Origin of the sequence: Burkholderia sp. AU32262, assembly GCF_020419985.1 — a bacterium.
GTDB lineage: Bacteria > Pseudomonadota > Gammaproteobacteria > Burkholderiales > Burkholderiaceae > Burkholderia > Burkholderia semiarida.
This window is the reverse complement of record NZ_JAIZRS010000001.1, coordinates 285903-343573: the sequence shown is the minus strand read 5'-3', so window position 1 is coordinate 343573 and position 57671 is coordinate 285903. Positions and strand designations below refer to the sequence as shown.

Annotated in this window: 40 protein-coding genes and 2 pseudogenes (2 of these 42 cut by a window edge); 26 read left to right on the top strand and 16 right to left on the bottom strand. The window is 63.8% G+C overall.

All coding sequences use genetic code 11. The features are described 5' to 3' along the window. A protein-coding gene (locus LGN10_RS01415) for a TonB-dependent siderophore receptor (protein ID WP_226221341.1) crosses the window boundary here: on the bottom strand, window positions 1–712 show its beginning. Its footprint begins 1451 nt before the window's first position; 712 of the gene's 2163 nt are visible here — the first part of the coding sequence; its start codon is at window positions 710–712; its stop codon lies beyond the left edge, outside the window. A 405-nt stretch (window positions 713–1117) separates the two neighbouring features. On the opposite strand from LGN10_RS01415, the gene LGN10_RS01410 reads away from it, so the two are divergent. After that, entirely contained in the window at window positions 1118–1564 is a 447-nt protein-coding gene (locus LGN10_RS01410; protein ID WP_059575492.1) for a hypothetical protein, read from the top strand. 166 nt (window positions 1565–1730) lie between these two features. On the opposite strand, the gene LGN10_RS01405 is transcribed toward LGN10_RS01410, so the two are convergent. Continuing rightward, the gene (locus LGN10_RS01405; RefSeq protein WP_226221339.1) at window positions 1731–2696 is read right to left on the bottom strand and encodes a PDR/VanB family oxidoreductase; all 966 of its coding nucleotides are present in this window, start codon (window positions 2694–2696) and stop codon (window positions 1731–1733) included. Then, window positions 2693–3772: an aromatic ring-hydroxylating oxygenase subunit alpha gene (locus tag LGN10_RS01400; RefSeq protein WP_124658441.1), complete on the bottom strand. Its 1080-nt coding sequence runs from the start codon at window positions 3770–3772 to the stop codon at window positions 2693–2695. The genes LGN10_RS01405 and LGN10_RS01400 overlap by 4 nt, the downstream gene beginning before the upstream one ends. A 201-nt stretch (window positions 3773–3973) precedes the next feature. On the opposite strand from LGN10_RS01400, the gene LGN10_RS01395 reads away from it, so the two are divergent. Then, window positions 3974–4462 (top strand): MarR family winged helix-turn-helix transcriptional regulator, encoded by a 489-nt coding sequence (locus LGN10_RS01395; protein ID WP_099317826.1) that lies wholly within the window; start codon window positions 3974–3976, stop codon window positions 4460–4462. Window positions 4463–4509: 47 nt separating this feature from the next. On the opposite strand, the gene LGN10_RS01390 is transcribed toward LGN10_RS01395, so the two are convergent. Continuing rightward, on the bottom strand, window positions 4510–5256 hold the full coding sequence (locus LGN10_RS01390; protein WP_059643618.1) for a TetR/AcrR family transcriptional regulator: 747 nt from the start codon (window positions 5254–5256) through the stop codon (window positions 4510–4512). Between the two features lie 170 nt (window positions 5257–5426). Here LGN10_RS01390 and LGN10_RS01385 point away from each other — a divergent pair, with 170 nt between their 5' ends. The 6 genes from LGN10_RS01385 to LGN10_RS01360 all read left to right on the top strand — a co-directional run bounded on the left by LGN10_RS01385 (window position 5427) and on the right by LGN10_RS01360 (window position 13775). Then, window positions 5427–6608, top strand: a complete 1182-nt coding sequence (locus LGN10_RS01385) for an isovaleryl-CoA dehydrogenase (RefSeq protein ID WP_059575483.1) — start codon at window positions 5427–5429, stop codon at window positions 6606–6608. Window positions 6609–6639: 31 nt separating this feature from the next. Next, window positions 6640–8247, top strand: a complete 1608-nt coding sequence (locus tag LGN10_RS01380) for a carboxyl transferase domain-containing protein (protein ID WP_226221337.1) — start codon at window positions 6640–6642, stop codon at window positions 8245–8247. Window positions 8248–8265: 18 nt separating this feature from the next. After that, window positions 8266–9051, top strand: a complete 786-nt coding sequence (locus LGN10_RS01375; protein ID WP_124863249.1) for an enoyl-CoA hydratase/isomerase family protein — start codon at window positions 8266–8268, stop codon at window positions 9049–9051. A gap of 36 nt (window positions 9052–9087) precedes the next feature. Then, the gene (locus tag LGN10_RS01370; RefSeq protein WP_226221335.1) at window positions 9088–11088 is read left to right on the top strand and encodes an acetyl/propionyl/methylcrotonyl-CoA carboxylase subunit alpha; all 2001 of its coding nucleotides are present in this window, start codon (window positions 9088–9090) and stop codon (window positions 11086–11088) included. 326 nt (window positions 11089–11414) lie between these two features. After that, the gene (locus LGN10_RS01365) at window positions 11415–11618 is read left to right on the top strand and encodes a hypothetical protein (RefSeq protein WP_011694854.1); all 204 of its coding nucleotides are present in this window, start codon (window positions 11415–11417) and stop codon (window positions 11616–11618) included. A 42-nt stretch (window positions 11619–11660) separates the two neighbouring features. Next, a complete protein-coding gene (locus LGN10_RS01360; protein ID WP_226221334.1) occupies window positions 11661–13775 on the top strand; it encodes a phosphocholine-specific phospholipase C in 2115 nt (704 codons plus the stop codon). A 100-nt stretch (window positions 13776–13875) separates the two neighbouring features. On the opposite strand, the pseudogene LGN10_RS33605 reads toward LGN10_RS01360, so the two are convergent. After that, window positions 13876–14205, bottom strand: a pseudogene (locus tag LGN10_RS33605) (galactosyl transferase GMA12/MNN10 domain protein); the annotation flags it as partial. Window positions 14206–14593: 388 nt separating this feature from the next. Between LGN10_RS33605 and LGN10_RS01350 the strand changes: the two are divergent. The 16 genes from LGN10_RS01350 to LGN10_RS01275 all read left to right on the top strand — a co-directional run bounded on the left by LGN10_RS01350 (window position 14594) and on the right by LGN10_RS01275 (window position 34828). Then, window positions 14594–16945: a type VI secretion system Vgr family protein gene (locus tag LGN10_RS01350; protein ID WP_226221332.1), complete on the top strand. Its 2352-nt coding sequence runs from the start codon at window positions 14594–14596 to the stop codon at window positions 16943–16945. 5 nt (window positions 16946–16950) lie between these two features. Beyond that, complete coding sequence (locus LGN10_RS01345) at window positions 16951–19215, top strand: M23 family metallopeptidase (RefSeq protein ID WP_226221331.1); 2265 nt, start codon at window positions 16951–16953, stop codon at window positions 19213–19215. A gap of 11 nt (window positions 19216–19226) precedes the next feature. After that, on the top strand, window positions 19227–19817 hold the full coding sequence (locus tag LGN10_RS01340; RefSeq protein ID WP_124658449.1) for a hypothetical protein: 591 nt from the start codon (window positions 19227–19229) through the stop codon (window positions 19815–19817). 809 nt (window positions 19818–20626) lie between these two features. Beyond that, window positions 20627–20992, top strand: coding sequence for a hypothetical protein (locus LGN10_RS01335; protein WP_124658450.1), 366 nt, complete (start codon window positions 20627–20629; stop codon window positions 20990–20992). Window positions 20993–21240: 248 nt separating this feature from the next. Next, window positions 21241–21705 (top strand): hypothetical protein, encoded by a 465-nt coding sequence (locus tag LGN10_RS01330; protein ID WP_226221330.1) that lies wholly within the window; start codon window positions 21241–21243, stop codon window positions 21703–21705. A gap of 154 nt (window positions 21706–21859) precedes the next feature. After that, window positions 21860–22513, top strand: coding sequence for a hypothetical protein (locus LGN10_RS01325; RefSeq protein ID WP_226221329.1), 654 nt, complete (start codon window positions 21860–21862; stop codon window positions 22511–22513). Window positions 22514–22624: 111 nt separating this feature from the next. Next, window positions 22625–23236 (top strand): hypothetical protein, encoded by a 612-nt coding sequence (locus tag LGN10_RS01320; protein WP_124658453.1) that lies wholly within the window; start codon window positions 22625–22627, stop codon window positions 23234–23236. A 136-nt stretch (window positions 23237–23372) separates the two neighbouring features. After that, a complete protein-coding gene (locus LGN10_RS01315; RefSeq protein WP_124658454.1) occupies window positions 23373–23846 on the top strand; it encodes a hypothetical protein in 474 nt (157 codons plus the stop codon). Window positions 23847–23866: 20 nt separating this feature from the next. Further along, window positions 23867–24127, top strand: a complete 261-nt coding sequence (locus LGN10_RS01310) for a PAAR domain-containing protein (protein WP_099317817.1) — start codon at window positions 23867–23869, stop codon at window positions 24125–24127. Next, a complete protein-coding gene (locus LGN10_RS01305; protein WP_226221328.1) occupies window positions 24079–25443 on the top strand; it encodes a hypothetical protein in 1365 nt (454 codons plus the stop codon). The genes LGN10_RS01310 and LGN10_RS01305 overlap by 49 nt, the downstream gene beginning before the upstream one ends. Then, complete coding sequence (locus LGN10_RS01300; protein WP_226221327.1) at window positions 25409–28975, top strand: ImcF-related family protein; 3567 nt, start codon at window positions 25409–25411, stop codon at window positions 28973–28975. The genes LGN10_RS01305 and LGN10_RS01300 overlap by 35 nt, the downstream gene beginning before the upstream one ends. Continuing rightward, on the top strand, window positions 28972–30825 hold the full coding sequence (gene tssF / locus LGN10_RS01295) for a type VI secretion system baseplate subunit TssF (protein ID WP_226221325.1): 1854 nt from the start codon (window positions 28972–28974) through the stop codon (window positions 30823–30825). Before LGN10_RS01300 ends, tssF begins: the two co-directional genes overlap by 4 nt. 20 nt (window positions 30826–30845) lie before the next feature. Next, window positions 30846–31352, top strand: a complete 507-nt coding sequence (tssJ, locus tag LGN10_RS01290) for a type VI secretion system lipoprotein TssJ (protein WP_226221322.1) — start codon at window positions 30846–30848, stop codon at window positions 31350–31352. Window positions 31353–31602: 250 nt separating this feature from the next. Continuing rightward, the gene (locus tag LGN10_RS01285; RefSeq protein ID WP_226221320.1) at window positions 31603–32745 is read left to right on the top strand and encodes a DUF2827 domain-containing protein; all 1143 of its coding nucleotides are present in this window, start codon (window positions 31603–31605) and stop codon (window positions 32743–32745) included. Between the two features lie 790 nt (window positions 32746–33535). Continuing rightward, window positions 33536–34339 (top strand): EAL domain-containing protein, encoded by an 804-nt coding sequence (locus LGN10_RS01280; RefSeq protein WP_124658460.1) that lies wholly within the window; start codon window positions 33536–33538, stop codon window positions 34337–34339. 72 nt (window positions 34340–34411) lie between these two features. Next, entirely contained in the window at window positions 34412–34828 is a 417-nt protein-coding gene (locus tag LGN10_RS01275) for a hypothetical protein (RefSeq protein ID WP_059575451.1), read from the top strand. A 24-nt stretch (window positions 34829–34852) separates the two neighbouring features. On the opposite strand, the gene LGN10_RS01270 is transcribed toward LGN10_RS01275, so the two are convergent. From LGN10_RS01270 to LGN10_RS01230, 9 genes are all read right to left on the bottom strand, one after another. After that, entirely contained in the window at window positions 34853–35989 is a 1137-nt protein-coding gene (locus LGN10_RS01270; protein WP_226221318.1) for a DUF2827 family protein, read from the bottom strand. Between the two features lie 28 nt (window positions 35990–36017). Then, window positions 36018–37172, bottom strand: a complete 1155-nt coding sequence (locus LGN10_RS01265; RefSeq protein WP_226221316.1) for a DUF2827 domain-containing protein — start codon at window positions 37170–37172, stop codon at window positions 36018–36020. 14 nt (window positions 37173–37186) lie between these two features. Further along, window positions 37187–38332 carry a DUF2827 domain-containing protein gene (locus LGN10_RS01260; RefSeq protein WP_226221315.1) on the bottom strand — a complete coding sequence of 382 codons (1146 nt, stop codon included), beginning with the start codon at window positions 38330–38332 and terminating at the stop codon, window positions 37187–37189. Between the two features lie 390 nt (window positions 38333–38722). Further along, window positions 38723–39391: an OmpA family protein gene (locus tag LGN10_RS01255; RefSeq protein WP_226221313.1), complete on the bottom strand. Its 669-nt coding sequence runs from the start codon at window positions 39389–39391 to the stop codon at window positions 38723–38725. A gap of 124 nt (window positions 39392–39515) precedes the next feature. After that, window positions 39516–46307, bottom strand: a complete 6792-nt coding sequence (locus LGN10_RS01250; protein WP_226221311.1) for an ESPR-type extended signal peptide-containing protein — start codon at window positions 46305–46307, stop codon at window positions 39516–39518. A gap of 963 nt (window positions 46308–47270) precedes the next feature. After that, window positions 47271–48173, bottom strand: a complete 903-nt coding sequence (locus tag LGN10_RS01245) for a hypothetical protein (protein WP_059575437.1) — start codon at window positions 48171–48173, stop codon at window positions 47271–47273. 95 nt (window positions 48174–48268) lie between these two features. Then, the gene (locus LGN10_RS01240; protein WP_006480563.1) at window positions 48269–48487 is read right to left on the bottom strand and encodes a hypothetical protein; all 219 of its coding nucleotides are present in this window, start codon (window positions 48485–48487) and stop codon (window positions 48269–48271) included. A gap of 232 nt (window positions 48488–48719) precedes the next feature. Beyond that, complete coding sequence (locus LGN10_RS01235; RefSeq protein ID WP_006490914.1) at window positions 48720–49370, bottom strand: NADPH-dependent FMN reductase; 651 nt, start codon at window positions 49368–49370, stop codon at window positions 48720–48722. Window positions 49371–49680: 310 nt separating this feature from the next. After that, window positions 49681–49986, bottom strand: coding sequence for an NIPSNAP family protein (locus tag LGN10_RS01230; RefSeq protein WP_059643755.1), 306 nt, complete (start codon window positions 49984–49986; stop codon window positions 49681–49683). A gap of 279 nt (window positions 49987–50265) precedes the next feature. Here LGN10_RS01230 and LGN10_RS01225 point away from each other — a divergent pair, with 279 nt between their 5' ends. Beyond that, window positions 50266–51054 (top strand): GNAT family N-acetyltransferase, encoded by a 789-nt coding sequence (locus tag LGN10_RS01225; RefSeq protein WP_226221307.1) that lies wholly within the window; start codon window positions 50266–50268, stop codon window positions 51052–51054. A gap of 165 nt (window positions 51055–51219) precedes the next feature. Here LGN10_RS01225 and LGN10_RS01220 read toward each other — a convergent pair whose 3' ends face one another. Then, window positions 51220–52575, bottom strand: a complete 1356-nt coding sequence (locus LGN10_RS01220; RefSeq protein WP_226221304.1) for a DUF3999 domain-containing protein — start codon at window positions 52573–52575, stop codon at window positions 51220–51222. Then, window positions 52572–55953 (bottom strand): annotated as a pseudogene (locus tag LGN10_RS01215) (DUF2339 domain-containing protein). Before LGN10_RS01215 ends, LGN10_RS01220 begins: the two are co-directional and overlap by 4 nt. A gap of 606 nt (window positions 55954–56559) precedes the next feature. On the opposite strand from LGN10_RS01215, the gene LGN10_RS01210 reads away from it, so the two are divergent. Further along, window positions 56560–57671 carry the 5' portion of a quaternary amine ABC transporter ATP-binding protein gene (locus LGN10_RS01210; RefSeq protein ID WP_059575426.1) on the top strand. It continues 58 nt past the right edge of the window, so the window shows 1112 of its 1170 coding nt (coding positions 1–1112); it begins with the start codon at window positions 56560–56562; the stop codon falls past the right edge of the window.

The window sequence follows — 57671 nt, the reverse complement described above, 5'->3', positions numbered from 1 at the left end:
CGTATTCGCCGGTCAGCCGGAATGCGAGCGTGCCGCCCGCGATCTGGCCAGGCTTGCCGAGCGGGCCCGTGAGATCGAACTGCGCGCTGCTGCCGCCGTGGTTCGTGCGCGACGCGGAGATCGAGCCGCCGAACGTGTCTTCCGGCTTGCGCGTGACGAGGTTGATCACGCCGCCCGGGTCCTGCATCCCGTACAGCAGCGAAGCGGGGCCCTTCAGCACTTCGACGCGGTCGATCGTCGCGAGATAGCTGTGCAGCACCGGCGTGCGCACGCCGTCGACCAGCACCGAGCCGTCGTTGTTCGACCCGAAGCCGCGCTTGATGAACGCGTCGCGCGTACCGCCGAGCGTGTTGGTCTGCGTGACGCCGCTGATGTTGCCGAGCACGTCGTCGAGCGAGCGCGCCTGCTGGTCCTGCATCACGCTGCTGCTGACCACCGCGACCGATTGCGGAATCTCCTTCAGCGCCCGGTCGTCGCCGCCCGCGATGCTCGTCGTGCGCGGCTGATAGCCGATCGTCGGGTCGACGGCGGCCGATGCATTGACGCTGATCGCCGGGAGTTCGTGTTCGGCGGCGGTCGCAGGTGCGGGTGCAACGGGTTCGGTGCCGGCCGCATGCGCGCCGCTCGCGACGCACAGGGTGAGCAGGGCAGGCAGGCGCGTGCGCCACGGACGCGCGGCCCGGGCGCGGCAGGACATTCGACGGGATGGCATGAATCGATGCGGGAAGAGGAATGCTAAGGATCGCGGCGCGGGCCGCGACATTGCGTTGCGTACAGGACGCGCATGATATATGTAATGAGAACCATTTGCAATTGTAATGGGGCGGCAGGACGATGCTCGGCCCTCGGTTGCCGGCCTGTCGGCCGTCTGCTACCGTAGCGGCCAAAATCAGACGCAGTGAAATTCAACGAGAGAGAACCGGGGGCCGCACCATGTCATCTTCCTGCCACGTCGCATTCAGCGCGACGCCATGCGCCGCGCGCGACCACGCGGGCGGATGAAGTGATCGCAGCCGCGTACCGCCATTCGAACGATTAAATCAACGGAAGCGAATTCAACCGGCATCGCGCCGGGTTCGATCATTTCAACCACCACGCTGGACGGGAGAGACCACCCATGAAGAAGATTTCCGCACCATTCGCGGCGGCCGCGCTTGCTGCCTGCACGCTGCTGGCGGGCGTTCACCAGGCGGCCGGTGCGGCGTCGAACGCCGAACCCGCGATCGACGCGCATTACGGCGCCGTGATCGAGGCCTATACGCGGGACATGGCCGCCGCGAAGACGAAGTACGACGGCAAGCGCCTCACGTTCGTCGGCGCCGTGATCCGGATGGGCAGCGACCCGGGCGGCACGTACTTCGGCGCGCTGACGGCCGACGGCGAGCAGTTCGACACGCATTTCGACGTGGCCGACCAGGGCGCGCTGAAGCCGAAATTCCCCGGCGGCGAGATCAAGCCGTTCGTCACGTCCGCGGCTTTCCGGTTCAGTTGCGTGAACGAAGGCTATATCGACGCGCCGGTGCTGCCGGGGTTGAAGCTGACGCATTGCCGGCTCGCCGATTGAGCCGAGCGATGGGCGGCGCCGGCGTGCGAGGGTCACGCGGATTCGGGTTGCAGCACCATCGATCGGTCGGGAATTCAGGTGTATTGACCGACGGCGGCAGGATTCGCCATTGATCGTTTCCGTTATCGTGGTCGGCCGCCGCGCGTCTGGCAGCCCGTCTGCCGCTCTACAGATCGAGTACCAGCAGGTCGGTGCGCGACCGCGAGCAGCAGGGCATGAACTGGTCGCCGGCCGCCTTTTCGTCGTCGGTCAGATATGAATCGCGATGATCGGGCTCGCCTTCGAGCACGCGGGTCAGGCAGGTGCCGCACACGCCTTGCTCGCACGAGGTCAGCACGTCGACGCCGTGCGCCGCCAGCGCCGCGATGACCGTGCATTCGGCCGGCACGTCGATCGTCTGGCCGCTGCTCGCGATCCGGATCTGGAATGCGCGATCGGCGCCGGATCGCGTGACCGCGCCGCCGAAGAATTCGTAGTGCAGCCGCGCTTCGTGCCAGTGGCGCTCGCGCGCGGCGTTCAGCACCGCCTCCATGAAGCCGCGCGGGCCGCATACGTACAGATGCGTGCCTTCAGGCGCGGCCGCGAGCACGGCGGCCAGGTCGAAACGTTGCGCCGGGTCGCCGTCGTCGACGTGGAAGCGGGTGCGATCACGGAAACCGGCTGCGTTGATCCGCTCGACGAAGGCCATGCGATCGGCCGAACGCGCGCAGTAGTGCATGTCGAACGGCGTGCCGGTCGAGAACAGCCGTTCCGCCATGCTCAGAATCGGCGTGACACCGATCCCGCCGGCGAGCAGCAGATGGTGCGGTGCGTCGGAGGCGAGCGGGAATTGATTGCGCGGCATGCCGATCCGCACGGTATCGCCTTGCCGGACTTCGTCGTGAATCGCGCGCGAGCCGCCGCGGCCTTCGGCCTCGCGCAGCACAGCGATCCGATAGCGATCGCGTTGCCCGGGGTGATTGCACAGCGAGTACTGGCGGACGAGCCCGCCCGGCAGATGCACGTCGATATGGGCGCCGGCGTCGAAGCGCGGCAAGGGCGAGCCGTCGTCGCTGACGAATTCGAAGCCGCAGATGTCGCGCGCTTCCCGCCACTTGCGGGCCACCCGGACCGTCAACGTCGCGTCGCTCATGACGCCTCCTTGACGTGCGCGACCGGAATCGCGGGCCGCGGCGGGCTCGCGGCGTTTTCGGCGGCGAGCAGCCGGTCGATCACCTTGCGCGACAGCACGCCGCCGGCGTCGATGTTGAGCTTGAGGAGCGTGCGCTCGGGCCACTGCTCGAGATTGCGCTGCTGGCGCTCGAGCATCTCCAGATCCTCCGCGAAGATCTTGCCCTGGCCTTCGCGGATCTCGGCGGTCAGCGCGTCGTCGTCCGGCCGGAAATTGCGCGCCATCCCCCAGAAATACCAGATCGACGTGTCGGTTTCGGGCGTGATGAAGTCGACCACGATCGACGACGCCTTCTTGTCCGCCGGCGCGTCGTAGCCGCCGTGGCCCGCATGCGCGACGCCCACTTCGATCATCACGTGGCTCGGCGGCGTGAAGCGGCAGATCTGCCAGCGGTCGACCGGCACGTCGTCGGCGAGCCCGTTGCCGCGCAGCGCCATCCGCCAGAACGGCGGCGGCATCACGTTCTCCATGAAGCGGCTCGTGACGACTTCGTCGCCGTGGCCGGTCGTCTTCGGCGGCGCTTCGTCGATTTCCTTCTGGCCGATGCTGGTCGCATGCACGTACGTCTCGTGCGTGAGGTCCATCAGGTTGTCGATCATCAGCCGGTAGTCGCAGCGGATGTGATACAGGCCGCCGCCGTGCGCCCAGGCCGGATCCTCGGCCCATGCCAGCGCGGGCAGCTTGGCGGGATCGGCCTCCGACGCGTCGCCCGGCCACACCCACACGAAGCCGTACCGCTCGACCGCCGGAAAGCTGCGAATCGACGGAAAACCGCCGACGCGCTGGCCCGGCATGCCGGCCGTCTTGCCGTTGCAGCCCATTTGGAGCCCGTGATAGCCGCACACGAGCACGCCGTCGCGCACGAACCCCAGCGACAGCGGCGCGCCGCGGTGCGGGCAGAAATCCTCGAGCGCGGCGATCTGGCCGTCCGCCGCGCGGTAGAGCACCATCGATTCGTTGCAGATCTTGCGGCCCAGCGGCTTGCCGTCGATCTCGTCGGGCGTGCAGGCCACGTACCAGGCATTCTTGAGAAACATGTTCCTTGTCTCCTTCGGGGCGGTGCCGCCGGGGAAGCGGCCCGATCTTCATTCCGTGTACTGAATGAGATTCAGTGTACTCACTGATAGGGGGCGGGACAAGGCGAGCGGTATACTGGTTTTCCCGGGAAATGGCGCGAGACAGCGCCATGCCGACGGCGCGCGCAACCGGTGCGCGCCGCCTATGTCATCGACTCATCCATGGAAAAAACGAATCCCGCCGACCTGCCGGCTTTCCCGATCGACCTGTACGACGAACCCGGGCACCTGATCCGGCGCGCGCACCAGATCGCGGTTGCGATGTTCTACGAGAAGCTCGGCCGGGACGTGACGCCCGTGCAGTACGCGGTGCTGCGGATGCTGTACGAGAATCCGGGGCTCGATCAGGTGACGCTCGCGCAGCGGGTCGCGCTCGACACGTCGACGACGGCCGATCTCGCGGTCCGGCTCGAGGCGAAAGGATTGATCGTCCGCGAAGTGCTGCCGCGGCGTCAGCGGCGGCTGCTGCTGACGCCGGCGGGCGTCGAACTGCTCACGCACCTGATTCCGTCGGTGAAGGAACTGCGCGCGGGCCTGTTCGACGGGATGGGCGAGGACGATGCGGAGGAACTGATGCGCCTGCTGCGCAAGTTCGTCCATTTGAACAACGAGCAGAGCCGCGCGCCGCTACGGGTGAGCGAGGATTCGTAGCGGCGCCGGGCGACGGCGCGGAACGGCGGCGCGGGCTGCGCCGGCCGTCACCCGCGTGACGCTTGCTCTTCCAGCCGCCGCACGGCTTCGGCCACTTCGTTTCTGAAGCGCACGAGCGCCGCCTGTTCCGGCGCCGGCGGCTGCACGGCCGCCCACAGCATGTCGATCAACTGCGTGGCCGTCGTTTCGGTATCGAGCTTGCGGTGCCCGAGGATCGCATCCCACAGCACGTGCTCCATCGGCCCGAACACCATCGAGCGCAGCAGGCTCAGCGGCAGATCCGCGCGAACCTGCCCGGCCGCCTGGCCGCGCGCGAGCACGTCCATCAACGGCGCCGTGTAGCGGCGCTGCAGCGCGGTGAGCTCGTCGCTCAGCGCATGCTGCTTCGCGCGGCCTTCCGACAGCACCAGCGCGCACAGCCCCGTGCCGTTCACGAGCATCAAGCGCAGATGGGTGCGCACGATGAACGCGAACTGCTGCTGCACTGACGCGTCCCGCGGCATCCCGTGTTCGAACGCGGCGATGATTTCGTCGTACCAGTCGGCGATCACACGCGCGCACAGCTCGCGCTTGCCGCGGAAATAGCTGAACACCGTCGCCTCCGACACGCCCACGCGCTGCGCGATCTCGGCGGCCGTCGCATGCTCGTAACCTTTTTCGGCGAACACTTCACGGCCGGCGCGCAGGATGTCCTGCACGCGCTGCTGGGATTTGCGCCCGGCGGGGGCGCGCGACGCGTCGGCGCGATCGGCTTTGGCGGTGGCGGTCATGGTGTCGGCGGGAGCGGCTGTCATCTTCGCATCATATCTGAGTATCACTCAAAAAACTATTGACGGCGAACCGGGCGAGGCGCGAAACTGTGCAAAATTTCCGCTGTATTGGTCAATGAATTGGCGTATTCATTCGATCTGAGCGAAACTCAGAAATCGGTGAGTGCGACACACTTTCTGGAGACGGAGGAGACATGATCAACCTGCCCGGCGTGCAATTCATGCTCGGTGAAGACATCGAGATGCTGCGCGACGCCGTCGCGACGTTCGCGGCGAAGGAAATCACGCCGCGCGCGGCGGAGGTCGACCGCACCGACCAGTTTCCGATGGATCTGTGGAAGAAGTTCGGCGATCTCGGCGTGCTCGGGATGACCGTCTCCGAGGAATACGGCGGTGCGAACCTGGGCTACACCGCGCACATGGTCGCGATGGAGGAGATCTCGCGCGCGTCGGCGTCGATCGGCCTGTCGTACGGCGCGCACTCGAACCTGTGCGTGAACCAGATCCACCGCAACGGCACCGACGCGCAAAAGCGGAAGTACCTGCCGAAGCTCGTGTCGGGCGAACACATCGGCGCGCTCGCGATGAGCGAGCCCAACGCCGGCTCCGACGTCGTCAGCATGAAGCTGCGCGCGGACAAGCGCGGCGACCGCTACGTGCTGAACGGCACGAAGATGTGGATCACCAACGGCCCCGATTGCGACACGCTCGTCGTGTATGCGAAGACGGACATCGAAGCCGGCCCGCGCGGCATCACCGCGTTCATCGTCGAGAAGGGGATGAAGGGCTTCTCCGTCGCGCAGAAGCTCGACAAGCTCGGCATGCGCGGTTCGCACACGGGCGAGCTCGTGTTCCAGGACGTCGAGGTGCCGGAAGAGAACATCCTCGGCCAGTTGAACGGCGGCGTGAAGGTGCTGATGAGCGGCCTCGACTACGAACGCGCGGTGCTGTCGGGCGGCCCGACGGGCATCATGGCCGCGTGCCTCGACGCCGTGGTGCCGTACATCCACGACCGCAAGCAGTTCGGCCAGGCGATCGGCGAATTCCAGCTGATCCAGGGCAAGGTCGCCGACATGTACACCACGTTCCAGGCGTGTCGCGCGTATCTGTACGCGGTCGGCCGCCATCTCGACTCTGCGGGCAGCGACCACATTCGCCAGGTGCGCAAGGACTGCGCGGGCGTGATCCTCTACACGGCCGAGAAGGCGACGTGGATGGCCGGCGAGGCGATCCAGATTCTCGGCGGCAACGGCTACATCAACGAATACCCGGTGGGCCGCCTGTGGCGCGATGCGAAGCTGTACGAGATCGGCGCCGGCACGAGCGAAATCCGCCGGATGCTGATCGGCCGCGAGCTGTTCGCGGAAACGATGTAACGCCCCACGTCACGCGAACGGAGCCCCGTCGATGCCGATCATCGAATCGAAACTGAACCCGCGTTCGGAAGACTTCCGCGCGAATGCCGCGGCGCTCGAGGCGCTCGTCGCCGACCTGCGCGCGAAGATCGAACAGCTCGCGCAGGGCGGCGGCCAGGCCGCGCGCGACAAGCACCTGTCGCGCGGCAAGCTGCTGCCGCGCGATCGCATCGCGCAACTGCTCGATCCGGGCGCGCCGTTCCTCGAGTTCTCGCAGCTCGCGGCGAACGGCATGTACAACGACGACGCGCCGGGCGCGGGCGTCATCACCGGGATTGGCCGCATCGCCGGCCGCGAATGCGTGATCGTGTGCAACGACGCGACGGTCAAGGGCGGCACCTACTATCCGATCACCGTGAAGAAGCACGTGCGCGCGCAGGAGATCGCCGCGGAAAACCGGCTGCCGTGCGTGTACCTCGTCGATTCGGGCGGCGCGAACCTGCCGAACCAGGACGACGTGTTTCCCGATCGCGACCACTTCGGCCGCATCTTCTACAACCAGGCGACGATGTCGGCGGCGGGGATCGCGCAGATCGCCGTCGTGATGGGCTCGTGCACGGCCGGCGGCGCCTACGTGCCGGCGATGAGCGACGAGTCGATCATCGTGAAGGACCAGGGCACGATTTTCCTCGGCGGGCCGCCGCTCGTGAAGGCCGCGACCGGCGAAGAGGTGAGCGCCGAGGATCTCGGCGGCGGCGACGTGCATACGCGCCTGTCGGGCGTGGCCGACCATCTCGCGCAGAACGACGCGCATGCGCTGTCGATCGCGCGCAACATCGTCGGTCACCTCGCGCCGAAGATCGCGCCGCCGGTCGCGCTTCGCGAGCCGAAGCCGCCGCGCTACGACGCGAAGAGCCTGTACGGCGTGATCCCGGCCGATACGCGCAAGCCGTTCGACGTGCGCGAGGTGATCGCGCGCATCGTCGACGATTCGGAATTCGACGAATTCAAGGCGCGCTACGGCACGACGCTCGTCACCGGCTTCGCGCACATCTGGGGCCACCCGGTCGGAATCGTCGCGAACAACGGCATCCTGTTCTCCGAATCGGCCGTGAAGGGCGCGCATTTCATCGAGCTGTGCTGCCAGCGCAAGATCCCGCTCGTGTTCCTGCAGAACATCACGGGCTTCATGGTCGGCCGCAAGTACGAGAACGAAGGCATCGCGCGGCATGGCGCGAAGATGGTGACGGCCGTGTCGAACGCGAAGGTGCCGAAGTTCACGGTGATCATCGGCGGCTCGTTCGGCGCCGGCAACTACGGGATGTGCGGCCGCGCGTTCGGCCCGCGTTTCCTGTGGATGTGGCCGAACGCGCGCATCTCGGTGATGGGCGGCGAACAGGCGGCGTCGGTGCTCGCGACCGTGCGCCGCGACGGCATCGAGGCGAAGGGCGGCGCATGGTCGCCGGAAGAAGAGGAAGCATTCAAGCAGCCGATCCGCGACCAGTACGAGCGCCAGGGGCATCCGTACTACGCGAGCGCACGGCTGTGGGACGACGGCGTGATCGATCCCGCGCAGACGCGCGACGTGCTCGGGCTCGGCCTCGCTGCGTCGATGAACGCGCCGATCGACGACACGCGCTTCGGCGTGTTCCGCATGTAACGCCCGGGAGGCAGACCGATGCGATACGAAACGATCAAGGTAAGCGAGGCCGGCCGCGTGGCGACCGTCACGCTCGCGCGTCCCGACGTGCGCAACGCGTTCAACGAGACGACGATCGCCGAGCTGACCACCGCGTTCGAATGGCTCGATGCACACGAAGGCGTGCGCGTGATCGTGCTCGCCGCGGAAGGCGCCGCATTCTGCGCGGGCGCGGACCTGAACTGGATGAAGAAGATGGCCGGTTACTCGGACGACGAGAACCGTGCCGATGCGCGCAAGCTCGCGCGGATGCTCGAAGCGATCTATCGCTGCGGCAAGCCGGTGATCGCGCGCGTGCACGGCGACGCGTATGCGGGCGGCGTGGGCCTCGTCGCGGCGGCCGACATCGCGATCGCCGCCGACGGCGTGAAGTTCTGCCTGTCGGAAGCGCGGCTCGGGCTGATTCCGGCGACGATCGCGCCGTACGTCGTGCGTGCGATGGGCGAGCGCGCGGCGCGCCGCTACTTCACCACGGCCGAAGTGTTCGACAGCGCGCGCGCGGCCTCGCTCGGCTTCATTCACGACGCGGTGCCGGCCGACGCGCTCGACGAGACGGTCGCGAAGTTGGCCGCGACGCTCGTCGCGAACGGCCCCGACGCGGTGAAGGCGTGCAAGCGGCTCGTCGCCGACGTGGCCGGCCGGCCGCTCGACGCGACGCTGATCGAGCAGACCGCCGACTGGATCGCGAAGACCCGCGCCGGCGCGGAAGCGCGCGAAGGGATCGCGTCCTTCCTCGACAAGCGTGCGCCGTCGTGGCGTGAATGATCGCGTGACCCCAACCTTCCGGACGACATCGAAGCCATGTTCGACAAGATTCTGATCGCCAACCGCGGCGAAATCGCGTGCCGCGTCGCCGCGACGTGCAAACGTCTGGGGATCGCGAGCGTCGCCGTCTATTCCGACGCGGATGCGAACGCGAAACACGTGGCCGCGTGCGACGAGGCCGTGCATATCGGCGGCTCGGCCGCGGCAGACAGCTACCTGCGCGTCGAGCGCATCATCGAAGCCGCGCGCGCGACCGGCGCGCAGGCGATTCACCCCGGCTACGGCTTTCTGTCGGAGAACGAAGATTTCGCGCACGCATGCGAAGCGGCCGGCATCGTGTTCATCGGGCCGCCGGTCGACGCGATCGCGGCGATGGGGTCGAAGGCCGCCGCGAAGGCACTGATGCACGCGGCCGCCGTGCCGCTCGTGCCCGGCTATCACGGCGACGACCAGGACGCGGCCAGCCTGCATCGCGAAGCCGACGCGATCGGCTATCCGGTGCTGCTGAAGGCGAGCGCGGGCGGCGGCGGCAAGGGGATGCGCGTGGTCGAGCGCTCCGACGATTTCCCGGCGGCGCTTGCGTCGTGCCAGCGCGAGGCCGCGAGCAGCTTCGGCAACGACCGCGTGCTGATCGAGAAATACCTGACGCGCCCGCGCCACGTCGAGGTGCAGGTGTTCGGCGACACGCTCGGCAATACCGTGTACCTGTTCGACCGCGATTGCTCGGTGCAGCGCCGCCACCAGAAGGTGCTCGAGGAGGCGCCGGCGCCGGGCCTGCATCCGGACGTGCGCCAGGCGATGGGCGAAGCGGCCGTCGCGGCCGCGCGCGCGGTCGGCTATGTCGGCGCCGGTACCGTCGAATTCATCATGACGGGCGAATCGTTCTACTTCATGGAAATGAATACGCGCCTGCAGGTCGAGCATCCGGTGACCGAGATGGTCACGGGGCTCGACCTCGTCGAATGGCAACTGCGCGTCGCGGCGGGCGAGCCGCTGCCGCTGAAGCAGGAAGAACTGCGCGTGAACGGCCATGCGCTCGAGGCGCGCCTGTACGCGGAGAATCCCGCGCGCGGCTTCCTGCCGTCGACGGGCACGCTGAAGCATCTGCGGTTGCCGGCCGGCGTCGAGTTCGCCATCGGCGCGGCGGTGCGCGTCGACAGCGGCGTGCGCGAAGGCGATGCGATCACGCCGTTCTACGATCCGATGATCGCGAAGCTGATCGTGCACGGCGCGGACCGCACGGAAGCGCTGGGCCTGATGCTGCGTGCGCTGCGTGCGTGCGAGGTGGTCGGCCTGCATACGAACGCCGCGTTCCTGCAGCGGATCGTCGCGTGCGCGCCGTTCGCGACGGCCGATCTCGACACGGGCCTGATCGAGCGCAACCACGATGCGCTGTTCGCACCGCAACAACCGCCGCGTGCGGCGTTCGCGCTGGCTTGCGCGGCGTTGCTCGCACGCGAACGCGATGCGGCCGCGCAAGAGGGTACGTCGCCATGGCGCGCGCTGTCGAACTGGCGGCTGAACGGCGGCTATCGCCGCACGCTCGAATGGCATGCGACCGATCGCGAAGCGGACGTGACGGTGACCTGCGAGGACGACGGCGGCGGCACGCGCATCGCGATCGGCGACGCGGCCGCGCAACCGTTCGCGTGGACGCGCGGCGCCACGCCGCTCGATTTCGACGTGACGCTCGGCGGCGTGCGCAGCAGCGGCCGCGTGTATGCGGACGGCGACACGTTCCACGTGTTCACGCAGGGCGCGGCCGAGACGTTCGAATGGCGCAACCTGCTCGCGCATGCGGGCGACGCGGAGCACGGCGGCGGCCGCCTGACCGCGCCGATGCCCGGCAAGGTGATCGCGGTGCTGGTCGAGCCGGGCCAGAAGGTCGAAGCCGGCACGCCGCTGATCGTGATGGAAGCGATGAAGATGGAACACACGATCGGCGCGCCGAGCGCAGGCGTCGTCGCGGAAGTGCTGTACGGCGTCGGCGACCAGGTCGCCGACGGCGCGCAGTTGCTGACGATGACGGAAGGCTGAACCGGCCTTGCCCTTGTGCGCGGGCCGGTTGCCGTCGCGGCCGGCCCGCAAAAAATGCGTTGCGGTTCGCCGTACGCCCGTCGTCTGGACTGCGCGGCTTCGATAGCGCCGACACATGAAGCAGGACGCGTGATTCGCGCCAGTCTTTCGAACGCCTTACGACCTTCGCTGCTCCTCCCACACCATCGGGTGCCGTCCGCTGCGCGCACCTCGATCTTCCCGCCACTCGACACCATCGTGTAACAAGTCGAACATAGCATCTCGGCGTCGATATGACCGGCGCGGGTTCGCGCCGCGTCACGTCATCATCCCCACGGAGAACCGTTATGCGAACGTCGGCCCTACGGCCTTTCGCGGTCGTCGGTCTGATCGCGCTGACCGCCGTCCTCGGCGCCTGCAACGACGACCTGACCGCACCCGCCGCGCCCGTCGCGCAGCAGAAGGCCGCGTGCGGCGGCGCCGTGGTCGCCACCGCGCAGATGCGGTGCCCGCCGGGTTTCACCGCGCCTGCTTCGTCGCCTGCTTCCTGATACCGGCCGTTTCCACCAGAAATCCCATCAAGAGCAATCAGCATGGCCACTCATTCACGACGCGACTTTCTGAAGTTCTCGGCCGGCCTCGCCGGCGCGACCGCCGCCACCGCACTGCTGCCGGAATCGATCCGCAAGGCGCTGGCGATCGAGCCGAACACCGTGACGGGCACGATCCAGGATGTGCAGCACATCGTCGTGTTCATGCAGGAGAACCGCTCGTTCGACCACTACCTCGGTCACCTGAGCGGCGTGCGCGGCTACAACGACCGCTTCCCGGTCACGCTGCCGAACGGCAAGCCGGTGTGGTTCCAGCCGCGTCAGGAAGACAAGTCGAGTGTGATCGCGCCGTTTCGCTACGACACGACCAACCCGGGCGTCAACGCGCAATGTATCGGCGGCCTCCCGCACACGTGGGCGACGACGCACGGTGCGATCGACAACGGCCGCGCGGACCAGTGGGCCGTGCAGAAGTCGAACATGACGATGGGCTATCACGTTCGCGACGACATCCCGTTCCATTACGCGCTCGCGGATGCGTTCACGGTGTGCGACAACTACTTCTGCTCGATTCCCGGCAACACGCACCCGAACCGCATGTACCTGATGACGGGCATGGTCGATCCGCTCGGCACGGGCGGCGGCCCGCTGCTCGACAACACCGACTATATCGACAATCAGTTCGACAAGGTTCAGCTCCCGCCCTTCAACTGGACGACCTACCCGGAACGGCTCGAAAAAGCCGGCATCTCGTGGCAGATCTACCAGCAGGGCACCGGGTTCGACAATTTCACCGGCAACTACGGCACGAACATGCTCGCGTGCTTCAGCAACTTCGTGAACGCGCCGGCCGGTTCGTCGCTGCAGACGCGCGGGATGAGCACGCGTCCGATCACGCAACTGAAGGCCGACGTGCAGGCGAATGCGCTGCCGCAGGTGTCGTGGCTGCTCCCGCCCGCCGCGTATTCCGAGCATCCGAAGTTCACGCCGCTGTACGGCGCGTACTATCTGTCGACGATCCTCGATGCGCTGACGTCCAACCCGGACGTGTGGAGCAAGACGGTCCTGCTCGTCATGTACGACGAGAACGACGGCTTCTTCGATCATGTCGTGCCGCCGTCTGCGCCGACGCTGCCGGGCTCGGGCATGAGCACGGTGGACGTGTCGCTCGAGCGGCACGACGTCGTGACCGCCACGCAAGCCGGCACCTATACGGCCGACAACCTGCCGTACGGCCTCGGCCCGCGCGTGCCGATGTTCGTCGTGTCGCCGTGGTCGAAGGGCGGCTTCGTCTGCTCGCAGGTGTTCGATCACACGTCGGTGCTGCAATTCATCGAGAAGCGCTTCGGCGTGATGGAAACGAACATCTCGCCGTGGCGCCGCGCGATCTGCGGCGACCTGACGTCGGCGCTCGACTTCTCGAAATCGGATGCGACGGTGCCGGCCCTGCCGAACACGCAGGCGTATGTCGCGCAGGCGGATCTGCAATGCTCGCGCGCGTCGTCGCAGACCGCGCCGGCCAGCACCGCGCAGCAGGTCGTGACCGCGCAGGAACCGGGCACGCGGCGGGCGCGCGCGCTGCCGTACGAATTGCATGTCACCGGCCAGTTGCAGCCGCAAGGCTACGCGCTGACGTTCGCGAATACCGGCACGCAGGGCGCGCACTTCTGGGTCTACACGGGCGACCTGTCCGCGATGCCGCGCCGCTATACGGTCGAAGCGGGCAAGCAACTGACCGATACGTGGGCGCTCGATGCGAACGGCAACTACCTGGTGAGCGTGTGGGGGCCGAACGGCTATTTCCGGCGTTTCGCGGGTTCGGCTGCCGCGGATGCCGCTGCCAAGCCTGAAATCACGCCGTGCTATGACACCGCGAACGGCGACGTTTACGTGACGATCGCCAATGCGGGCGCCAGCCCGCTCACGGTCACGGCGACCGATGTCGCGTACGGCGGCGCGGCGCGCACGCTGACGGTTCCGGCCGGGCAGCGCGTCGAAGCGCACTGGGACCTGTCGTGCAGCAGCCACTGGTACGACCTGCAGTTCGCGGTGGCGGGCAATGCCGGCTGGGTGCGCCGCATCGCGGGGCACGTCGAGACCGGTAAGCCGAGCATCACCGACCCGGCCGCCGTGGCACCGACGATTGCGGCGATCTGACGGTAACCGACGCGCGCCGGCTGGTTGAATCCACCCGGCGCGGGAGTTTGCGTTTCCGATTCCGAAGCGGCGGCTTCAGTGCGGCGGTTCGCCGTCGTGCGCCATCGTCCGCGCGCGTGGCGGGCCACATCCGTTGGTCATGCCCGATGTAGCGGTCCGCGCGGCGAAACAGCCAGGGCGTGTCGAGGCTGACGAGATCGGCCACGCCTTCGCCGTGCAACTGCCCGTCGCGCTCCATCGTACGCATGAAATGCAGCGGGTTGCCATCGCTGGCATAGACGCTCGACCTGTCCTGCCGTGCGGCGATCGTGGTCATCATGTCGCGCGGCATCGCATCGTTACGTTCGGTGCGCCGGAACGCGATCACGCCCGAGTTGAACGCCCGCCGGCCGATATCTTGCGCGAGCAGCCAGTCAGATCCTTCGAGCAGCCGCTCGACGACATACCGGCAGAGCGATTAGGGGCGACGGATTGTACGAACCGGTGCTGCGTGATGTGGGACGTGTTGCTTTGCAGCAGGTACCAGCCACCAACTTTCGGTGTTCGTTAATTTTCCAGTAATTCCATTGAAATAAAAATCATCGCATGGATATCTCTCGGAATATTCTGATATTGCATTCTTGACGGAAAATTGCGAGATTTTAACGATTCGCAAAACCTAATTTCCTTGTCGTTGATTTGATTTTGAAATTTCGTATTTGTCTCATGGATTTCATTATGAAAATTTGCTTAACTCGGGAAAATTCGACGGCATCGTATCCCTGAGGTTGTAGCAAATGGGGCGTGCCGATGTATGTAACCCGTCATGCAACGGTGCCATGCGAACCATTCAGGACGTGCTCCAACACCCGAGCGCGATCGTTACCCAGTCTCTTCATCTCGAGATCGCGACGCTTGCTTCCGCGCTCTCCGTGTTCGAATTCACGCTCACCGAGGCGATGAACACGCCGTTTCTGGCCGACATCACGGTCATGTCTCCAGACAAGCATATCGACGGCGCGGCCACCGTCGGGCGGCCGGCGATCTTCACGATCGACGAGCATGCATCGGTGCCGTCCCTGCCGGGATTGATCGACCCCGTGCGTCACACCGCTCGCACAGTGCACGGCGTCGTCACGCAGTGGACGCGAATCAAGACCACGCGTGACGAGGCAACCTATCAGCTTCATTTGAAGCCGCGGTTCGCGCTGCTCGAGTCGGTGCATGACTCGGCCGTGTTTCTCGACCGATCCTTGCGCGAGTTGCTCACCGACGTGATCGTCGATCGCAGTCTGTTCCAGTCCTTCGACGTCGAGTTCGAGCTGGAAGGGCTTGACGGGAAGTTCGAACAAACCGTTATGTACGAAGAGACGGTCGCGAACTTTATCGATCGGCATTGCCGCCGCGCGGGCGTCTACTACTACTTCAAACAGGCGAAGAAAGAGGACGGCCCCCAACGCGACACGTTGGTGTTCGGCAATACGGCGCGAGGCTATGTGCGGGCGCTCGAAGTGCCGTTGCTGCCGCACTCCGGCCTGACGAGTTGGCACGAGGCGATTCTCACGTTGGAAGCCACGCGCGCGCTGGTGCCGCAGACGGTACGCGAATGGGACCACAACTATCGCATCCCCGACGATCCGCTGCAGGTCGAATCGGTCGTGGCCGACGACGATCGCTCGGTCTATGGGAGCGTGAACCGCGGCATCGAGCATTTCCATTCGATCGAAGAGGGGCAGGCGCTGGCCGATGCGCGGCGTGACGAACTGCGCACGCGGCAGATGCGGCTCGCGGGCACGAGTAACGTGATCGGCATGGCGCCTGGCATGGTGGTGCGGATCACCAATGACGTAGTGCCCGAGGCGCCGCACGGGATCGTGATCACGAAGCTCGTTACGACCGGTAGCCGCAGCCAGTCGGCGATCAATACCTTCGAAGCAATCCCGGCGCATCAGACCTATCGGCCGGAATACGTTCCTGAAAGGCATTGGCGATGGATCACCGGGATGCTGATCGGTGTGGTCGAGTCCGGCGATGACGAACCGTACGCATGGATGGACGAATATGGCCGCTATCGCGTCAGGCTCCTGTTCACCCGGCACAGCGGCAAGCGCGGCACGAACAGCATGCCGTTGCGGCTGCTGCGCGCGTCCGCGTCGTATCAGGGTGGCTTGCACATCCCCTTATTGCCAAGAACGGAGGTGCGCATTGTCCCGACGCAAGGCAATTGCGATCGGTTGCTGATTGCCGGGGCGGTTCATGACTACGCCCGGCGGGATCTGGTGCATGGCAAGGAGGGCTGGTATAGCCGTGCGGTGTTCCGTTCACCGTTGCTTGGCAACAAGCTGCGCTTCGAAGACCTGAAAAATCACGAGGGCGTTCGGTTGTCGACGGTGTTCGGGAAGTCGTCGCTCAACATGGGCTATCTGGTCGACAGGGAGAAGCACAAGCGCGGCGAGGGCTTCGAACTGACCACGCAGCACTGGGGCGCGGTGCGCGCGCCGAAGGGGTTGTTTTTGTCGGCGGACGCGGCAGCCGGCTCCGAGACGCCGCATCTCGATATGCCTGCCGCGATTGCGCAGCTGAAGGCAGCATTGCAGCGCGTAACGGACCTTGCGGCAGCGACGACGCAGGCCAAGGCCGACCCTGCTGACCGTGCGGCGCAGGCGGCGCTGCTCGATGGCCTGAATCGGCTTCGCGACGCGGGGCTGCTTGCGAGTGCTCCCGGCGGCATGGCGTTCGTGACAGCGAAATCGACGCAGCACTCGGCAGGCGAGAACGTGATCGTCACCGCAGGCCGGGATATGGACGTGAGCATCGTCAAGCGACTGCGCATGGTGGCGGGGGACCTGATCTCGCTGTGCGCGCACAAGTTTGGCATCAAGATTTTCTCGAAAGGGAAAATCGAGTTGCAGGCACAAGGCGCGCCCATGGATCTCTTTTCCGACCGGCAATTGCATGTGTCGAGCGCCGGCGCGAACGTGCTCATGAGTGCCAAGACAAGGGCGATGGTGGCCAGCGGCGGCGCGTCAATGACCATCGAGAACGGCAGCGTTGTTTTCAACTGCCCTGGCGAATTCCGCATCAGAGCGGCTTCATTCACGTTCGAGGGGCCCGGCAATACGTCCGTCAATCTGCCGCAACTGCCGGTGAGCGACTACCAGCCCAGCGCCAAATACAGCCACACACGGTAACGATCATGATTATCAGCCCGCCGTTTTTGCCCGACGCAGGTCTCGCGGCCCCAACCGGGACGAACCCCGATCCGATGATGGATGCGGTAGACAAGTTCGAATGTGCTCATGGCGTTTATCCGATCGCCTTTGACCGACGCTGGCATTGCGGCGTGCATCTTCAGCCCGATACCAAGGGCGAGGTGTACGCGATTGCAGACGGCGAAGTCGTTGCCTACCGGGTCTGTCAGCATGCGGTTGACGACGGTAAGAGCCATACGGGCTTTGTGCTGCTCAAGCATACGACCGAAACCGGTGAAGGCCGCACGCTGACTTTCTATTCGCTCTACATGCATCTGATGCCGCTGGCGGAATACGGGCAGCACAGCGCGAACGCCAAAAAGATGCCCGAGTTCCTGCGCATGCCGACTGGGCCGGTGAGCAAGGGGCAGGTGACGCCGGCGAAATCCGGGAAAGAAGATCCGAAAGTCAGTCTGAGAGTCAAACGCAAGGACATACTGGGATGGCGCGGGAAGTATGAGGGGATGCCCCATCTGCACTTTGAGATTTTCATGTTGCCTGAGGACTTCGACGCCTATTTTGGGTGCACGCAACTGGGTAACAGCACGCCTACTCCTCCCGCTCCTGCCGAAACGGACTGGTGGGGGCATGCGTATTTCGTCATTCCGGCAGGCAGCGAGTTTCGCCGTCTGCCAGCGAAGGTCGATGCCCGCAACAAATTACACGGCATCGAGTTCAAGCCGGGTCACGAGGGCTCGAATACCTTGCCGTTGCTTGTCGAGACCTACTTTAGCCTCGGCTCGAAATACACCAATGTGTGGAGTGTTGCGCAAGACGGCACCCGCACGCTGCTTACGCCGCAGCCTGTCGAGGAAAAGGACTACGAATACGATCTGTACAAGCGTGCTGCGGCGCTTTATTCGTCATGCCCGAGCGACGGTTACGAGCTGCTTCGCTTTGGCCGCATCCTGTCCACGGACAAAACGTTGGCTGCCGATGCATGCGTGACGTGGATGCCGGTCAACTGGACGACAGACAAGGCGGGCTACATTGATATCAATAACTCGAATATCCATAAGTTCTCCGACGCGGATTTCCTGTCCTATATGGGCTGGCAGAAAATCAGTGAGGGCAATACGCCGTTCGACAGCGACGGACTGTGCGATGTGGACGCGCTGAAGAAAGTACTGAACGATGCTGCCCCGCACGAAGTACCAATGGTGGAAGGGGAAACGCCGGAAGCTCATAAAACTAGAGCGCTCTCGGCCTATGTAAAAGGTAACGCGTGGGTACGGCAGCAGTTGCGTGGCCTTGTCTGCAACGCGCCGAGTGAATGGGATAGTACAAACAACGAAGAACGCTATGCGAGATTGCTCGACGAAGGCGGCTACTACCATGGTAACGACCAGGGCTACAACGATTTCATGAAGTATCTGAAGGAAGTTCAGTTTTGGAACGAGACGGGGCTTCCGGCAGGGCAGAAGCTATGGTTTTTTCATCCGCTTGCGTTTATTCGGCATTTTAGGCGGTGTCATTGGCTATCGTCATACGAACTGTCATGTATCTACCCAGATAAGCTCTACAACCGTCGAGAAACACCGGACCCATACGCTAAGAGAGAACAGTATCGGGTACCGCTCAATCATGGAATGCGAAAGTATTTGGTAAATACGCCAACGAGGATGACGCATTTTCTTGGTCAAGGGGCAGTGGAGTCGTTCATGCTGGCTCGCATGATGGAGGCGTCCAGCACCAATTTTTCGGCGAGTCTGCAACCTGAAGCAAGTGATTTTTACAAAAATAAAGATGATCGCTATTTCGACTATCTTGAAGGGCGAGCTGATCTTGGAAATATCGACGCTGGTGATGGGATCAAATTCCGTGGACGGGGTATGAAGCAACTTACCGGGCGAGTGAACTATGCCAGCTACTGGGTGTACCGCGGCTGGCTAGATTCATCGTCCTTCGACATAAAATGGTTGGTAGACAAAACACGCATCCGGCCAATTATTGCCGCTCCCCAACAAATTAGCATCGATCCATTTAACTGTATTGATGCAGGCGGGTGGTATTGGACGGCAGGTGCCGCAAGCAATAAGTTCATTACGATTAATTCATCGATCCAGGAGATGGATGTCTCTGCTCAATCGATTTTCGTCGTGTCTCGCGCTATCAACGGGATAAACAAAAAGACGAGCAAGCCAAACGGGCTGGAAGATCGTATCAATCACACTCAACGCATTTCAAGAATATTAATGGATCTGGTATGAGAAATTTCGTCATGTCTCTCATCGCAACTGGCTTGCTTGGATTCGCGTCGCCTTTATATGCGAAAAATTTTACATTTGATAACGAAACAAAAATTCATTTGCCTGCATACGAAAACAAGCGAGCCAATCCGGATGGTTCCGGTTCCGTATGCGTAGATGTTAATCGGCTGGAAACGATAGCTACCATATGTCTATACGACAAAACGTCCGACAAAATTTTCCAAGACAATGGATTCATTAAATACGGAGAACTTCCTTCGGAAGGTAAAAATCGAATTTCCTCATTGCCTGATGATGCTCTTGTATATGTAGAAGGGAGCTACGGTGGTTTCTATGAAACAAGAAAGGAAGAAATTGGAGATTTTATCGTTTATGAGGCTGACAACACGCTCTGCGATATTTCTGACACTGCAGAAAAGCGTCCCGCGATTTGTTACGAAGCAGCATTGATTTCATCTAAGAAATCCAATACACCTCCGGTAATTTTCGTCTCTGCCATCATTGAGAAGCCACCCGCTCCGGGCGGGAGGCTTAGTGAAAAGGCAATGGGTAAGGTGAGGGTGATTAATGAGATCATTAAATCCATAAAAATCGATAAATAACCATGGATGCGAATTTCGAGGCGGCTTGTGAGAAAAATTGCACTTCACTTGGTTTTGGTTATTTTCCATGGTGGTGCGAAGGCCGGAATAGAAACGTCTTGCGATGGAAAAGTTATGTGGCGAAAATCAGCGGCCCCAAGAAATGGCTGTTTTGAGGGGTGGGAGGCACGTTGGGGCGATGAAAATCGATCACTCTATCGATGGCGGAGTATTTAGTCTCGACGATTACGTGTTGATTATATTTGGGCTTCCGTTTGCGATGGATCGTCGATTTCCTAAGTTTTATACCCTTCTATATATTTGATTGGGAGGGGTGTTCGTGCTGTAGGGGAGGGATTTATGGGGGGCGGAGTATATGATGCCGAATTTAGTGACGATCGAAAATTTATCGTTATTAATATTCGATTTGGAGTTGGGGTGATGGATGTCGAGAAAGAGAGGACACATTCGTTTGATGTGACGTATGTTCCAGGATTTGAAATGCAAAAATGTGAGAAAAATTAATTTGCTTGGGTAGGTAGGTGGGTGGTTGGGAGGTGGTGCCGAATGCAGGCTACAAGCCGGTAATGTGAGGAATCATGAGGCGATTCATTTTGCGGGGGGTGAGTATTTTGTGCTTTATGGTCTTTGTGTGTTCGGCGAGTGGCAAGGAACCGGAGAGGGTCTTGAGGGATGATTGTCATTTGTCGTTTGCGATCCCCAATGGCCTTGAGTATGTCGACGTTGGGCACACCATCGCATTAGGGAAAGATGAGTGCTACATACCGTTTCTATATACGGGGAAGCTTCGGCTTAAACGAACTGGGCCTATGCCGCACATGCCCGACGACTGGCGCGCTTTGACAGATTTTGCCCTGACTGTCGAGGCGATTCCGGTGGGGGATCGTCTGGCGCAAGTTGAGTCGGTAGACGGAGCGGCTCAAAACGGCCTATTTAGGGCGGTCTCGAAGGAACATGTTCAGTTGTCAGGTGGTGACCTCTATATCATAAGCTACTCGGCAATAAAACCGACGGGAGCCATTGTTGAATATCAAAAGCAACAATGGGTTTTCATTGCTGGTAATGGTGCACGTTCGACTGTTTTTCGTTTGTACTACGGAGACCGGACGTTGAAGGTCGGTAGGGAGAGGGCGCGCGCTTTCAATTATCTATTCTCATCATTTCGATTTTTTTGACATCTCGTGCGAGTCGAAAGTGAGTGCAAGTTTTTTTGAGTGGATATTGAAGATGTTTCAGCTTAGAACGTAGATTTTATGAATCGGCTTGTTAATGGTGGTGAAAGTGGATGCGGCGAGAGGCAGCCGTACTCAGTATTTAGAACGCGCGTCTTGGGCGATGGAGTTGATGTTGATGGGGTGGTGTTAGCTAATCCGCCTCGCCTCAAAAAGCGGTGTTGGTAAACATGCTTAAGCCGGAGTGATCAATGAAGATTATCAGGACTTTGCTGGCTGTAGTGATGTTCTCGACATCATTTTTCGCGTGGGCTGATGATGTTTTAAGGACCTTTGCTCCATCTCCGGGGATCATGGCCGTAGTGAGAATTGAGGGGCAAAATTTGTTTTGGAGCTTATCTGGAAAGAGCGGGGTTAAGCAGGGGGAAATATTTATCGATTCAGAAAAGCCACTTAGTATAAAAATCGGTAATTATGATTTTAGCGGGCGGCTCGGCTTTTGGGTGTCGCATGCGGACGATGGAATGGGGACGTATGAAGTCGATAGGGTTTTCACGTCTTCCCCATCGTCTAATGAGTTTGTGGAGAGGTTTCCTTCATGCGGGGATGAATTTGCTAACCTTAGGATGGGTGAAAAGAGGCGTTATTTGGTTAGCACTTATTGGAGTAGAAATGTTCCTAAAAGGTGTATTACTAGGTTGTCGGTTGAGAGGTGATAAATGGCTTAATTTAGCGGCAATGAGAATAATGGATCGTCAATAAAAAAGATGAAAACTCGAGATAAATTATAAATAACGTGTGCTTTTGAGGGGCGGTGCGTACTTATCGATTGGGAATTTTTAGGGTTGATTTTTTTGAGGGTTGGCTATTATGGGTGGTCGACACGGATTTGTATTCGGTGTCTCACTGGTGTTATTTTGTCTGTTCTCAGTGCATCGAGTCTATGCGGCCGATGTTCCAGCCACTATTCAGGCGGAAATAAAGGCCCGTATTGGAGAAGTTCATAAATTGCAGCCGCCGATCATCGATGCGGCACCCGCAATGCAAGGGGTGTATATTTATTTTGTCGCGAATACATCTAGTTTTCGTGATTATGCTAAAGGTGATGGGACTTACGTGCTTGATGCGCATCTAATATTTTATGATAAGAGTCATATTTGGCGCGATGTATTATTCGATCGTTATGTGAAGGATGATGGGGTTCCTGAAATTTATACTGTGTTTTTTGCGAATGCAGATCATGATCGAAAGAGTAAGGAGGTCGTTGTTTTGGTGCGAACGCCACTGAATCATTACGACTACGGTGGGGAGTATTACGATGGCTATGTCTACAAGTTGACTGGCGATCCTCAAGCGGGAGCTGTCTTTGCCGGACTGCAAAGTGATGCCAGCGCACCTTTCTTGAACCAATGTGAATGTGGTTTCCGCGATGGGCGCTCAACGCATGCCCGTTATAAGGATGCTGAATCGATTCGAAAGGTACTAGAGAAAAAATATTCAAATTCGCTGCCGAAAAATAAATGATTGTTGTGAGGGGGGTAATTGCACAAATTATTGTCAGCGATGATTGAGTGGGTTTGATAAGAGAATTTAATATATTTGCGTGGTCAGGGAGGTTCTCCTTTGAAAGTAAAAATGTTCGTACTTATTGGTCTGCTGGCTGCCTCGGCTCAAGGTTGCTGCCGGACTACTAGTGTTGCGACCACAGTAAAATCTTTCGATTTGACCGTGCGAACTATGACTGGGGACGTTCACTGCTTAATCGACAAAGAACCAATAGACACTACGCTGAGTTCCGACGGTGAGGCGGTTATCGTGTCCGGTACTGACTACGTTCTTGTCAATGAATTAAATCATTGCAAGGCCGGCAGGCCGGTTCATGTGAGGCGCGCAGCCCCGCATGTGGGCTTCCTGTCGGACGTAAACGTCAAAGCGGGAATTTATGCATCAATGGTGCCGGTAGCTGTTTCTCCCTTGGGTTTTGTGGCGATTGTTGGGAGGATCGGTAGTGACAGGAGTTTGGTTGAAATTCCAGGATTCTATCGAACCACTGTAAGTAATTCCAAATTGGAAGAGGAGGCATCTTCAGATATGAATCCTGTTATATCACTTGATGGAAAGTATATATCGTTGGATCGACATCAATGTGGGATAGACGCAAAATTTGAAATCATTGAAATACGAGCGGGAAGATTGGTCGAAATTGACAGCAAAACGTGCGAAAGATTATTCAATTTTCGAAGATGATTATTGATGCGCGTTGGCGGTTTTTGTGGTCAATGTATGGAAAAATTTCGTGCGCGACAAGAAATGATTGTTCTGCGAGGCGGACAATACGCCGGACGGACGGACAAAAGGCGCAACGAATATTGGGAGACAAGGCATGAAGAAGTTTATCCTAATTTTTTTGTTGACAATTTTACTGTCGAATGCGCGTGCGCAAGTTGTTACATCTTGTGACGGAAGATATTCAGCGCAGGCTACTGGTCAGGCCGAAATGCTCGTTAAGCGAGACGGGAAGGAAATAGGGGTAGTTAAAATTGATCACAGTATTGATGGGGGTGTTTTTTCTTTGGATGAAAAGAGCTTCGTTGTTTATGGGTTGCCAAACAAGATAGATCTTCGCAGTCCTCAAGCAACATTTCTTTCAATTTATATATTAAAACCTAAGTTGGGCATGATTTTAAAAAGAACATACGGCGGCGGGATATATGATGTTGCGATTGGTTCTGATCGGAGGTCGATGTTAATTTCTAGCCGTTTTGGATTTGATGTCATAGATATAAAAGATATGAAAATCAAGTCTTCTGATCCAGGGTCGGAGCCACAGTTTTCAATGCAGAAATGCAAAGATTAACAACTGATTTTGAGGCTGTTATGAAATCTCCCATCCGCAAAGCCGACAAACTCGAGCACGGCGGCGAAGTCGCCAGCGGCTCGCCCTGGACGACATTCATGGGCAGCCCGCTTGCTCGTAAAGGCGACGAGGCGATCTGCGAACTGCACGGCCGGACCGTCATTGACGAGGGCGCCGACAAGTTTCCCGATCGCGACCACAAGCCATTCGCGCTGGAAGGCCATCGCTGCGCATGTGGCTGTCGGTTGATCTCGTCGCTGCCGAACGTCCACTTCGAATAATGCCCGTCGACCTCTCTCAAGCGGGGCACCCGAGCGCTTATCCGCGCCGCCCACGGTTCTGGCCGTGGTGGTTCTGCATTTGGCTTGCCTGCGCGGTGTCCGGAGCGGCCGTTGTCCTGCTGATATGGCCGAAGGGTGAACGCGCGGGCAGCCCATGGTTCTGGTTCTGCGTCGCCGGTATCCCGAACGGTTTTTTCGGCTTTCTCTTTGCGATCGAGCGAGCGCGCTATGAGGCCGTGTGGTATCGCGCGTATCACCGCAACCTCCATCGCGACCGATGGCTGGCGGAGCGCATTCGTTTCGCGCAGCAGCCGCTACGGGTGCTTGGCATCGGCTACTGCTTGCCCTTGAACGATCAGACGCTTGCCCAGGTGATTCATGTTGGCGCGCGTCTGCCGCGACAGCAGCAGCCCCGTTTTGGCGCAGGTGTCGTCGAGCATTGCCGCTTTGATGATCCTCCGGAAACATTCGCTGAACCCGACGTGGCCGATCCGGCGGAGGAAAGCGGGGCCGATGCGGCTCCAACGCGACCTGTTACCGAGCTTGCACTCAAGATCGCCGAAGCGCTTGAACCGCTCACCCCGAGCCTGCACGCGCTCACGCAGTATGAATCGGCTTACTGGCCAAATGTGCGTGTGCTGGCCGAACCCGGCGAGGAAGCTTTGCGCGAACAGGAGGTGCGCGACGCGCTCCAATTGGCGGGCCTGCCATCGCTCACCGTGTTGGCCGTACCTGCTTCGCACGGGTTGCTGGTGGCCGACGCATGGCTCGACGCTCGCGAGGCATGCCCGCTGCTTGTGATTGCAACGGCATGGCACGAAGAACAGCCTCCGACTGGCAGCACGGAGGGATGTGTCGCGATACTGCTCGATGCCGGCTTCTACGCTCTACCGGAAGATGTGCCCGTGGTGGCAGCCCTGCATCGACCCGTCGAGGGCAAGGCCGACGAGATCGAGTACGGCTTCGCGAATGCGGTGATATGGGGCAGCGCGGATTTCGCTGCCGTGACGCGTGCGTGGGTCACGCGTGCCGTCAAGCGTTGCAATCAGGGGCTGCGTATCGCGAACCTGGATGCGCTTGCGAGTGGCGACGCCCAATGCGACCTCGCCTACATCGTGGGCGATTTCGGTAACGCCAGCGGCTGGCTGTCCGTCGCAGCCGCAAGCGAATGGGGTGCGGCGGGCACGCCGCAACTGATCGTCGATGGCGTGCAGTCCGCCATTGTTCACGTCCTTCCCGGTACGCATGGGAAGGAAACTTTGTTGCCTGAACACACTCAGCATGATCGATCCGAAACTGACCTTGCGACCGCTTGACTCGGCCCATACTGTCGAATCTGCGCCTTCTGGACGCGTCGCGCTCTGGGGCGTGATCGCTGCTGCGCTGATCGCCGCCGCGTGCGCGATTGGCCTCGTGTGGGGCCGCGGCGATCTGTTCGATCTCTCGCCCGGCATGGCGCGTATGCAGGTCGTGATCGTCATCGTCATCGCCCTGATTCTCTTCATCGCTATTCACCTCAGCTTGTTTTTCATCGGCGCGTATGCCGTCGCCGGACAGATGTTTCGCAAGGAGACCGGCGACACGACGAAGGCGCGGAAGCCGCTGAAACGCGATGCCCGTCTGCAACGTATGGTCGATGAGCTACGTGTCTCGCAAGGCTGGCGCTGGCGATACCGGTCACCATGGCTGCTGGTGAACGGGACGAACGTGTTGATCGACAAAGTCGCGCCCGGCCTCAAGCGCGCGGGTGCGATGTCCGTCGGCAACGCGATCCTCGTGCACGCCGAACCCGACGGTATCGAGGCGGGTGAGTGGCGCCGCCAAATCCGGATGCTGCGTCGTCGCCGGCCGGTCGATAGCGTGGTGCAGGTTACGGACGCGGATGAGCGCGATACCGAGCTGCCGCGTGTGCTTGCCGCGCTCGCGAACGATCTCGGCTGGGCCGCGCCCGTTATCTTCCTGCGTGCGGTGCCCGTGCGGGGAGGGAGCCCCGAGACGTTCGACGCGATTGGCGCATTTTCGCAACTGGCATACAACGGGGCACCCGCGGCGGTGGCCACCTTGCGCGATCAGCTTGCCGCTATCGAACGTGATACGGCGGACGCAGGCGTGCGGCTTTGTACGGAAGCCTCGCACATCACCTGTCTCGCCGAGATCTCGCGATACATCGGTAAACAGCACGAACACATCGTCGCGAGCTGGCAAGCGCTACTTGCTTCGCACTGTTTGCGAGCGCCGCTGGCGGGCGTGATGTTCGCACCCGTATTCGCAACGACGGTGACCATGCCGACGCCTGCCCCGGTCGCCGAGGGTGGGGACAGGGGCGCGGCGCCAAACGCTGCAACTGTTCCGAACGGAACGGTTGAGTTCGCGAGGCAACCCGCCGCGTTGTTGCCGACGTGGCTGGAAATTGCCAATCGACGAGGCAATGGTCGGCGCGTGGGGTTCTGCTGGTCGAACGCGCTGGCGATGTGTGTGACCCTTGCCACGATTGCATGGTGCGTATGGATGACCACGTCGTTCATTGGCAACCAGCAACTCATGCGCGAGGCGCAGGCGACGGCGAATGCTGCCATCGGCGCCCGGCCACAGACTGCAGTTGCCTGGCGCACGCAACTCGCGCTACAGCAGTTGATGGAAAAGCTTGAATACCGGCAGCAGCATGGCGCACCGTGGTACCTGCGCGCGGGCTTGTCGCGCAATGACGAAATCCTGAGCGGCCTCTGGCAACCATACCGAATCACGGCGACCCGTAACTTGCAGATACCCGTCGTGCAAACGATCGACGGGCTGCTGAAAGCCGCGGACCAGGCGCGCGCCGACAGCCTTCAATCGCAGGACATACGCAGCAGTACCTACAATGCGCTCAAGACTTACCTGATGCTTGGCGATCCGTCGCGAGCCGATCCGGCGTTTCTAAGGCGCCTGCTGGTCGCCTTGTGGCCGAGACCCGTCGAGATGTCGCTAGGCGAGCGCGACGATACCGGCCGGCGGCTCGCGGCGTTTTACGCCGATCACCTCAAAGCGCATCCCGAATGGCGGATCGCGATGGACGACGGTGTTGTGACCGCGACCCGGAACATGTTGATCACGCAAATGGGACTCGCATCGGCCGACGACACGGTGTACCAAAGTATTCTCGACGACGTTACGAACAAATACGCCGACGCGTCGCTCGAAACCCTGTTGAACGGTTCCGATGCCCACGGGATGTTCACGGCGTCGCAGACTGTACCGGGAATCTATACGCGCGCGGCATGGGACGGGATGATCGCTGCGGCGATCGACAAGGCATCCCGCGAACGCCGGGTGAGCGGTGACTGGGTGTTGACCGGTTCGCAGGCGCCGCAGCCGATTGGCAATACGCTCGCGCAGGGCATGGTCCAAGCCAAGCCGATCGTCGACGAGAAGCGCGCGGCCGAGGAACTGAAGCAGCGGCTGACGGCGCGTTATTTTGACGAGTACACGGCTGCGTGGCAGCGCATGCTCAACAGTATGAAATGGCAGCCGGCATCCAATCTCGGCGGTGCGGTGGCACAGCTTTCGCGGCTCGCGGATGCACAGACCTCGCCGTTGATCGCGCTGATGAAATCCGCGCAGTATCAGGCCCAGGCGGGCCGCCCGTCGCAGGCGCTGGTTGACACGCTGGTGCGCAAGGCGCAAGACCTGATCGGCACGGACGAGCAGGCAGGGGCGGCCGTCGTCAGCCCGCTCGACAAGCCGTTCGGTCCGCTGCTCATGCTGATGAGCGACACGGGCGCGTCGCCGGCCGCTGCAAACGCGAAGAGCGCTCTGCCGGCCGGTATCGCGCTGACCGGTGTGAGCCTGTCGCGCTACCTGACGGCAGTCACGACGATGCGGCTGAAGTTGCAGCAGATTTCCGGCAGTCCGGATGCGCAGGCGATGGCGCGTTCGCTCGCGCAGGCGGTGTTCCAGGGGAAGTTGTCGGAGCTGTCCCAAGCACGCGATGACGCGGCGCTGACGGCCGCAAGTCTGGGCGCGGCATGGGCGGGTTTTGGTGATGCGGTGTTTGCGCAGCCGCTCGAGGCCGCATGGCAGACGATCCTGCAACCGGCCGCAGCGAGCCTGAACGACGCATGGCGAGCCAGCGTTGCCGCGCCCTTCAACGCGGCGATGAGCGGCCGCTATCCGTTCTTCGATACGCAGGCCGATGCATCCTTCGCTGAGCTTGGCCGCTATGTGCGGCCCGACACCGGATTGATTTCGCGTTTCGTCACTACACAACTGGCCGGCGTGATGAAGCTGGAGGGCGATCACTGGGTGCCGAACGAGTTTGCGCCGCAGGCGCTGCAGTTCGACCCGAAATTCCTGAGCGCCGTCCGGCAGCTGTCGACTGTGGGCGCGCAGCTCTACTTGCAGGGCGACGCGGGACAGAAATTCGAAATGATGGCCCTGCCGACGCCGGAGGTAACACGCTCGGAACTGTCGATCGACGGCAAGCAGATCGTCTATTTCAATCAGCAGGAACGCTGGACGCCGCTGGCGTGGCCAGGCAATGGCCTGAACGGACACGCGGGGCTCACGTGGCAGACGCTCGACGCGGGCCTGCGGCAGGCGTTTGATTCGACCGGCGATTGGGCGTTCCTGCGTCTGCTGAGCAAGGCGGACGTCAAGCAGCTTGATAGCACGCGCTATCGGCTCACGTGGAACACCGGGAGCAGCGAGCCGCTTTCGTATGTGCTGCGCACACAGGTCGGCGCCGGGCCGATTGGCCTGCTGAAACTGCGCGGATTCCGAATGCCCGATCGCATTTTCATCGTCGGCAACGCCGGTGTCGTATCTACCATGCCGCTCCTGCCGCCGCTGCCACAGGATCTCCAGCCATGAGTGAAGGCAAAAACAAACCGGTGATGCCCGAAGGCGTCGGCTTCGGCGCGGAGGACGATCCGTACCTGCGCTACTTCGATGCCGAGATGCGCTACCTGCGCGAAGCGGCGCGGGAATTTGCGAAGGAACAGCCGCAAGGTGCCCGCCGTGTGGGAATGACGATGATGCCCGGCGCACTCCACGACAGTGTCGAGCAGACTTACGAGGGCTTCGCTTTCCTCACGAGCCGGCTGCGCATGAAGCTCGACGACGTCTATTCGGAAATCACCGATCCGCTGATCGACCACCTTTGGCCGCATGCGGGTCGCACGATTCCGTCGCTGGCGATCCTTGCGTGCATGCCCCGCACCGGCGAGGCGCGGATTCTCGATACGTTGCCGCCGGGGCTACAGGTTCATTCGACACCGGTCGGCCAGGACGGGACGATATGCGTTTATCGGACCACTCAGGCGGTAACCCTGTTGCCGCTCGGCGTGCGCGAGGCGGGTGCGCGTATGCGCGAGGACGGTCGCACGGTGATTCGGCTCGCGTTCGACCTGCTGCACCGCGAGCAGCGGTTGCTGGATGACCTGTCGCGTATCCGGCTTTACCTGCATGGCGACCGGCCGACCGCATCCGCGCTGTACGCAGTGTTCACGCGCCAGGTCGAGTCGATCGGCGTGCGCATGCCGCGCCTGCTCGACGGCCAGCTACAGCCGCGTCCGGCGATGCGGTTCGAGGCGGCTGGCTTTGGCGCACAGGAGCGACTGTGGCCCGTCGATCACGACGCACGCGACGCCGCTCTCGATCGCGAGCAGACTATGCTCGAATATTTCGCGTTCCCTGAGAAGTTCCACTTCGTCGACTTGTGCGGTTTCGACGCGGCGAGTGTGCCACCGGGCGAAACGCGTCTTGAATTCGAAATCGTGATCCGGGATCGGATACCCGGTGACGCCACGTTCGGCGCGGACAATATCCGGTTGTTCTGCACGCCGGTGATCAACCTGTTCGAACTGGACGCGCAGGCAATCCGGCCCAACGGACACGATCGCGACTATCCGGTGCTCCCTCCCCGGTCGGCGGGCGAGCACGTCGAGCCCTACGATGCGCTGTCGGTCGTGGCGACCGATCCGCGCACCGCCAATCAATACGCGTATCGGTCGATCAAGGAATTCCGTCACCGCGGCGGGATGATGCGGCACGAATCGCCGGATCGCTACTACCACGCGTCGATTCGGCAAGGCGTGACCGGCCAGCGCGAGATGGTCGTGACGTTGGGCGGGCATCCATGGGATGAGCCGGGCAGCTTGCCGGACGCGCACGTGACGGTCCGGGTATTGGCAAACAATGGCCGATTGCCGCGCATGGCCCTGCGTGAATCGACGATTGCCACGCGTGCTTCGACCTTTAACGGTGTCGAGCGCGTATGCAACCTGACGGCCCCGACGATGCCGCTGTATCCGCCGCGCGGACGCGACTATGACTGGCGGGTGATTTCTCACTTCAACGCGGCAGGCACAACCGAGCTGAACATGATGGACGCGAACGTGCTGCGCGGCGCGCTGTCGTTGTACGACTGGACGCGACAGGACGATAACCGGCGACGTATCGAGGCGATCCATTACGTGTGGCTCGACGAGGAAACGGAACGGTTCGGTATGCGCGTCGATCGCATCGTGAATGTGAACGTAGGTATCGAGCCGTCGGGTTTCGCCGGGCCGGGCGACGTCGCGCTATTCGGCGACGTACTCAGCCGTTTCGTAGGCCGCTACGCGTGTTGCCACTTTGCAGTGCGACTCGTTCTGTACGAAGGCGTCGGGGGGCCGATTCGGCGCTATCCGTGCGTGAGCAAGAAGGGAGACTGGTTGTGATACCGAGAAACCATCGGAGGATGCGAAGCATTCGACTGGTAGCGGTCGGTGCGCTGATGGTCGCGGCGATGTCCGGCTGCGGCATGTGGCAGTCGGTGATGGATACGGCGGTCGATACGACGCGCGCGGTATTCGTCGCGAAGGTCAAGCAGATGAATCTGGTGATCGAAAGTCGTTCCGCGCTCAACGAAAATGAGCAGGGTCAATCATTACCGGTTGTGGTGCGCGTTTACCAGCTGAAAGACGCGAAGGTCTTCGAAGAAGCGCGTTACGCCCAGTTGCTCGATGACGATAGAGCGTTACTGAGGGCCGATCTGCTCGGCAGTATGGAAACCACGCTCGGGCCTGGCGCCACGGTGAAGCTGTCGGCGCCCATGGCGGATGATGCGCAAGTTGTCGGTGTCGCGGGATTCTTCCGTAACCAAGCCGGTGCCGAATGGCAACTGCTGATCCCGAAATCGCAATGGAAGAAATCCGATCCCGTCAAGCTGGTCGTGACGGGCAATCGGATGGAGCTGGTTCCATGAACGGGGTGCGGTTTCGGGAGCTTGATCGTCGGCGACGGAATCCCTGATGGTGAGAGTTAACTCGGCCATGTCTGGCGCACAACGGGCTCTTCTTCCATTGAAAAGCGCTCCGGACCGGCCGCTGACCATCCCTGACAGTGTGCGGCCGGCGCTCCGCTAGAATGCCGGATTGCCGCCGCTTGACGCAGGCGGCGCTTCGCGCGCTACACTGCGCCATGCCATCCCCGTTCAACTTTCCATCCTGCCGACGATGACGTCTCCTGTCCTGACCGGCCTGCGCATCGGCATCACGATCGGATTGCGTGCCCCCGACGAAAGCCTGTGGATCAACGGCATCAAGCAGAACGCGCTGTTCCTCGCGAAGCTGCTGATGGCGTCGCCGCACGGCTACCGCGTGACGCTGGTCAACACGACCGACGTGCCGCTGACCGACGCCTTGCCGTGGGATCGCGGCGTGTACGACACGCGCGCGTTCGCCGACATGAAGGACGCGCTCGACGTGGTGATCGAGCTTGGCGGGCAAATCGACGGCGAGCAGACGGCCTACCTGAAAGCGCGCGGCGTGAAGCTCGTCAGCTATTGCTGCGGCGTCGAGTACATCAACGCGATGGAGTCGATGCTGTTCGGCCGCCGGCTGTGGGATTCGCTGTTCATCAACCGCGGCTACGACGAGGTATGGGCAATTCCGCAGATTGCGCCGTCGTCGCTGCCGTTCCTGCAGTCGCTGCGCCGCTGCCCGGGGCGCGTCGTGCCGTTCGTGTGGGATCCGATGTTCCTGGCCGAACGCGCGCAGTCGCTGCCCGAGCACGGCGAATACCGGCCGCGCAGCGAGCCCGGCAAGCGGCTCACGGTGATGGAGCCGAACCACAACGTCGTGAAGTTCTGCGTGTATCCGATGCTGATCATCGACGAAGCGTATCGCCGCGACCCGGACGCGATCTGCTTCACGCACGTGACGAACGCCGATCGCCTCGCGCACGACAGCCCGGAGTTCGTGATGCTGATGAACTATCTCGACATCGTGCGCGCGGGCAAGGCGAGCTTCGTCGGGCGTTTCGATACGCCGCTGTTCCTGGCCGACCTGACCGATATCGTCGTGTCGCACCAGTGGTCGAACCCGCTCAACTATTTCTATTTCGACGTGTGCTGGCAGGGCTATCCGCTCGTGCACAACGCGAGTCTCGCGCCCGATCTCGGCTACTACTATCCGGACAACGACGTGCAGCAAGGCGCCGATGCGCTGCTGCGCGCGCTGCATACGCACGACGACGACTGGCAGGCGTACACGCGGCGCCAGCGCGAGATCCTCGGCCGTTACACGTCGTCGAATCCGGCGCTCGTCGCCGAGTACGACGCGCTGCTCGCGAACCCGATCGGCGCAACGGCTGCCTGAAGCCGATGTTTCGCGGACAGGTTCGTTGCGGCCCGCGCGCCGTCTGCCGCCGCCGGGTTTGTCCCGCCCTCATGTCTGACGAAATCATGCCGTTAAAAAAGAAACCGCCGAACGCGATCGGTTCGACGGTTTTCGAAGGCACGAAATTGACGGCTCCGAGGGAAGTCCGTCAAAAACAAGTTTATAGGTTAACAAGTTGGAAAGATTGTTAAACATGTTTCAATCCATAATCTTCATATAATTGAGGTTGGTATTATTGATTAAATGAAGATTGATTCCGCATGGAATTTTAATAATATCGTTTGAAACGTGAAAATTGAATGCCGCGATGATCGAATGGCGGGCGGAAACGGGTTTCTCGCGGGGCGGGTCGTGTATGGGGAACGGTGTTTCACCGCGGCCTGTCGCGCGTGATCGGTACCTCACGGCACGGTATTGGTCAGATCAATTGACGGTGCCCTGATTCTCGAGACGGGGAATTCGCGAAGAGACGATTCAGATAAAACTGTTTCGACGAAAAAGATAAACGACTCAAGCTTCGGGTTCTTTTGATTCGGGTTGTGTAACCTGTCGCACTGTCGGCGTTGCGCGTGCGTGATGTATTTCAGGTAACCGAATATCGCAAAAAATATCGAATTTGACGGCGCCGCAGCGAACAGTCCGCTCCCCGGAAAAATCGACATGACAGGATGGGCCGGGTAGGGCGGCGGAGCGCGTCGAGGTCGGCTCGTTCCGCTGATGTGTTGAGGTCGAGCCGCGATCGGCGGCTCGCCATTTGCCGGAGCGCCGGATGAATGCGGTCGAAGCTCGCCAGGAGGCGAATCGGAAAGCGAATCGCGACGAAATCGACCGCGTGTTCGGCGCGCGCGACGATCATCCCGACCTCGCGTCGGTACGCAGTTTCGTCGAAAGCCGGCTCGGATTCGCGCGCGAGCCCGTGTGCCGCGCCGACTTGTCGGGCGGCGTGCTGTACCAGGAATGCCTGGCGCGGCTGCGATGGGGCGAGCGCGACGCGCTGCCGCCGCTCGCCTTCCTGCCGCGCCTCGAAGCGCTCGGGCTGATGCGCTGGTTCGACCGGTTGGTGGTCGGCCGGATGATCGACGCGCTGCGCGCCGACCCCGGTGCCGTGTACGGGTGCAACATCGCGGCGGCCAGTGCGGTCGTGGATGACGGGTGGCTCGCGATCTTCAGGCGGCTCGAGTGCGAGCCGTCGGTGGCGGCGCGGCTGGTGGTCGAAATCACGGAGACGGGGCCGCTGAACCCTGTCGCGGGCCGGTCGTTCGTGGACCGCCTCCGGCGCGCCGGGTGCCGGATCGCGATCGACGATTTCGGTGTCGGTTTCAGTGCATTGAACAATCTGGTGGTCGGCAATCCCGACATCGTGAAGCTCGACCGCTCGATTCTGTCGATGATCAAGCGCAACGCGATCGGGCGATACCGGTTTCGCCGGTTGATCGCGTTTGCGCATGAAGGTGCGCGGCACGTCGTCGTCGAGGGCGTGGAAAGCGAGATGGATCGGCAGATCATCGTGGATGCCGGCGTCGCGTGGGCGCAGGGCATCCGCTTTTCGTGGCGGTCGCCGGCCGCCGCGTGATCGCGGGAACGGGCAGGGCGGCGCGCGGGATGCGCGTCGGGGGCTGGACGAATCGCAAAAAGGGGCGTGGTGATGGCGGAGACGAAAGCCGGAGGCGGAACGGGCACGCAGGCGACCGATGTGCGCGGCCTGATCGCCCTCGCCGAACTGGCCGACATGCTGGGGCAACTGGGCGCCGAGTCGCCCGATGCCCCGATCGATGTCGCGCCCTATCTCGACGGCCTGACGACCGTCGCGCGCCGCATTCAGCGGATGAACCCGCTCGACGCGGGCGGCCGCGAGCTGGCGGCGCGGCACTATTACGCGGGCGTCATTGCCGGCGCGTGCGGTGACGAGTCGGCGATCGCGCGCGGCGTATGCGACAGCCTCGTCAGGCAATCGGGCCGCGCGGGCCGGTCGGCAGCCCGTTGTTTCGCGGTGCTCGCGCGCATCGGGCGGCGGCACGGCCGCGCGTTCGCCGCGCAAAGCGGCGATCGGGTACGCGTGTGACGCGACGGGCGCGTGCGATCGCAATCAGCCGAGCGGGCGATCGGCGAACAGGTGCTGGATCTGCGTGGAATAGGCGCGCACGTTGTGCTCGGCGAGCGCGTCGACGTGGTGCAGGCAGCGCCGGGCGGCCGCCGCGTAGTCGATGAGCCGTGCGTCGTGCGTCTGCGCGGCGGTCGCGATCGCGCGCGCCGCATCGAAGATCTCGAAGTCCGGATAGTAGTAGCCGACGTCGCGCAGGAACGGCGAGTTGTGCACGAGCGGGTAGTTGCCGTACAGCGCGTCGTACAGCAGGTAGTTCAGGCCGTTTTCCCAGTGGTGCGACACGACGATGTCGGTGTGATGCGCGGCCCACGCGACGAACGGTGCGCGCACGTCGGCGGTGGCCTTGCCGTCGCGCACCATCTCGAGCCCGAGCGCGAGATGCTTGAAGGCGACGTTCTCCTTCTTGTCGAACGTGTTGGTCATGTACACGTGCTCGACGAGCTCCGGATGGTCGACGTAGCACGCGTTCGCGGCGAGCATCGGCACGATCGCGCTCTTCACGACATTCAGGTTCGGCTCGAAGAACGCGATGCGCTTGGCCGGGCCGTGGTTGCGATAGCCGAAGCGCGCCTTTAGTTCAGGATCGGCGTCGAGGCTGCGTTCGATGAAGTACGGCGACCAGATATGCGGCAGCTCGATCACCGGCGCGCGGTACACGGCCTGGAAATACGCGGCGCACGTATGCATGTGCTGCAGATTGGTCCAGATCTCGTCGAACTGCACGCGGTGCGGGTTCGGTCGCCAGTCGTTCTTCTCGAAGTTGATCGTCTCGACCGCGATCACGTAGTCGTTGCCGAAGCGGTACGACACGCACTTGCCGCCGCGCCGGCGCACGACGTCGGTGTGCGACGGGTCGACGAACGCGTTCATCTCGATCAGCAGGTCGGTCTCGTGAACGACGGCCGACAGCGGCCGCAGCGCGTCGCCGAACGCGTCCATCATCAGCGCCTGCGGATACTCGGCGATGCCGTCGTCGTGCGCGAGCCAGACTTCGCCGATCAGCGGCGACTGCTTCAGCAGCATGTACAGGTACACGCAGTGCTGGTTCGCGCCGTTGTACCAGATCGACTGCGTCGCGTCGCGCTGCACGTTCATCGTTATCGCGACATTGAGTTTCATCGGATCGGCTCCGTGGGGCGGGGACGGGTCACGCGTCGCGATAGAGCGTGGCGATCGCGTCCGTATAGGCCGCGACGTTCTCGGGGTTGTAGATGCTGACCGAGTCGAGCACGTGCCTCGACTGCTCGCGGTACGCGTCGAGATTCGCGTCGTGCTCGGCGAACGCCTGCAGCAGCGCGCGGCCGCCCGCCTGACAATCGAAGTCCGGATAGAAATACCCGGCCTTGCCGAGGAACGGCGAGTTGTGGATCAGCGGATAGTCGCCGTACAGCAGCTCGTAATACAGGTAGTTCTGCGCGTTCTCCCACGTGTGCGACACCACCGCATCGCCGTATGCGGCCATGAACTCGTACACCGCGTAGCGGCTTTCGAACGTCGTGATGCCGTGGTTCACGATGTCGAGGCTCTTCGCGAAGTGCACGAAAGTCGGATGTTCCTTCAGGTGGATCGTGTTGCACACGCGCACGAATTCGAGGAACGCCGGCTTCGCGCGGTAGGCTTCCTCGGTCACGAGCATCGGGATGATGCTCGTCTTCACCATGCAGATGTTCGGCTCGAACATCGTCACGCGCCACCGGGGCTTGCCGGGCTGATAGCCGAACGACAAACCGGCGCCGAGCGTCGCGCGCGCCTTGTCGAACAGCATCGGATGCCAGATGTGCGGGACGATCGTGACCGGTGCGCGCAAGCCCGTCTGGTAATAGTGCAGACACGAGCGCTCGAATTCGGGAATCGTCCACACCGCGTCGTACGGCGCGCCCGAGAACAGGAAGCCCGACGGCTTGTCGAACATCGCGCGTTCGATGTCGATCACGTAGTCGTTGCCGACCCGCATCGTGACGACCTTGCCGCCGCGCTCGCGGAACGCGCGCAGGTAGTCCGCGCCGAATTGCGCGCTCATCTCGATCAACACGTCGCAGCGCTCGAGCGCTTCGTCCATCGACAGCAGCGGCACGTTCCACTCGCCGAGCATCATCTGCGGATCGGCGACCTGTTCGCCGCCGTTGACCATCACGGCATCCGCGACGAGCGGCGACTGGCGCAGCAGCAGGATCAGCAGCAGGCAGTTCTGGAAAATGCCGTTTTCCCATAGCGACTGGCCGGCGCCGCGTACGAACAGCGACACGCCGACGACGAGGCGCTTGCCCTCGCCGGGCGCTTGACGGGCATTGGAGTCCGACATGCGTATGCTCCGGTTCAGGCGACCAGACGCGAGACGAACGCGTCGAGGTTCGCGGGGTTGTCGATCGAGACCGACTGCAGCAGCCGGCCGGCCTTCGCGCGGTAGTCGTCGAGGCGTTCGTCGTGATGCAGCCACGCTTCGAGCAGCGCGCGGCCGCCGGCGGCCGAATCGAAGTCCGGGTAGTAATAGCCGGCGTCGCCGATCAGCGTCGAGTTGTGGATCAGCGGATAGCCGCCGTACAGCACGTCGTAATACAGATAGTTCTGTCCGTTTTCCCAATGGTGCGACACGACCGCATCCGCGTGGCGCGCCATGAAGCCCGGCAGGTCGAGCCGCGGTTCGAACGTCGCCTTGTGCTGGCGCACGAGATCGAGGCTGTTCGCGAAGTGCAGGAAGGTGGGATGTTCCTTCATGTGCATCGAATTGACGACGAACATGTGTTGCACCGCATCAGGCCGCGTGCGGTAGAACGCGTCGCACGCGAGCATCGGGTAGTGACAGGACTTCGCGACCGAGATGTTCGGCTCGAGCGTCGCGAGCCTCCACGGCCGCTGGCCGGGCCGATAGCCGAACGTCGCGCCTTCGTCGGCGAGCGTGGCCACGCGGCGCTCGAGGAAGTACGGCGACCAGATGTGCGGCATCAGGTGAACGGGGGCGCGCAGGATCGTTCGCAGCATCGGCGCGGCGGTCTTGTCGTATTGCGGCAGCAGCCATACTTCGTCGAACGGCGCGCCGTTGAACACGTGCCCCGACGGTTTTCCGAAGATCGGCGTCTCGCACAGGCCCGCATACACGTGCCCGCAGAAGAACGCGGCGATCTTCTTGCCGAGCGCCTTCATGTGCCGCAGCCATTCGACCGGCAACTGCGCGCCCATTTCGATCACGACGTCGAGTTCGTGCGTGACGTCGGCGGGTTTCACGAGCGGGATGTCGAGGCCGTCGAGCTCGAGCCCGGCCGGCAGTGCAGTGGCGTCGCCGCCGTTCAGAAAATAGACGGGGCCGACGCGATCCGAGCGCTTGAGCATCATCGCGAGGAACGCGATGTTCTGGTGGATGCCGTTTTCCCAGATCGCCTGGCCGTCGCGCGCAAACAGCGAGATGCCGACCGCCGGCCGTTGGTTGCGGGTGCCGCCCGCGGCGGCTTCATTGATGTCCGTCACCGGTTGGTTTCCTCTGCGGCGTCGTGCGTCCGGGCATCGCGTCGAGCGTCTGGCCGGCAGCGGCGCGCCGTGGATCGTCATGATTCGATTTGCGCCGGTGGCGCCGCGGTGTGCGAATCGGGCGACGAGATTCGCGAAGGCGGCAGCCGGATGCCGGCGTGTCGCCGGGCACGCCCGGCACGGCGCGCGTCGGGCAGGCTGCCCCGGCGACTGTCTGCGGCGATTGTGGCATGGAAACCGCCGTTTTTGGCAGGGCGTGACGAACTTTGACATAGCCGATGGCCAACGGGGACGGGCGCCGGCGAAGCGGCGCCCGGTGGTCCGGCGGAATTCCGGCGCGGCGGGTGCGGCCCGCCGGATAGCGCGGCCGCGTGGGCGGCCGCAGGCGGCTCAGTGCTGCAGCCGGATTTCGACGCGGCGGTTGCTGGCGCGGCCTTCCGGCGTCGCGTTGGAGGCGACCGGATCGGCCTTGCCGCGACCCGACACCGTCATCGAATCGGTCTTCAGCCCATGCGCCATCAAATAGGCGGCGACCGATTCGGCGCGGCGCTTCGACAGTGCGAGGTTATAGTCGTCGCTGCCCACCGAATCGGTGAAGCCGGTGACCGTCACTTGGGAGTACGTGCGGTCGGCGCGCTCGCTCAGCAGCCGGTCCAGCGATTCGCGCGCGGTCGGTGCGAGCGTCGCGTGGTCGGTCGCGAACAGCGCGTCGCCCGACAGGTTCACGCGCTCGACGACGGCGGCAGCGGGTGCGGGTGTGGCGGCCGAGGCCGCTTCGACCTGTGCGACGCCGCAATGGAAGACCAGCGTGGCCGGATCGGATTGGTCGCGCAGCGCGCGGGCCGAATCGACGGCGCGCACGGGCTCGTCGCCGCAGATCTTGCGGGCGGCCTTCATGCAGGTCTGCGGGCCCGACAGCAGGCCGTGGCAGTCCACCTGGAAGGTGCGCACGCCGTCGCGCGGCTGCAGTTCGGAGGCGCTGAAGGTCGGACCGGATGCGGTCGAGCATGCGGCGAGGGCCGTTGTGGAAAGCGCGAGCGCAAGAGCGAGTTTGTTCACGGTTACATCCTCAATGCTTGGGTTGACTGAAGCCCGCCACGGGTTGCGCGGCGGGCTCGTCTGGCCGTCGGGGCCGCCGCGGGCCGCACGGCTGGCGAGCTGGGCGGCCTGGCGGCGCGACGCATTACTTCCACTGGTACAGCACGCCGGCGCCGATCACCTTCTGACCGCCGCTGAAACCACCGTTGATCGACGCCTTCAGGTTCTCCGTGATGCGCGCCTGCATGTTGACCGCCATCGCCTTCTGGCCGAGGAAGGTCGACGTGCCCACGCCCATCCCGAAGTTGGCGTCGCGATCGAGCTGCGGGATCGAGGCCATCGCGCCGACGGCCGCGATACCCTGCTTCGCCATCTGGTCGGTCTGCTGCAGTTGCGAACCCAGCGAGTTGATCTGCGCCTGCTGGCCCGACAGCGCCGTTGACAGCGTCGTCTGCACCTGCGTCAGCTGGTTCACGTTCACCGCGTCGGTGCCTTGCGTACCCGGTGCGACGTTCGTGATCTGGCGCTGCTGCGTGTCGCTGCCGACCGATACCACGTTCGAGCGGCCGCCGTCGTTGGAGCCGGCGCCGATCGCCACCGAGTTCGAGCCGGCGGTGACGGTCGGGTGATCGCTGCCGGTGCCGTTCATGTCGGCGGCGATGCCGTTGTTGTTCACTGCACGCGTCGTGTTGTTGTTGATCGTCGTCGACAACTGGTTCAACTGGTTGTTGATGTTCGTCACGCCGGTCGACAGCGACGCCACGTTGCTGTTCGTCGTGCTCAGGCCGGTCGACAGCGAACCGATACCGGTCGACGTCGACGTCGACAGCGAGGTGACGGTGCTGTTCGTCGTGCTCAGGCCCGTCGACAGCGAGCTGATCGCGGTCGAGGTCGACGTGGACAGCGAGGCCACGTTGCTGTTGGTCGTGCTCAGCCCGGTGGACAGCGAGTTGATGCCGGTGGACAGCGACGCGACGTTCGACGCGGTGGACGTCGACAGCGTGTTGAGCGCCGTGTTCGTCGCGTTGAGCTGGCTGCCGTTGATCGCATCCGTGCTCGTGGCCGAGATGCGGCCCGCGGCGACGTTCGTGATCTGGCGTTCCTGGCCCGGTGCGCCGACGCTCACCACGCCGACCGGCGAGCCGCCCGCGAACGGGTACGTGACGCCGCCGATCGTGGCGCTCGACGTGCCGACGGCTGCCGCCGTGACCGAGTTCGCGCCGAGTGCGATCGAGTTCGCGACGTTCGCTTGCGCGTTCGTGCCGAAGGCGAGTGCGTCGGCGGCCGTGGCCTTGGCGGCCGAGCCGTAGGCCTGGGCGCCGGTGGCGCTGGCCGTGGCCTGGCTGCCCAGCGCGATCGTGTTGTCCGCGGTGGCCTGGTTCGCGCTGCCGAGGGCGAGCGCGCTGGCGCCGGTTGCCGTGTTCTGGTTGCCGAGCGACACCGCGCCGTCGCCGGTCGCCGTGTTGTTCGCGCCCATCGCCACTGCGCCGGTGCCCGTCGCCACGTTCGGATCGCCGATCGCGACCGCGCCATCGCCGGACGCGGTGTTGCCGGAGCCGATCGACACGGCCTTGCCGCCCGTTGCCGAGGCGTTCTGGCCGATCGCGACCGCACCTGCCGTCTGCGCGTTCGAGCCGTCGCCGACTGCCACGCTGCTGGCGCCCGCCGCGCTGGCGTTCACGCCGGCGGCGAGGGCGTTGGTGCCCGTGGCGCCGTCGTTCGCGTAGTTGGCTTGCTGCGTGCCGTTGTCGTTGACGCTGTAGTAGTGCGTCTTCGCGGCGTTGATCGCGGTCGAAGTGGAGGTCGACAGCGACGATACCGCGCTGTTGGTGCTGCTCAGGCCGGTGGACAGCGAGCCGATGCCGGTCGACGTCGAGGTCGACAGCGACGTGATCGTGCTGTCCGTGCTGCTCAGGCCGGTGGACAACGAGCCGATGCCGGTCGAGGTCGAGGTCGACAGCGACGTGATCGAGCTGGTCGCGGACGACAGGCCGGTCGACGTCGAAGTCGACAGGGAACTGATGGAGCTGTTGGCCGACGACAGGCCCGTCGACGTGGAGGTCGACAGCGACGTCACCGAGCTGTTGGTCGAGCTCAGGCCGGTGGACAGCGAGTTGATGCCAGTCGAGGTCGACGTGGACAGCGAGGTGATTGAACTGTTTGCGGAGGACAGCCCGGTCGAAGTCGAAGTCGACAGGGACGTGATCGAGCTGTTTGCCGACGAGAGGCCAGTCGACGTCGAGGTCGAGAGGGACGTGATGGAGCTGTTCGCGGACGACAGGCCCGTCGAAGTCGAGGTCGACAGCGAGGTGATTGAGCTGTTAGCCGACGAGAGGCCCGTCGAGGTCGAGGTCGAGAGCGACGTGATCGAGCTGTTGGCCGAGGACAGGCCGGTCGACGTGGAGGTCGACAGCGACGTCACCGAGCTGTTGGTCGAGCTCAGGCCGGTGGACAGCGAGTTGATGCCAGTCGAGGTCGACGTGGACAGCGAGGTGATCGAACTGTTTGCGGAGGACAGGCCGGTCGAGGTCGACGTGGACAGCGACGTGATGGAGCTGTTGGCCGACGACAGACCGGTCGACGTCGAGGTCGAGAGCGACGTGATCGAGCTGTTGGCCGACGACAGGCCGGTCGACGTGGAGGTCGACAGCGACGTGATCGAGCTGTTCGCGGACGACAAGCCGGTCGACGTGGAGGTCGACAGCGACGACACCGAGCTATCGGTCGAGCTCAGGCCGGTGGACAGCGAGCTGATGCCGGTCGAGGTCGATGTGGACAGCGATGTGATCGAGCTGTTTGCCGACGAGAGGCCAGTGGACGTGGAAGTCGACAGCGACGTCACCGAGCTATTGGTCGAGCTGAGACCCGTTGACAACGAGTTGATGCCGGTCGAGGTCGAGGTCGACAGGGACGTGATCGAGCTGTTTGCCGACGAGAGGCCCGTCGAGGTCGACGTGGACAGCGAATCGATTGAGCTATTGGCCGAGGACAGGCCAGTCGAAGTCGAAGTCGACAGCGACGTGATCGAGCTGTTGGCCGACGACAGGCCGGTCGACGTCGAAGTCGACAGGGACGTGATGGAGCTATTGGCCGAGGACAGGCCAGTCGAAGTCGAGGTCGACAGGGACGTGATGGAGCTATTGGCCGACGACAGACCCGTCGAGGTCGAGGTCGAGAGCGAGGTGATCGAGCTGTTAGCCGACGAGAGACCCGTGGACGTGGAAGTCGACAGCGACATCACCGAACTATCGGTCGAGCTGAGGCCGGTCGACAACGAGTTGATGCCGGTCGAAGTCGAAGTGGACAGCGAGGTGATCGAGCTGTTGGCCGACGAGAGACCGGTGGACGTAGAAGTCGACAGCGACATCACCGAGCTATCGGTCGAGCTGAGGCCGGTCGACAACGAATTGATACCCGTCGAGGTCGAGGTCGACAGCGAGGTGATCGAGCTGTTAGCCGACGAGAGACCGGTGGACGTAGAAGTCGACAGCGACATCACCGAGCTATCGGTCGAGCTGAGGCCGGTCGACAACGAGTTGATGCCGGTCGAAGTCGAAGTCGACAGCGACGTGATGGAGCTGTTCGCCGATGACAAACCGGTCGACGTGGAGGTGGACAGCGACGTCACCGAGCTATTGGCCGAGCTGAGTCCCGTCGACAGCGAATTGATACCCGTCGATGTCGAGGTCGACAGCGAGGTGATCGAGCTGTTGGCCGACGACAAGCCGGTCGACGTGGAGGTGGACAGCGACGTCACCGAGCTATTGGTCGAACTGAGGCCCGTCGACAGCGAATTGATACCCGTCGAGGTCGACGTGGACAGCGAAGTGATCGAGCTGTTGGCCGACGAAAGACCTGTCGAAGTCGAAGTCGAGAGCGAGGTGATCGAGCTGTTAGCCGACGAAAGACCCATCGAAGTCGAGGTCGACAACGAGGTGATTGAGCTGTTGGCCGACGAGAGACCCGTCGAAGTCGAGGTCGAGAGCGAAGTGATCGAGCTGTTCGCGGACGACAGGCCCGTCGAGGTCGAAGTCGAGAGCGACGTGATGGAGCTGTTAGCCGACGAGAGGCCCGTCGAAGTCGAGGTCGAGAGCGACGTGATGGAGCTGTTCGCGGACGACAGACCGGTCGAAGTCGACGTCGACAGCGACGAAATGGCACTGGTCGCGGTACCGACTTGTTGGGCGACGGAATAAAGCTGGCTGCCGTTGATCGCGTCGGTACTGGTCTGGGTCACTTGGCCGGCAGCGACGTTGGTGATCTGCCGTTCCTTGTTGAGGTCGCCGACGCTGACGGTGCCGACCGGCGTGGCGCCGGCGAATCCGCCGAACGTAACGCCGTTGACGGTCGCGCTGCTCGTCGGGGTGGCCGCGGCGGTCGCCGAGTTCGCGCCGAGCGCGACGGAGTTGTTCGTGCCGGCGACGGCGCCGGTGCCGATGGCGACGGCGTCGGTGCCCGTTGCGGTGCTATCGGCGCCGGTCGAGTTCGCGTGGAAGTACTTGATGCCCTGACTGTTGATGTTGTTGATCGCCGAGCCCACGCTATTGGCCGTCGATGTCGTGCCGTTCGCGTTGTACGTGGTGTACGCCGGAGCCGAGACCTTGCCCGTCGTCGGGTCGTACGTCGAACCACCGCCAAGTGCCGACGCGGTGCTGCTACCCAGGTTGTCGGTCTTCGTCGAGACCGTGCTCAGGCCGGTGGACAGCGAGTTGATGCCGGTCGAAGTCGAGGTTGACAGCGAGGTGATCGAGCTGTTGGCCGACGAGAGGCCCGTCGACGTGGAGGTCGACAGCGACGTCACAGAGCTGTTAGCCGAGCTGAGGCCAGTGGACAGCGAGTTGATGCCGGTCGAAGTCGAGGTCGACAGGGAACCGATCGAGCTGTTGGCCGACGACAGGCCCGTCGACGTGGAAGTCGAAAGCGACGTAACCGAGCTGTTTGCCGAGCTGAGGCCGGTGGACAGCGAATTGATACCTGTCGAAGTCGACGTCGACAACGAGGTGATCGAGCTGTTGGCCGACGAGAGGCCCGTCGACGTGGAGGTCGACAGCGACGTCACAGAGCTGTTCGCCGAGCTGAGGCCAGTGGACAGCGAGTTGATGCCGGTCGAAGTCGAGGTCGACAGGGAACCGATCGAGCTGTTGGCCGACGAGAGGCCCGTCGACGTGGAAGTCGAAAGCGACGTAACCGAGCTGTTAGCCGAGCTGAGGCCAGTGGACAGCGAATTGATGCTGGTCGAAGTCGAGGTCGACAGCGAGGTGATCGAGCTGTTGGCCGATGAGAGGCCGGTCGACGTGGACGACGAAAGAGACGTAACGGAGCTGTTAGTTGTACTAAGGCCGGTGGACAGCGAATTGATGCTGGTCGAAGTCGAGGTCGACAGCGAGGTGATCGAGCTGTTGGCCGACGAGAGGCCGGTCGACGTGGACGACGAAAGCGACGTAACAGCGCTGTTAGCTGAACTAAGGCCCGTGGACAGCGAGTTGATGCCCGTCGAAGTCGAGGTCGACAGCGAAGTGATCGCGCTATTCGCCGACGAAAGACCGGTCGACGCCGACGTCGACAGGCTGCCGATTGCGCTCGTCGTCGTGCTCACGCCGGTGCTGAGCTGGGCGACGGTGACGGCGTCCTGCGGCGCCGAGCCGTCCGCGACGTTCGTGATGCGGCGCAGGGCCGTCGAGCTGCCGACCGAAACTTCCGACAGAGGCGCGGCGCTGCCCGTCAGATAACCCGTGCCCGTCGGCGCTGCGGCGCCCGTCACGCTTCCGGTGCCGAGCGCGACGCTGGATGCGTATCTGGCCGTGCTGCTTGCGCCGAGCGCCATCGCACCGGTGCCCGAGGCCGTCGCGCCGGTGCCGAATGTCGTGGCGTTCGTGCCGGATGCCGTTGCGCCGACGCCGATTACCTGTGCGCCGGTTCCGGTGGCGAGCGTGCCATTGTTGCCGATGGCGATCGAGTTCGTGCCGTTGGCGGTAGTTTGGGCGCCGATCGCCGTCGAATCCTGACCCGTAGCCGATGCACTCGTGCCGATGGCGAGCGAATCGCCGGAACCCGTCGGAGACGTTGCTACAGCACCGGCCCCGATCGCGATCGTGGAACCCGACGTAGCGTTGCCCGCGTTCGCGCCGCTGCCGATCGCGATGCCGCCGCCCGTGCCAGCGTTCGCACCGGCCGTCGCCGATTGACCCAATGCAACCGCGGAGCCGCTTGCCGTGGCGCCGTCGCCCTGCGCGATGCCATACGCACCGTTGACGGTCGCACCGCGGCCGAGCGCGATACCCGACGTGGCGGTCGATGCGACGGACGACTGCCCGCCGATCGCGATACCGTCCGCCGCGGCCGACTGCGCGCCCTTCGTTGCGTTGCTGCCGATGGCGACTGCGCCCGCGCCCGAAGCGATGGTCGAGTTCGCCTGCGACAGCGGCGTCGTTCCGTTGCCGCCCGCGCCGCCGATCGCGACGGAGTTCAGTGCGTTCGCAGTCGAGCCGAAGCCGAGTGCGGTCGCGCCGGCACCGCTGGCGGTGGTTTCGAGGCCGGCAGCGACGCCCCACAGACCCGCCGACGACTGTATGCCGGTGGCGACCGCGCCGTTGCCGGTCGCCTGTGCGAATGCGCCATATACCGTGACACCGGTCCAGCCGTTGCCGTTGGAGTTACACCCGGCTACGACCGAATACGTTCCGGAACCGTCGCCGGCCTGGTTTTGCGTGCCGCCGGGGTTGACGCGGCCGACCGCGCCGCTGCTTCCCGTCAGGCAGGTTTGCTGTGTGTTGAGCGTATTGGCTTCGGCCAGTCCGGGCAGGCTGATCGCCAGCGCCGCGACGGCCGCCACCACGACAGCCGACTTGTTCGGCTTACCCCGTGCCGAATCGATTTCCGATGCTGCGACCCACGCGCCGAGCGCTTCGTTCCAGATCGAGCGGTATGTGCGGTTCATATCCTGCTACCTCCAAATGTGCACGCCACACACCGGTCTCTTTTGTTAGAGGATTACTCCGTGCGCTCGCGTGAATCTCAAAATTGATGGGCGGATTTTATTGGAGTCGGATTTTATAGATTGACAAACAGTGATAAATGAAGCGTTTTAAAAGTTAAAGAATGGTTAATGAGGCGGGTTTTTGCGCAAGAGAGCAGAATGAATTTGAAAGATGCAAGAATGCTTCTAGTATGGTTTGAATTCTGCGGCCGATATTCGGATTTTCCTATAAAAATCAATGTGTTGAGGCGATTTTGTGCGGTGGATGACACATTCGGTCTAGTCAAAAGTAAGACAAATGAAATAGCAAACGTTTGCGCGTCGCCGGATTCTTTCATGTTTGTAATGTTTTCTGGGTTGTGGTGAGATAATGCGCTAGCCGAATTATTAACTTGTTAATATTTTGGCTTTTATTGAATTTTTGTTTTAGTGTGAAGATTATCTAGCAGTCAAATTCATCTGATTCGAGGTGCATTTGATTGTGCTGATGTGCGCATTCCGTCCGGCGCCGGGGCCCGTATGACGGGCGTTCCGGGCCGTCCGGTCGTCGAAGTTGTAAAAAATTGCTACAGAACGCCCAAATGAAACAATCTGCGCCGATTTATCGGATTTGTCCTATTGACGATCGTGTTGACATCGGCGTTATCGCGGAATCGGCGCGTATGCCAGAGGTTGAGCGGGCGCACTCGTGAGGGGTGTTTCGCGGGGTGTCGACGGGGCGCCACAGACCGTGGGTCTGCGTCGAGTCGTAGGGGGCCGAAATGTCAGATCCGAGTGCGGCAATTTGTCCGCCACGCCGGCGCAGGCCCGCCGCAGCAAAATGAAAAAAGGGAGGGATCGAATGTATCGGGCGCGCCACATTCGGCCCACGAGCGTGGGCCGAATGGGCCAGCCTGCCGCATGACCCGCGGCAAACTTCCGGCTTTACTTCTTCAGAAACCGCAGCGCGAACCGCGCCATCCGCGGCACGAACATCGGGCGCAGCAGGCGCTTGTCGTAACCGGCCATCCGCCGGTCGTTTTCCACGAGACACAGCTCGATCAGTTCGCGCGGGTTCAGCGCATCGCCGATGTCGGCGGTGCCGGTCGCCGGAAAATTCGCGTCACGCGCGGCGCCGTCGGCATCGATGCCGCGCGCGATGCTCATGCGGTCGCGGATCAGCTGCACCCACACGGCTGCGACGCGTGCGAAGAACCACGGCCGGCGCCACCACGGCATCGTGCGCCAGTACCATGCGTACCAGTTGACGAAGAACAGGATGTGGCGGCCTTCTTCCTGGATCACGGGCTCGAAGGTCTCGACCAGTTCGGGCGGGAAATAGCCGGAGCGCTGCGCGGAGCGGAACAGGCCGAACGCGAAAAAGCTGTCGATGCACTCGCTGAAGCCCGTCATCATCCACGACCATTCGGGATCTTTCGGCGCGGGGTAGGCCGGCTCGGGCGCGAGGCGGATGCCGTACGCCTCGACGAGCTTCGACAGCACGACCTTGTGGCGGGCTTCCTCGCCGCCGTCCATCTCGAGCGCGCGGCGCAGCAGCGGATCGTCGACTGTCGCGGCGTAGGTCGCCACGCGGATCGACGCGCGGCCTTCCGTTTGCACCGCGATGTCCCAGATCGGCAGCGACGTGAGCCGCCTGAGCTCGGCCGGCTGGAGCGCCGGCCAGTCGATCACGGCCGGCTTGTACGGGTTGTGTGTGTCGAGCAGCATCCGACAGAACATCTGCTTGTGCGCATCGGAACCGATCCGGACCGGGCCTTGGGCCTCGAAGGTCCAGTTGCGCATTGCGTGATCTGCGGCTGCATGCTCTTCCTGCAGCGTGTCGGTCATGGCTATTGTTATGCGATTACGGATCGAAAGATTCTTGCACAGCTTCCGTCATCGCGTATTTTCGTGCGGCCATGTGCACGCCGGCCCCGCGCATGTCACGCGTTCGTGTCGACCCAGAGGCGGCCCCAGCGCGATGCGTACGCGAGGGCGTGCTCTTCCTCGAAGAAGAAATCGATTGCGTCGAACGACACGGAGCGCGGCGACGGGCCGCCGCTCGCGCGTTCGATCGTCAGGTTGGCGGCGAACAGCCCGTTCGGCAACCGGGCGGCAGCGGGAGCGACTTCGTAGCCCTTGTAGCGGATCGTACGGTTCATGGCATGCGCGGAAAAAGTTCGGACTTTCAGCGTACGCAAACCCGCCGGTCGGGTGAACCAATCTTTCGGCCAATGCAAATGACGCGGCGGGCTGAATCGTTATCGGGGCGGGACGCGGAACGGTGTTGTCGGGAGCCGGGACGACGCGCCCGCATGTCGCACGCGTCGGAAGACGCGCCGCGCGCCCTCGTCGAATCCTGTCGATCGAGGGCGCGCGGCGGAATGCGGGGGGTTACTGGTTGGCGACCTTCAGCACGGGGGCGAGCGCATCGACCGACGCCGCGTGCGAGGCCGCCCGATGCGACGCGAACGCGAGCGCGAATTCGGCCGCTTGCGCGCCGACCGTCTCGAGTTGCGCGACGACCTTCGGATCCGAGCAACTGTCGGCGCTCTCGAAACGCGTTTCCAGCGTGTTGACGGTGGCGCCGAACGGCGTCGGCCAGCCGCGCAGCGCATGGACGATCGAGCGCAGCGACGTCAGCACGGTGCCGGCCGCCTGCCAGCCGTAGGCGGTGACGATCAGGCCGACCGCGCGGCCGTCGAGATACGGGCGTTCGTCCGCGCGCAGCTCCTCGAGCGTGTCGAGTGCGTTCTTCACGAGGCCGGACACGCCGCCGTGATAGCCGGGCGTCGCGATGATGATCGCGTCGGCCTGGCGCACCGCGTCGATCAGCTCGCGCTGCGCGTCGGTCAGCGTTTTGTGTTCGGGGGCGTAGTGCGGCAGCGTGTGCAGGAACGGGCCGTCGAACAGGCGCGTACGCGCGCCGGCGGCCTGCGCGCCGCGCAGGGCGAACGACAGCGCGCGTTCGGTGGACGACGCGGCCCGGGTGGTACCGCCGATGCCGACGACGAACGGGCGGCGGTGTTGATCGAATGCAGTCAAGGGGCGCTCCTGGGAGTGGCTTGCCCGGCTAAGCACAGGCTTAAAACCAGATGGTAACGACCCCGTCGCCACTCTGAAAACGACTTTTCGTTCTATCGATATGCCGCGTGGCGGGGCAATCGTGTGCGCGGCCGCGCAGATCGATAGCAGAAATGCTTGGTTGGGGCGGTGCACCACGGTCGATAAGATGGGTGCGTCTCCTCCATGATGTCTCTACTGACATGGGTTGGCCCCGCCACGCGGATGCGGCGGGGCTTTTTTTCGTCCTCGGCCGGAAAACGGGGCGCGATGCGTGCCGCGACGTGGCCCGTTACGCGAACACCGGCCGGAAGAAGCTGCGCTCGTAGCTGACGATGCAACGCGTGTCCTCCGCGTAGCGGAACGCGGCCTGGCAGGCCGGGTCGTCCTTCGAGCGTTCGCGGTAGCGCTCGTATTCCGCGAGGCTCGGGAACGAGAACATTGCCAGCGCGATGTTGCTCGCGCCTTCGGATGGCAGGAAATAGCCATGATGCGTGCCGCCGAACCGTTCGACGAGCGGAATCCACATCTTGCCGTAGGTCTCGAATTCGACGAGTTTGTACGGGTCGACGACGTAGCGAAGGAAGCAGGTGATCATGGGCGCTCGCGATGCAGTGGCGGAGCCGCGAGTCTGGAGCGCGGGGCGGCACGTGTCAACGGCGTGCACGCGGGCGTCGGTTTCATTGCTTGATGCGTTGCTTGCGCGAGCAACGATCGGCACTTCGATGTGTTCGCCATGACGTGCGCACAGCGTCGAAATACGCCGTACTCGTCACCTCCGCCAGCCGCGCTACCCGTGGATTTTTACGACATTTTTTCTTGCGACGGCGACCGGCGCGCTCCTAGACTTCGGGCATCTTCACCACGGAGCATGGCCATGTCGATACCCTGGAACGCGATCGCCGAACTCACAGCCGCCGCGCCGCTTTCCGCAGGCGCCGATCGGGTGATCGTCCGGCGCTTCGATCCGGCAATCGACAGCTACGCACAACTCACGCCGATGCTGCACCGCGCGTTCGCACGGCTCGGTGCGATGGGGCTCAACTGCACGTGCGTCGATCAGGACGAGGATGTCACGCGCCGCCGCGCGGAAGCAGGCGAGTGCTACGTCGCCGTGTGCGGCGGGCGCATCGTCGGCACGGCCACGCTGTATGCGACCGATCCGTCGTCGGCCTGCCCGCTGTACCGGCGTGAAGGCGTCGCGAGCGTGCGCCAGCTGGCGGTGGACCCGGCTTGCCAGAGCCGCGGGATCGGCGCGTTGCTGCTGTCGTTCGCCGAGCAGTGGGCCGCGTCGCGCGGCTATGCGCTGCTCGCGCTGGATACGCCGCATCCCGCCGCGCACCTGCTGGCGTTCTACGGCGCGCAGGGCTTCGAGGTGGTCGACGTGATGCGCTTCGCCGGCAAGCGCTACGACAGCGCGATCCTGTGCAAGCGGCCCGTTGCACGCCCCGTGCGCCGGGTGTCGTCGGCGTCGCGGCTGGCTGCGCGTGTGGCGGCCGTGCGGCGTGTCCTGCATGCGTGGGCGCCGCGCATTGTCGTGTTGGCCCGGCGCGAGGCGGGTTTGCGTCGCGCCGGACGTTTCGCGGCGCGCCGCGCGGCCGGTGCGGCCAGTTGCCGGTCGTCGCCGTGGCGGCTGCGTCAGCACGGCCGTTTCGTGGCCCGATAGCGGCGGGCGGACTCCGGTTCGTGCCGTTCGCCCGTCGCGTGGGCTTCACGCGAGGACGGGACGCGGGCCGCTCGATCAATCGGCGCAATCACCCGTTCCGATGGCCAGGAGAACGAACCGGCTCGACGAACGGCGCGCCAAGCGGCACGCAACTGCTTGCGTACGTCACTCGTCGCGGCCGCGGGCGTCGCCGCCGCCTTTCGCAAGGCGCCACGCGATCGTGCCGAGCATGCCGACCGCCACCACCAGCGCGCCCCACAGCACGTAGCGGCGCGCAGCGTCCGTGTCGGCGGCGGCCACCGGCGCGACCGCCGACGCCGCCAGCGCCGCGCCGACGCGCGCGGGCCGTACTTCGGGCGCCATGCCGACCAGCAGTGCGTCGCGGCTCACGGCCGACGACCCGAGCGACGCGTCGCCGACGCCGAGCGTAAACGGCGGCGCGCCGCGCGCGACGAAGGTCAGCGCGGCCGGATGCCAGCCGATCGCGACGGCCGGCTGCCCGCCGCCGAGCCCGCCGTTGCGCATGTCGACGACGATTCGCCATGTGCGGTCCGTATTCGCGACGAACTCGAGCGGCGGATTGCGCTGCTCGCCGCCCTTGCCCTGCAGCCGGAACAGCACGGCGCCCGCGACGTCGCGCCACGGCGCCTGTGCGTCGGCACGGCTTTGCAGCGCCGCGCGTGCGACGGTGTTCGGTTGCGGCAGGCCGATGCGCACGCGGTCGACCGGATACGCGCCATCGGTGTCGAACAGATACTCGCCCGGCGCACTGCCGGCGCGTACCCGCACGGCGTCGCGCCACTGACGCGGCGCGGATGCCGTATCGGTGCCGCGAGCGTCGCGCGGATGCGTCTCGACGTCGATCGACGCGATCGCAGGCGCGTCGTCGAGCCAGTCCAGCCGCAGGTAGCGCGGCGCGGCGCCGTCGAGCGCGATGCGCTCCTGCACCAGCATGTCGCTGCCGCGGCCGGCCTTCAGCAACTGCGTGCTGCCGAGCGGCCGCCAACTGCGCAGGTCGTCGCTGGCTTCGACGGACACACGCCCCTGGTAGGTGTCGTCGCTCACGTGCACGAGCAGCGCATCGATGCTGCCGTCGGTATGCGACAGATCGACGAGGTCCGCGCCGTGCGTGGTGCGCGAAGGCGTCGCGACGGCCGCGCGCAGCGCGCCGTCCGGGCCGACCGTCACGCCGAGCGGCGCGTTGGCGTTCCCGGCGCGGGCGGGCGGCAGCGGAAACCAGTGCACCGGCGTGCGGGACGGCGGCACGGCAGGCGCGGCGGCGGCCGCGTCGAGCGAGTACGGCACTGGCTCGCCCGCGCCGTTGAAGATGCGCACGTCGCCGAGATCGTCGCGCCGGCTCGCCGCATACACGGGCTGCGGCACGGTGAGCTGGTAGTACGCGGCGCTGCCGTCGAGGTCGAGCGCGAAGCGCTGCGCGACGCGGGCTGCGTTCGGGGCATCGCCGGCCGCCGCGAACGACGCGAACAGGCTCAGCCCGAGCAGGGCGGCGAATCGTTTCATGGCCGGCCGTCCTGTTGCGCGGCTGCCTTCGGCGGCAACGGCGAGAAATAGCCGATCAACAGCAGCAGCACGCCGATGCCGATGAACGACACGATGCGCTCGATGCCGGTGACATGCGACAGGTCGAACAGGAACAGCTTGACGACCGTGAGCGCGAGCAGCGCGGCGCCGACGAACCACAGCGGCCGCAACCCGCGGCGCGTGGCCCAGATCGCGATCGCGAGCGCGCAGACCGTCCAGTACACGGATACCGACGCCTGCACGAGCGTCGATTCGGCCATCGCGCGGAATTCATACGGCACGCCGGCCCAGTGATGCAGCGTGCGCAGCAGGATCGCGTTCAGCCACAGGAAGCCGGTCGCGCCGGCCGCACCCAGCAGCTCGACGCGGTACCTGCCGAACGACCAGCCGAGCTTGCGCGCGCGCACGAACCACGACGCGGCGAGCGCGTAGACGACCGCGAGCACGAGATCGAGCGGATTGAACAGCGGCACGCGCGCCCAGCTTCCGCCGTCCTGCGTGAAGTTCGCGTAGAACGTCCACGCCCACATCACGACGATCAGCGGCAGCGACGCGAACGCGCAGAGACGGGCGATGCCGTCGCGGCGTGTGAGCCACATCCCGGCGAACGCGAACAGGCTCCAGCCGACCATGAACACCTGCTGGACGCCGAACGACGAGACCACGGTGTCGATGTCGTAGCCCAGGTGGAAGCGGTGATGCAGCGTGCGCAGCATCAGCGCGTTGAACCACAGGAACACGGTCGCGATCGCCGCATAGTCGACGACGCGCGGATGCCACGCGATGCCGAGCGTTTTCAGGCGGCGCAGCCACGCGGCGAAGGCGACGAACACGAGACCCTGCGCGACGTCGAGCGGATTGAGCAGCGGCACCCAGAAGAGCGGCGCTGCGTCGCCGTCGCTGACCGTGCTGGCGAGGCTCCACAGCCACAGCAGCGCGGCGAGCGGCGCGGCCCCCCCCCCACACCTGATACGCGCGCGGGAACGCCGCGACGGGCCAGCGCAGGCGCGAGCCGGGGCCCGACACGAGCAGGAGCAGCGCGCCGAATCCGTATGCCCATGCGCTCCAGCTCCATGCGCCTTCGGGGACGAACGCGTGCAGGCGCCAGAAGCCTTCGAGCGAGAGCAGCCCGCACAGGGTCCAGAACGTCAGCGTATGCAGCGGCGCGAGGATGCCTGCTGCAACGGCCGGCGCCGCGTCGTTCGCGGCAGCGGCGCGGCCCGTGTCGCGCGACTGGCGCCACAGCAGCGCGAGCCCCGCACCAACGGCCAGCGGCCACGCGAACGCACCCATGCCCGACAGCGGCGCTTCGTGCGCATCGAACGCGCGCAGCGCGAGCAGCGCCAGCACCGGCGTGAGCGCGAGCGCGGGCCATTCGGCGAGCGGCCATGCGAGCCGGCGGCGCGTGGCGTGCGCGAGCCACGCGGTACCGGCCGCGAACAGTGCGGTCGTATCGACGACGAAGCGATCGGCATGCAGGTCGACGTGGCGGCTTGCGTGGACCAGGATCTCGTGCAGCCCGCCGCTGACCCACCACAGCAGCCCCCACGCGGCGGCCGCGACGCCGATCTCGGGCATCCATGCGTGCCATGCGCGCGCTTCGCCGCGCCCGTGCAGCCACCAGCCGGTGAACAGGCCGGCGAGCGCGATCAGCAGCATCGCGATGGTCGGGCCGTTGAGCACCGGCAGCGCGGTCGCGTCGGCCGGCGCGAGCAGGCTCGTGAAGAACGCGCCTGCCGCGGCGAGTTGCATCAGCAGCCCGAAGCCGAATGCGAGCAGGCGTTTCTGGCGCACGCCGAGCCACACGACGGCCGCGCCTTCGATGGCCCACGCGGCGCTGGTCGTCGGCCCCGAGAACGCGAGCGGTACCGCGAGCGTCGCGAAGATGACCGCGAGCGCGAGCATCGATTCGAACAGCAGCCCGAGGCGGTCGCGGCGCCGCGCGAGCCATGCGGCGACCGCGACGTAGAACGCCGACAGCGCGACCGCGCTCCACGCGAGCGCGAACGGCATGCCTTTCACGAGCGACGCCTGCAGCGCGGTCGCGACGATCGGCGTGCCGAACACGAGCGTGCCGTCCACGTAGTGCCGCAGCGCGAGTTCGCGTTTCACCGCATACAGCAGCGCGATACCGACATACATCAGGAAGAACAGGACGAGGAACGGCTCGGTGCTCGCGAACAGCGCGGGGCGATAGGCCGTCACGCCCCACGCGGAGCCGATCGTGAACGTGAACACGAAGCCGAGCAGGTTCAGCGGGCGCCAGGCCTTGAACCACGCGATCGCGAAAATGCCCGCGTTCAGCAGTGCGTAGTAGCTGAACAGCGCGACATGGTTGCCTTGGCCGGTCGACAGCAGGATCGGTGCGAGGAAGCCGCCCGCGCTGCCCATGAACGCGAGCGGCAGCGCGTTCTGCCGCACCGCGAGGAACGCGCTCAGCGCGCAGATCGCGACCATCAGCGGGAACGCGGCGCCGACGGGCAGCAGCGCATAAAGCTTGGTCGCGGCGAAGATCGTCAGGTACAGGATGCCGACGCCGCCGCCTTGCAGCACGAGACCGTATGCGGCGCGGCGCGCTCGCACGCGCCAGCCGATCGCGAGCAGCGCGGCCGCGGCGAGCGCCGTGCCTGCGAGGCGGAATTCGATCGGCAGCATGTCGTTGTCGGCCGCGTACTTGAGCAGGAACGCGACGCCGAAGAACAGCACGATGATCCCGACACGCACGACCGTGTTGCCGCCGAGCAGCCAGTCGCGCGCGGCGCCGAACGCGCGTTCGGCGATGCCGGGTTCGCGCGGCGCAGGCGGTTCGGGTGGGGCAGGGCGGCTCGCGGTGGCGGGCGCGCTGGCGGTGGTGTGGGCGTGAGCGGATGCCGTGGCGGTGCGTGCCGTGGTTGCCGGTGCGGGGGCCGCTGCGGGTGCCGGCGTCGAAGCCGATGCCGGTGTGTCGACCGGTGCGGCGGCAGGTTGTTGCGTGGGCGTGGCCGGAACGTGGGCCGGTAGCGGCGTGGAGGCGCCGGCCGACGCCGTTTGCGCGAGGCCGCCCGAGGCCGCCGCGCCGACCTTCGTGCCCGCCAGTTGCGCGCGCAGCGAATCGAGTTCGCGCGTGAGCGTGTCGACGGTGGCTTCGAGGCGCGCGACGCGATCGGCGAGGGGTAACGGGGTGGGAGGCGGCGCCGCGGAGATCGCGAATGAATCGGGCGCGACGGGCGCGTGACGGAGCTTGCTTTGCCGCAGCGCATGCCCGACGCAGAACCCGACGGCGGCCCCGAGCAGCGAGCCGCTTCCGGCCGAGAAATCCCCGATCAAGGCGGCGATGCCGCCCACGATGAAGCCGATTACGGCGAATGCCCAGTTCAACGCCTTGCTCCCTCTCACTATCGTTATCGTCCTTCGATCGAGGATCGCACCGGATCGAGGCGGTTTCAGCACGGCCGGCAGGCGAACCGGCATGCGCGCGTCGTACGGCGGGGCCCTCGTGCGAAAGGCCCGCGACGGCGTCGCGATTGGCGTGTTTGCGGGGAATGTATCACAGCGCGCATGCTCCGATTTGCGGGGTTGGCGTGGTATCGCGGCGTGCGCCGTCCGGTGTCGCCATCCGGCTTTCTGCACGGTCATGCTTTTTACCGACGAATGCAGTGCGCGTTTTCGTCTGAACGAATCGACGCCGGAACGGACGTGAACTTGTCGCAAAACGACGCGAGCGCGATACGCGCTGGCGCAAAACCTCATGTGATGCGCGCCGCGTTGCTGCGCACAAGTCCGGCGCGGAATGCCCGCCGTTGCGGGCCGTGCGCGTATTGCGCCGCCGCAATCGGCTGCGCGGCCCGCCGGGCGGGGCCGCCGGCCGTGTCGTATTTGCGCAAGCGTTTGTCGTAATTCGTCGGCAGGTCGGGGTTTTTTCTGGCAACTATGTAGGCACGCTATGACAAGCGCGAGTCCCCGCTACACGAGGAGAAGGTTTCGATGGATGCCCCCAAGGTTGTGGTCGAAGGTCTGTGCAAGGTGTTTGGAAGCAATCCCCAGCAGGCGCTCGACATGCTCGCCGCCGGCGCGACGAAGGACGATGTGCTCAAGCGCACCGGTCAGGTCGTCGGCGTGCACAACGTCTCCTTCGATGTGCAGGAAGGCGAAATTTTCGTGCTGATGGGCCTGTCCGGCTCCGGCAAGTCCACGCTGATCCGCCTCGTGAACCGGCTGGTCGATCCAAGCGCCGGCAAGGTGCTGATCGACGGGCTCGACGTCGCGTCGGCGCGCCGCTCGGCGCTGACCGCGCTGCGCCGCAAGGACATGAGCATGGTGTTCCAGTCGTTCGCGCTGATGCCGCATCGCACCGTCGTGTCGAATGCCGCGTTCGGCCTCGAAGTCGCGGGCATGGGCAAGAAGGAGCGCGAGCGCCGTGCGATGGAAGTGCTCGAGCAGGTCGGCCTCGCGCCGTTTTCACACAAGCTGCCGTCCGAGCTGTCGGGCGGCATGCAGCAGCGCGTCGGCCTCGCCCGCGCGCTCGCCGTGAACCCGTCGCTGATGATCATGGACGAGGCGTTCTCCGCACTCGATCCGCTCAAGCGCCGCGAAATGCAGGACGTGCTGCTGCAACTGCAGAAGGAGCAGCGCCGCACGATCATGTTCGTGTCGCACGATCTGGAGGAAGCGCTGCGCATCGGCAACCGCATCGCGATCATGGAAGGCGGCCGCCTCGTGCAGGTCGGCACGCCGCAGGACATCATCGCGAATCCGGCGGACGACTACGTGCGCGCGTTCTTCGACGGCATCGACACGAGCCGCTACCTCACCGCCGGCGACTTGATGCAGACGGGCGCCGTGCCGCTCGTGTCGAAGTGCGATGCCGCGAACGTCGCGGCGTCGCTGAACGGCAGCGCCGAATACGCGTTCGTGCTCGATGCCGCACGCAAGATTCGCGGCTTCGTCACGCGCGAGGCGCTCGGTCAGGACACGCCGTCGGTGCGGCCGATCGAAAGCATCCGGCGCGATGCGTCGCTCGAACATGTCGTCGCGCGCGTCGTCGCGAGCCCGAATGCATTGCCCGTCGTCGACGACGACGGCTGCTACTGCGGCTC

What these genes read in the sequence shown, in the direction of transcription:
- LGN10_RS01410 (WP_059575492.1), top strand. Translation starts at nt 1,118, where the DNA reads ATGAAGAAGATTTCCGCACCATTCGCGGCGGCCGCGCTTGCTGCCTGC.
- LGN10_RS01405 (WP_226221339.1), bottom strand. Translation starts at nt 2,696, where the DNA reads ATGAGCGACGCGACGTTGACGGTCCGGGTGGCCCGCAAGTGGCGGGAA.
- LGN10_RS01400 (WP_124658441.1), bottom strand. Translation starts at nt 3,772, where the DNA reads ATGTTTCTCAAGAATGCCTGGTACGTGGCCTGCACGCCCGACGAGATC.
- LGN10_RS01395 (WP_099317826.1), top strand. Translation starts at nt 3,974, where the DNA reads ATGGAAAAAACGAATCCCGCCGACCTGCCGGCTTTCCCGATCGACCTG.
- LGN10_RS01390 (WP_059643618.1), bottom strand. Translation starts at nt 5,256, where the DNA reads ATGACAGCCGCTCCCGCCGACACCATGACCGCCACCGCCAAAGCCGAT.
- LGN10_RS01385 (WP_059575483.1), top strand. Translation starts at nt 5,427, where the DNA reads ATGATCAACCTGCCCGGCGTGCAATTCATGCTCGGTGAAGACATCGAG.
- LGN10_RS01380 (WP_226221337.1), top strand. Translation starts at nt 6,640, where the DNA reads ATGCCGATCATCGAATCGAAACTGAACCCGCGTTCGGAAGACTTCCGC.
- LGN10_RS01375 (WP_124863249.1), top strand. Translation starts at nt 8,266, where the DNA reads ATGCGATACGAAACGATCAAGGTAAGCGAGGCCGGCCGCGTGGCGACC.
- LGN10_RS01370 (WP_226221335.1), top strand. Translation starts at nt 9,088, where the DNA reads ATGTTCGACAAGATTCTGATCGCCAACCGCGGCGAAATCGCGTGCCGC.
- LGN10_RS01365 (WP_011694854.1), top strand. Translation starts at nt 11,415, where the DNA reads ATGCGAACGTCGGCCCTACGGCCTTTCGCGGTCGTCGGTCTGATCGCG.
- LGN10_RS01360 (WP_226221334.1), top strand. Translation starts at nt 11,661, where the DNA reads ATGGCCACTCATTCACGACGCGACTTTCTGAAGTTCTCGGCCGGCCTC.
- LGN10_RS01350 (WP_226221332.1), top strand. Translation starts at nt 14,594, where the DNA reads ATGCGAACCATTCAGGACGTGCTCCAACACCCGAGCGCGATCGTTACC.
- LGN10_RS01345 (WP_226221331.1), top strand. Translation starts at nt 16,951, where the DNA reads ATGATTATCAGCCCGCCGTTTTTGCCCGACGCAGGTCTCGCGGCCCCA.
- LGN10_RS01340 (WP_124658449.1), top strand. Translation starts at nt 19,227, where the DNA reads ATGTCTCTCATCGCAACTGGCTTGCTTGGATTCGCGTCGCCTTTATAT.
- LGN10_RS01335 (WP_124658450.1), top strand. Translation starts at nt 20,627, where the DNA reads ATGCCGCACATGCCCGACGACTGGCGCGCTTTGACAGATTTTGCCCTG.
- LGN10_RS01330 (WP_226221330.1), top strand. Translation starts at nt 21,241, where the DNA reads ATGAAGATTATCAGGACTTTGCTGGCTGTAGTGATGTTCTCGACATCA.
- LGN10_RS01325 (WP_226221329.1), top strand. Translation starts at nt 21,860, where the DNA reads ATGGGTGGTCGACACGGATTTGTATTCGGTGTCTCACTGGTGTTATTT.
- LGN10_RS01320 (WP_124658453.1), top strand. Translation starts at nt 22,625, where the DNA reads ATGTTCGTACTTATTGGTCTGCTGGCTGCCTCGGCTCAAGGTTGCTGC.
- LGN10_RS01315 (WP_124658454.1), top strand. Translation starts at nt 23,373, where the DNA reads ATGAAGAAGTTTATCCTAATTTTTTTGTTGACAATTTTACTGTCGAAT.
- LGN10_RS01310 (WP_099317817.1), top strand. Translation starts at nt 23,867, where the DNA reads ATGAAATCTCCCATCCGCAAAGCCGACAAACTCGAGCACGGCGGCGAA.
- LGN10_RS01305 (WP_226221328.1), top strand. Translation starts at nt 24,079, where the DNA reads ATGTGGCTGTCGGTTGATCTCGTCGCTGCCGAACGTCCACTTCGAATA.
- LGN10_RS01300 (WP_226221327.1), top strand. Translation starts at nt 25,409, where the DNA reads ATGATCGATCCGAAACTGACCTTGCGACCGCTTGACTCGGCCCATACT.
- tssF (WP_226221325.1), top strand. Translation starts at nt 28,972, where the DNA reads ATGAGTGAAGGCAAAAACAAACCGGTGATGCCCGAAGGCGTCGGCTTC.
- tssJ (WP_226221322.1), top strand. Translation starts at nt 30,846, where the DNA reads ATGCGAAGCATTCGACTGGTAGCGGTCGGTGCGCTGATGGTCGCGGCG.
- LGN10_RS01285 (WP_226221320.1), top strand. Translation starts at nt 31,603, where the DNA reads ATGACGTCTCCTGTCCTGACCGGCCTGCGCATCGGCATCACGATCGGA.
- LGN10_RS01280 (WP_124658460.1), top strand. Translation starts at nt 33,536, where the DNA reads ATGAATGCGGTCGAAGCTCGCCAGGAGGCGAATCGGAAAGCGAATCGC.
- LGN10_RS01275 (WP_059575451.1), top strand. Translation starts at nt 34,412, where the DNA reads ATGGCGGAGACGAAAGCCGGAGGCGGAACGGGCACGCAGGCGACCGAT.
- LGN10_RS01270 (WP_226221318.1), bottom strand. Translation starts at nt 35,989, where the DNA reads ATGAAACTCAATGTCGCGATAACGATGAACGTGCAGCGCGACGCGACG.
- LGN10_RS01265 (WP_226221316.1), bottom strand. Translation starts at nt 37,172, where the DNA reads ATGTCGGACTCCAATGCCCGTCAAGCGCCCGGCGAGGGCAAGCGCCTC.
- LGN10_RS01250 (WP_226221311.1), bottom strand. Translation starts at nt 46,307, where the DNA reads ATGAACCGCACATACCGCTCGATCTGGAACGAAGCGCTCGGCGCGTGG.
- LGN10_RS01245 (WP_059575437.1), bottom strand. Translation starts at nt 48,173, where the DNA reads ATGACCGACACGCTGCAGGAAGAGCATGCAGCCGCAGATCACGCAATG.
- LGN10_RS01240 (WP_006480563.1), bottom strand. Translation starts at nt 48,487, where the DNA reads ATGAACCGTACGATCCGCTACAAGGGCTACGAAGTCGCTCCCGCTGCC.
- LGN10_RS01230 (WP_059643755.1), bottom strand. Translation starts at nt 49,986, where the DNA reads ATGATCACCTGCTTCCTTCGCTACGTCGTCGACCCGTACAAACTCGTC.
- LGN10_RS01225 (WP_226221307.1), top strand. Translation starts at nt 50,266, where the DNA reads ATGTCGATACCCTGGAACGCGATCGCCGAACTCACAGCCGCCGCGCCG.
- LGN10_RS01220 (WP_226221304.1), bottom strand. Translation starts at nt 52,575, where the DNA reads ATGAAACGATTCGCCGCCCTGCTCGGGCTGAGCCTGTTCGCGTCGTTC.